This is a genomic window from Hyalangium gracile, from assembly GCF_020103725.1.
Classification (GTDB): domain Bacteria; phylum Myxococcota; class Myxococcia; order Myxococcales; family Myxococcaceae; genus Hyalangium; species Hyalangium gracile.
Window position 1 is genome coordinate 288,357 of sequence record NZ_JAHXBG010000005.1, and the last position, 57,671, is coordinate 346,027.

The 57,671-nt window shown below is 69.9% G+C and carries 47 protein-coding genes and 1 pseudogene (2 of these 48 cut by a window edge); 15 read left to right on the plus strand and 33 right to left on the minus strand.

The genetic code is table 11. From position 1 onward, the window contains the following. The 3 genes in view from KY572_RS11955 to KY572_RS11965 are tightly spaced (at most 41 nt apart) and all read right to left on the minus strand, a layout consistent with a single transcriptional unit that may run on beyond the window. Positions 1-447, minus strand: the start of a protein-coding gene (locus KY572_RS11955; protein ID WP_224242701.1) for a chemotaxis protein CheA. It extends 1,188 nt beyond the left edge of the window; 447 of the gene's 1,635 nt are visible here — the first part of the coding sequence; its start codon is at positions 445-447; the stop codon falls past the left edge of the window. Continuing rightward, a complete protein-coding gene (locus tag KY572_RS11960; RefSeq protein ID WP_224242702.1) occupies positions 444-1,406 on the minus strand; it encodes a GAF domain-containing protein in 963 nt (320 codons plus the stop codon). The genes KY572_RS11955 and KY572_RS11960 overlap by 4 nt, the downstream gene beginning before the upstream one ends. A 41-nt stretch (positions 1,407-1,447) precedes the next feature. After that, on the minus strand, positions 1,448-1,822 hold the full coding sequence (locus KY572_RS11965; RefSeq protein WP_224242703.1) for a response regulator: 375 nt from the start codon (positions 1,820-1,822) through the stop codon (positions 1,448-1,450). A 185-nt stretch (positions 1,823-2,007) separates the two neighbouring features. On the opposite strand from KY572_RS11965, the gene hutU reads away from it, so the two are divergent. The 4 genes from hutU (at position 2,008) to KY572_RS11985 (ending at position 6,644) form a co-directional block, all read left to right on the plus strand. After that, positions 2,008-3,663, plus strand: a complete 1,656-nt coding sequence (hutU, locus tag KY572_RS11970; RefSeq protein ID WP_224242704.1) for a urocanate hydratase — start codon at positions 2,008-2,010, stop codon at positions 3,661-3,663. Between the two features lie 8 nt (positions 3,664-3,671). Continuing rightward, the gene (locus KY572_RS11975; protein ID WP_224242705.1) at positions 3,672-4,415 is read left to right on the plus strand and encodes a hypothetical protein; all 744 of its coding nucleotides are present in this window, start codon (positions 3,672-3,674) and stop codon (positions 4,413-4,415) included. 42 nt (positions 4,416-4,457) lie between these two features. Then, positions 4,458-5,723: an imidazolonepropionase gene (hutI, locus tag KY572_RS11980; protein ID WP_224242706.1), complete on the plus strand. Its 1,266-nt coding sequence runs from the start codon at positions 4,458-4,460 to the stop codon at positions 5,721-5,723. A 96-nt stretch (positions 5,724-5,819) separates the two neighbouring features. After that, positions 5,820-6,644 (plus strand): class II glutamine amidotransferase, encoded by an 825-nt coding sequence (locus KY572_RS11985; protein WP_224242707.1) that lies wholly within the window; start codon positions 5,820-5,822, stop codon positions 6,642-6,644. Here KY572_RS11985 and KY572_RS11990 read toward each other — a convergent pair. The 9 genes from KY572_RS11990 to tilS all read right to left on the minus strand — a co-directional run bounded on the left by KY572_RS11990 (position 6,577) and on the right by tilS (position 16,585). Further along, on the minus strand, positions 6,577-7,038 hold the full coding sequence (locus KY572_RS11990; protein ID WP_224242708.1) for a DUF3969 family protein: 462 nt from the start codon (positions 7,036-7,038) through the stop codon (positions 6,577-6,579). The genes KY572_RS11985 and KY572_RS11990 overlap by 68 nt on opposite strands. 27 nt (positions 7,039-7,065) lie before the next feature. Further along, the gene (gene tsaE / locus KY572_RS11995) at positions 7,066-7,542 is read right to left on the minus strand and encodes a tRNA (adenosine(37)-N6)-threonylcarbamoyltransferase complex ATPase subunit type 1 TsaE (protein WP_224242709.1); all 477 of its coding nucleotides are present in this window, start codon (positions 7,540-7,542) and stop codon (positions 7,066-7,068) included. After that, positions 7,539-9,071 carry an NAD(P)H-hydrate dehydratase gene (locus KY572_RS12000; RefSeq protein ID WP_224242710.1) on the minus strand — a complete coding sequence of 511 codons (1,533 nt, stop codon included), beginning with the start codon at positions 9,069-9,071 and terminating at the stop codon, positions 7,539-7,541. The genes tsaE and KY572_RS12000 overlap by 4 nt, the downstream gene beginning before the upstream one ends. Continuing rightward, on the minus strand, positions 9,072-9,449 hold the full coding sequence (acpS, locus tag KY572_RS12005) for a holo-ACP synthase (protein WP_224242711.1): 378 nt from the start codon (positions 9,447-9,449) through the stop codon (positions 9,072-9,074). A gap of 4 nt (positions 9,450-9,453) precedes the next feature. Further along, positions 9,454-10,179, minus strand: a complete 726-nt coding sequence (locus KY572_RS12010) for a pyridoxine 5'-phosphate synthase (protein WP_224242712.1) — start codon at positions 10,177-10,179, stop codon at positions 9,454-9,456. Positions 10,180-10,275: 96 nt separating this feature from the next. Next, positions 10,276-11,667, minus strand: coding sequence for a phosphoglucosamine mutase (glmM, locus tag KY572_RS12015; protein WP_224242713.1), 1,392 nt, complete (start codon positions 11,665-11,667; stop codon positions 10,276-10,278). Positions 11,668-11,823: 156 nt separating this feature from the next. After that, positions 11,824-13,074 (minus strand): dihydropteroate synthase, encoded by a 1,251-nt coding sequence (folP, locus tag KY572_RS12020; RefSeq protein WP_224242714.1) that lies wholly within the window; start codon positions 13,072-13,074, stop codon positions 11,824-11,826. Positions 13,075-13,161: 87 nt separating this feature from the next. Further along, the gene (gene ftsH, locus KY572_RS12025) at positions 13,162-15,078 is read right to left on the minus strand and encodes an ATP-dependent zinc metalloprotease FtsH (RefSeq protein ID WP_224242715.1); all 1,917 of its coding nucleotides are present in this window, start codon (positions 15,076-15,078) and stop codon (positions 13,162-13,164) included. Between the two features lie 178 nt (positions 15,079-15,256). Then, complete coding sequence (tilS, locus tag KY572_RS12030) at positions 15,257-16,585, minus strand: tRNA lysidine(34) synthetase TilS (RefSeq protein ID WP_317987840.1); 1,329 nt, start codon at positions 16,583-16,585, stop codon at positions 15,257-15,259. 564 nt (positions 16,586-17,149) lie between these two features. On the opposite strand from tilS, the gene KY572_RS12035 reads away from it, so the two are divergent. After that, a complete protein-coding gene (locus KY572_RS12035) occupies positions 17,150-17,353 on the plus strand; it encodes a TIGR04563 family protein (protein ID WP_044186644.1) in 204 nt (67 codons plus the stop codon). An 8-nt stretch (positions 17,354-17,361) separates the two neighbouring features. Then, positions 17,362-17,610 (plus strand): TIGR04563 family protein, encoded by a 249-nt coding sequence (locus tag KY572_RS12040; RefSeq protein ID WP_224242717.1) that lies wholly within the window; start codon positions 17,362-17,364, stop codon positions 17,608-17,610. Between the two features lie 22 nt (positions 17,611-17,632). Here KY572_RS12040 and KY572_RS12045 read toward each other — a convergent pair whose 3' ends face one another. Together KY572_RS12045 and KY572_RS12050 are read right to left on the minus strand one after the other, a co-directional pair. Next, positions 17,633-18,463, minus strand: a complete 831-nt coding sequence (locus KY572_RS12045) for a 5'-nucleotidase C-terminal domain-containing protein (protein WP_224242718.1) — start codon at positions 18,461-18,463, stop codon at positions 17,633-17,635. Then, on the minus strand, positions 18,463-21,402 hold the full coding sequence (locus KY572_RS12050; protein WP_224242719.1) for a TonB-dependent receptor plug domain-containing protein: 2,940 nt from the start codon (positions 21,400-21,402) through the stop codon (positions 18,463-18,465). The genes KY572_RS12045 and KY572_RS12050 overlap by 1 nt, the downstream gene beginning before the upstream one ends. A 120-nt stretch (positions 21,403-21,522) precedes the next feature. Here KY572_RS12050 and KY572_RS12055 point away from each other — a divergent pair, with 120 nt between their 5' ends. Next, positions 21,523-23,076 carry a ChaN family lipoprotein gene (locus KY572_RS12055; RefSeq protein ID WP_224242902.1) on the plus strand — a complete coding sequence of 518 codons (1,554 nt, stop codon included), beginning with the start codon at positions 21,523-21,525 and terminating at the stop codon, positions 23,074-23,076. A 36-nt stretch (positions 23,077-23,112) separates the two neighbouring features. Here the strand turns inward: KY572_RS12055 and KY572_RS12060 are convergent, their stop codons facing one another. The 10 genes from KY572_RS12060 to kamD form a co-directional block, all read right to left on the minus strand. Next, complete coding sequence (locus tag KY572_RS12060) at positions 23,113-23,658, minus strand: MmcQ/YjbR family DNA-binding protein (RefSeq protein WP_224242720.1); 546 nt, start codon at positions 23,656-23,658, stop codon at positions 23,113-23,115. 35 nt (positions 23,659-23,693) lie between these two features. Then, on the minus strand, positions 23,694-24,743 hold the full coding sequence (locus tag KY572_RS12065) for a hypothetical protein (RefSeq protein WP_224242721.1): 1,050 nt from the start codon (positions 24,741-24,743) through the stop codon (positions 23,694-23,696). 64 nt (positions 24,744-24,807) lie between these two features. Continuing rightward, positions 24,808-25,869 (minus strand): leucine-rich repeat domain-containing protein, encoded by a 1,062-nt coding sequence (locus KY572_RS12070; RefSeq protein ID WP_224242722.1) that lies wholly within the window; start codon positions 25,867-25,869, stop codon positions 24,808-24,810. A gap of 9 nt (positions 25,870-25,878) precedes the next feature. Beyond that, a complete protein-coding gene (locus KY572_RS12075) occupies positions 25,879-26,670 on the minus strand; it encodes a class I SAM-dependent methyltransferase (protein WP_224242723.1) in 792 nt (263 codons plus the stop codon). Next, the gene (locus KY572_RS12080; RefSeq protein WP_224242724.1) at positions 26,660-27,436 is read right to left on the minus strand and encodes an SDR family NAD(P)-dependent oxidoreductase; all 777 of its coding nucleotides are present in this window, start codon (positions 27,434-27,436) and stop codon (positions 26,660-26,662) included. Before KY572_RS12080 ends, KY572_RS12075 begins: the two co-directional genes overlap by 11 nt. 46 nt (positions 27,437-27,482) lie before the next feature. After that, positions 27,483-28,310 (minus strand): 3-keto-5-aminohexanoate cleavage enzyme, encoded by an 828-nt coding sequence (gene kce, locus KY572_RS12085; RefSeq protein ID WP_224242725.1) that lies wholly within the window; start codon positions 28,308-28,310, stop codon positions 27,483-27,485. An 18-nt stretch (positions 28,311-28,328) separates the two neighbouring features. After that, positions 28,329-28,721, minus strand: coding sequence for a 3-aminobutyryl-CoA ammonia lyase (kal, locus tag KY572_RS12090; RefSeq protein WP_456077665.1), 393 nt, complete (start codon positions 28,719-28,721; stop codon positions 28,329-28,331). Further along, positions 28,718-29,503, minus strand: coding sequence for a lysine 5,6-aminomutase subunit beta (kamE, locus tag KY572_RS12095; RefSeq protein WP_224242726.1), 786 nt, complete (start codon positions 29,501-29,503; stop codon positions 28,718-28,720). The genes kal and kamE overlap by 4 nt, the downstream gene beginning before the upstream one ends. Before the next feature lie 4 nt (positions 29,504-29,507). Beyond that, positions 29,508-29,987 carry a hypothetical protein gene (locus KY572_RS12100; protein WP_224242727.1) on the minus strand — a complete coding sequence of 160 codons (480 nt, stop codon included), beginning with the start codon at positions 29,985-29,987 and terminating at the stop codon, positions 29,508-29,510. After that, complete coding sequence (gene kamD, locus KY572_RS12105) at positions 29,984-31,540, minus strand: lysine 5,6-aminomutase subunit alpha (protein WP_224242728.1); 1,557 nt, start codon at positions 31,538-31,540, stop codon at positions 29,984-29,986. Before kamD ends, KY572_RS12100 begins: the two co-directional genes overlap by 4 nt. 160 nt (positions 31,541-31,700) lie before the next feature. On the opposite strand from kamD, the gene KY572_RS12110 reads away from it, so the two are divergent. The 3 genes from KY572_RS12110 to KY572_RS12120 all read left to right on the plus strand — a co-directional run bounded on the left by KY572_RS12110 (position 31,701) and on the right by KY572_RS12120 (position 36,851). Next, positions 31,701-33,362, plus strand: a complete 1,662-nt coding sequence (locus KY572_RS12110) for a M14 family metallopeptidase (RefSeq protein WP_224242729.1) — start codon at positions 31,701-31,703, stop codon at positions 33,360-33,362. 308 nt (positions 33,363-33,670) lie between these two features. Next, positions 33,671-36,034, plus strand: coding sequence for a phospholipase D-like domain-containing protein (locus KY572_RS12115; RefSeq protein ID WP_224242730.1), 2,364 nt, complete (start codon positions 33,671-33,673; stop codon positions 36,032-36,034). Between the two features lie 52 nt (positions 36,035-36,086). Then, entirely contained in the window at positions 36,087-36,851 is a 765-nt protein-coding gene (locus KY572_RS12120) for a 2OG-Fe dioxygenase family protein (protein WP_224242731.1), read from the plus strand. A gap of 14 nt (positions 36,852-36,865) precedes the next feature. Here KY572_RS12120 and KY572_RS12125 read toward each other — a convergent pair whose 3' ends face one another. The 6 genes from KY572_RS12125 to KY572_RS12150 all read right to left on the minus strand — a co-directional run bounded on the left by KY572_RS12125 (position 36,866) and on the right by KY572_RS12150 (position 45,834). Next, positions 36,866-38,260: an amidohydrolase family protein gene (locus KY572_RS12125; protein ID WP_224242732.1), complete on the minus strand. Its 1,395-nt coding sequence runs from the start codon at positions 38,258-38,260 to the stop codon at positions 36,866-36,868. 66 nt (positions 38,261-38,326) lie between these two features. Next, a complete protein-coding gene (gene kdd / locus KY572_RS12130) occupies positions 38,327-39,358 on the minus strand; it encodes an L-erythro-3,5-diaminohexanoate dehydrogenase (protein WP_224242733.1) in 1,032 nt (343 codons plus the stop codon). 5 nt (positions 39,359-39,363) lie between these two features. Further along, positions 39,364-40,371: an alpha/beta hydrolase gene (locus tag KY572_RS12135; protein WP_224242734.1), complete on the minus strand. Its 1,008-nt coding sequence runs from the start codon at positions 40,369-40,371 to the stop codon at positions 39,364-39,366. 25 nt (positions 40,372-40,396) lie between these two features. Then, positions 40,397-41,401, minus strand: a complete 1,005-nt coding sequence (locus tag KY572_RS12140) for a uracil-DNA glycosylase (protein WP_407659940.1) — start codon at positions 41,399-41,401, stop codon at positions 40,397-40,399. A gap of 153 nt (positions 41,402-41,554) precedes the next feature. Further along, a complete protein-coding gene (coaBC, locus tag KY572_RS12145; protein ID WP_224242735.1) occupies positions 41,555-42,802 on the minus strand; it encodes a bifunctional phosphopantothenoylcysteine decarboxylase/phosphopantothenate--cysteine ligase CoaBC in 1,248 nt (415 codons plus the stop codon). A 50-nt stretch (positions 42,803-42,852) separates the two neighbouring features. Then, positions 42,853-45,834 (minus strand): carboxypeptidase regulatory-like domain-containing protein, encoded by a 2,982-nt coding sequence (locus KY572_RS12150; RefSeq protein WP_224242736.1) that lies wholly within the window; start codon positions 45,832-45,834, stop codon positions 42,853-42,855. A gap of 443 nt (positions 45,835-46,277) precedes the next feature. Between KY572_RS12150 and KY572_RS48110 the strand changes: the two are divergent. From KY572_RS48110 to KY572_RS12160, 3 genes and pseudogenes are all read left to right on the plus strand, one after another. Then, positions 46,278-46,508, plus strand: a pseudogene (locus KY572_RS48110) (TIGR02265 family protein); the annotation flags it as partial. After that, a complete protein-coding gene (locus KY572_RS47135) occupies positions 46,417-46,866 on the plus strand; it encodes a DUF2378 family protein (protein WP_317987841.1) in 450 nt (149 codons plus the stop codon). The pseudogene KY572_RS48110 and the gene KY572_RS47135, both read left to right, overlap by 92 nt. Before the next feature lie 177 nt (positions 46,867-47,043). Next, a complete protein-coding gene (locus KY572_RS12160) occupies positions 47,044-48,153 on the plus strand; it encodes an oxygenase MpaB family protein (protein WP_224242737.1) in 1,110 nt (369 codons plus the stop codon). Positions 48,154-48,206: 53 nt separating this feature from the next. Here KY572_RS12160 and KY572_RS12165 read toward each other — a convergent pair whose 3' ends face one another. The 3 genes from KY572_RS12165 to KY572_RS12175 form a co-directional block, all read right to left on the minus strand. Next, positions 48,207-49,598 carry a ribonuclease H-like domain-containing protein gene (locus tag KY572_RS12165; protein ID WP_224242738.1) on the minus strand — a complete coding sequence of 464 codons (1,392 nt, stop codon included), beginning with the start codon at positions 49,596-49,598 and terminating at the stop codon, positions 48,207-48,209. Positions 49,599-49,610: 12 nt separating this feature from the next. Further along, positions 49,611-52,025: a DEAD/DEAH box helicase gene (locus KY572_RS12170; RefSeq protein ID WP_224242739.1), complete on the minus strand. Its 2,415-nt coding sequence runs from the start codon at positions 52,023-52,025 to the stop codon at positions 49,611-49,613. Between the two features lie 62 nt (positions 52,026-52,087). Continuing rightward, complete coding sequence (locus KY572_RS12175) at positions 52,088-54,538, minus strand: lytic transglycosylase domain-containing protein (RefSeq protein WP_224242740.1); 2,451 nt, start codon at positions 54,536-54,538, stop codon at positions 52,088-52,090. A gap of 281 nt (positions 54,539-54,819) precedes the next feature. Between KY572_RS12175 and KY572_RS12180 the strand changes: the two genes are divergently transcribed. Further along, the gene (locus KY572_RS12180; RefSeq protein ID WP_224242741.1) at positions 54,820-57,048 is read left to right on the plus strand and encodes a patatin-like phospholipase family protein; all 2,229 of its coding nucleotides are present in this window, start codon (positions 54,820-54,822) and stop codon (positions 57,046-57,048) included. 108 nt (positions 57,049-57,156) lie between these two features. Next, positions 57,157-57,671: the 5' portion of a serine acetyltransferase gene (locus tag KY572_RS12185; RefSeq protein WP_224242742.1), read on the plus strand. 178 nt of this gene lie beyond the right edge of the window; 515 of the gene's 693 nt are visible here — the first part of the coding sequence; the start codon lies at positions 57,157-57,159; its stop codon lies beyond the right edge, outside the window.

The window sequence follows — 57,671 nt, forward strand, 5'->3', positions numbered from 1 at the left end:
GGTGGCCTCCACGGGCTGCTCGGCGGCGGCGGACTCGGGCGCGGGCGAAGCCTCCGAGGAGCAGCCCGCGCTCGCGGCCTCCCTCAAGCGCCGCTGGAGCTCCGACACATCCGGAACCTCGCGCCCCTCGCCGGGCGTGTGGCTGATCAACCCCCGGAGCCCGTCCACGGCCTGGAGCAGCAGGGTCATCACCTGCTGCGTCACCGGGAGGGAGCGGCTGGCGATGCGCGCGAGCAGATCCTCGAGCGTGTGGGCCACGTCGGACGCGGCCGGAAAGCCCATCAGCAGGGAGTTGCCCTTGAGGGTGTGGATGGAGCGCTGGATGCTCTCGATCACCCCGGGCGCGGCGGAGCGCTCGAGCGAGAGGAGGTCCCGCTCCAGGCCGGCGAGCAGCTCGGTCGCCTCCGCTCGGAAAGCCGCGCGGACCGTGTCCAGATCGGTCTTCACCCCTTACCCAACATCTTGATCAGCGCGGTTCCATCATCGGTCCGGAAGCGGAGCTTGCGCCCCGCGCTTCCCCCCAGGTCCTCGGCGAGGATGGGAATGCCCAGCCCCTCGAGCAGCCGCCGGGCCACCTCGGCGTTGCGCTGGCCCAGGCCCGGCTTCGCCCCCGGAGGAGGCGGCCCCGCCATGTGCGCGCCGCCGAACACCTTCGCCCGCAGGTGCTGGCGCTGGCTGCCCAGCCGCTCCAGCTCCTTCAGGAGCATGGGAATGGCGGACTCTCCATGGCGACCGCTGGGCTGCTGGCCCTCGAGCACCGAGGGCAGCAGGAAGTGGTTCACTCCGCCCATGCGCAGCTGCTCGTCCCAGAGACACACGGCCACGCACGAGCCCAGGATCGTCGTCACCTCCGTGGGGCGCGCCGCGGCCACCAGGCCCCCGGGCTCGAGGTACACGGTCCGCACGCCCACGAGCTCGCCCGCCAGGGGCGCGGACGCCACCGGCGTGCTTGGGATGATGACGTTCCTGGGCCGCACCGCGAGCGCCGGGACGCCCCGCTCGGAGAGCAGATCCAGCAGCTCGAGATCCTCGTCGTTGAGCCCGCGCTTCTGCGGGAGCATCCGGAAGAGCGCGAGCACCCCGTGCACCTGCCTCCGGGCCACCAGCGGGATGCAGGCGGTCATCCCCAGCTCGTGGGGGCTGGCGCCGATGGAGCTGGTCCGGCCCAGCAGGTACGCCACCCCATGACGGGCGACCTGGCCGACGATCCCCTGCGGCACCATGAGGGCCTGGAAGCGCTCCAGGGAGAGCCCCATCGCCGCGACGGGCAGCAGGCGCCTGCCGTCCTCCTCCACCGCGAAGAGCGCGTACTCCTCGCACCCCAGCAGCTGGGAGATGATCTCCTCGACCACCTCCAGCACTCCGTCCTCACGGGTGCCGTCCAGCCGTTGGAGGGCGGCAGCCATCCTTGGGCGAAGGACAGGGTCGGGTTTGGGGTCGTGCGACATCAGTGTCCCAGGAAGCTCTCGATCTTGGCCCGGAGCTCGTTCCCATCGAAGGGCTTGGTCACATAGTCGCTGCAGCCGCTTTCGTACCCTCGCTCGACGTTGTCGGAGCCGCCGCGGGTGGTCACCAGGATGATGGGCGTGGTGCGCGTGGCCTCCTCGGCTCGCAGGCGCCGGCACACCTCGAAGCCGTCCATGCCGGGCATCACCACGTCCATGAGGATGAGCTCCGGACGCACCAAGAGAGCCGTCTCCACCGCCTCCTGACCGCTGGTGGCGCTGAGCAGCTCATAGGGCCCGTCCTGGAGCAACAGCCGCTCCATCAACAAGACGGTGGGCGAATCGTCAACGAGCAGGATCTTCTTGGGAACGGCCATGACCTCACGTGATCAGGAGTCTACCAGTGGCGGAAAGACGTGTCCGCTTCCGTGCCCCCCGCCTGCCGGGCCCCTCCCAGAGGACAGCTTGACTTGTCCAGGCCGCACGTTCCCCATCGGGAGAGGCGAACTTCGGCTAGTCTGCCCGCCCTCCTGACAGCCATACCCGACCCATGGAGTCCTGCATGTCCCGAGTCATCCGCGCCCCCCGAGGCACCACCCGCTCCTGCAAGGGCTGGGTCCAGGAGGCCGCGCTCCGGATGCTGATGAACAACCTGGATCCCGACGTGGCCGAGCGCCCCGAGGATCTCGTCGTCTACGGCGGCACCGGCAAGGCCGCGAGAGACTGGCCCTCTTTCGATCGGATCGTCGCCAGCCTGAAGGAGCTCTCGGATGAGGAGACCCTGCTGGTGCAGTCCGGCAAGCCGGTGGGCATCCTCCGGACCCACCCGGATGCCCCCCGGGTGCTGCTGGCCAATTCCAACCTGGTAGGTCGCTGGGCCACGTGGGAGCACTTCCGCGAGCTGGAGCAGAAGGGCCTGATGATGTACGGCCAGATGACGGCCGGCTCGTGGATCTACATCGGCACGCAAGGCATCCTCCAGGGCACCTACGAGACCTTCGCGCAGGCGGGTCGGACACACTTTGGCTCCGCGGACCTGTCTGGCCGGCTGGTGCTCTCGGGCGGCCTGGGAGGCATGGGAGGGGCCCAGCCGCTGGCCGCCACCATGAACAACGCGGTGTTCCTCGGGGTAGAGATTGACCCGCACCGAGCCCAGCGCCGAGTGGAGACGCGCTACCTGGATGTCGTGGCGAAGGACCTGGACGAGGCCCTGGCGCTGGTGAAGGAGGCCCAGAAGAAGCGCGAGGGCCGCTCGATCGGCGTCATTGGCAACGCGGCCACGGTGTTCCGCGAGCTGTACCGGCGCGGCATCAAGCCGGACCTGGTGACGGACCAGACGAGCGCGCACGATCCGCTCAACGGCTACATCCCCGCGGACCTGTCGCTGGAGGCGGCCGCGGAGCTGCGCCAGCGCGATCCGGAGGGCTACGTGCGCCGCGCGCGGGAGACGATGGCCATCCACGTGCAGGCGATGCTGGACTTCCAGAGCGCGGGCAGCCACGTGTTCGACTACGGCAACAACCTGCGCGGGCAGGCCCAGCTGGGCGGCCAGGAGAACGCCTTCGAGTTCCCGGGCTTCGTGCCGGCGTACATCCGCCCCATGTTCTGCGAGGGGCTGGGGCCCTTCCGCTGGGTGGCGCTCTCCGGGGACGCGGAGGACATCCGCCGCACGGACCAGGCGGTGCTGGAGCTGTTCCCGGAGAAGGAGTCGCTGCGGCGGTGGATCACCATGGCGCAGCAGCGCGTGGCCTTCCAGGGCCTGCCGGCGCGCATCTGCTGGCTGGGCTATGGCGAGCGCGCCAAGGCGGGGCTGGCCTTCAACGAGCTGGTGCGCAAGGGCGTGGTGAAGGCGCCCATCGTCATCGGCCGCGATCACCTGGACTGCGGCTCGGTGGCGTCGCCCAACCGCGAGACGGAGGCGATGAAGGACGGCTCGGACGCGGTGGCGGACTGGCCCATCCTCAACGCGCTGGTGAACGCGGTGAACGGCGCCTCGTGGGTGTCCTTCCACCATGGCGGGGGCGTGGGCATGGGCTACTCGCTGCACTCCGGCCAGGTCATCGTCGCGGACGGCACTCCGGAGGCGGCCCGGCGCATCGAGCGCGTGCTCACGTCGGACCCCGGCATGGGCGTGCTGCGGCACGTGGACGCTGGCTATCCGGAGGCCGTCGAGGTGGCCCACCAGCGCGGGGTGAAGATCCCCGGCGTCACCGTGTGAGGCGCTTCGTGAAGACGCTCCTGCCGAGACACGGTGGCCGGGCCCTGGTGCTCATGGCTCTGGCCTGGCTGGTGGGCTGCGCGCCGTCGACCATGAGCCCCATGGTGATACGGATGGGGCCGGGCCACCCGGAGAACTCGCTCCTTCATGGCGGGCTGCGGACGGGGCCCCGCCTGTCGGCTCCACTCGCCGCGCGCACCAGCTTCAATCCGAGTGAGCAGAACTTCGCGGGCGATCGCGAGAGCTTCTCGACGCGGCAGTGGTCGATGGCCTACGACCTGGCGATCACCAGACCCCTCGGCGAGAAGCTCGCGATGCACATCGGTGTGCAGGGCGAGTTCTATTACCCGGTCCCGCTGCCGGGCTACGGCATCTACGGGGGTCTCTCGAGCTGGTATGGCACGCCGACCATCGGGGTAGCACCTGCGGTCGTGGTGCGCGGCGCGACGGACTTCGGCATCGAGTCGCGCGGAGGGCCTGGGACCATCCTCGGGACCGAGGCGTCCGCCTCCTTCTACTTCAATCCCGAGAAGCGGGTGTCGGTGGGCCTGGTCCCCTTCCTCGGAGTCCACCAGGTCTTCTCTCGAACCGACGCGCGCTCCACCTCGCTCTATTACGGGGGAGCGATGGTGATGCAGTTTCCCCTGGGCGGGAAGGACAGCATCGAGCTGTCCGGTGGCTTCGGTCGGGTGAAGGCGAGTGGCGAGGCGGGCTGGAACGCGCCCATCCTCGGCGCTCGCTGGGCGCGCTGAGCGTCTCGGGCCACCCGCCCGCCCATCATCAGGAGCGAGAACATGGAGCCGCTGGAGCTGCTCATCCGCAACACCTCCGAGGTGCTCACCGTGGAGGGCACCCACCGGGAGCCCGCGGAGCAGGCGCTCACGCCCCGGCCTCGCGCGTGCGTGGGCGTGCGCGCGGGGCGCGTGGCCTGGGTGGGAGAAGAGTCCGCGCTGCCCGCTGGCGCCGTCGGGCCGAACACCGAGGTGCTGGACGCCGAGGGGCGGATGGTGGGCCCCGGCTTCGTGGATCCGCACACGCACCTGGTCTTCGCGGGCGAGCGCTCCACCGAGTTCGATCTGCGCTGCCAGGGCGCCACCTATCTGCAGATTGCCCAGGCGGGCGGCGGCATCGTCAGCACCGTGCGCGCCACCCGGGCCGCGAGCGAGGAGGAGCTGATCCGCCTCGCCCTGCCCCGCCTCCGGCGCCTGCTGGAGTACGGCGTGACGACGGCAGAGGTGAAGAGCGGCTATGGGCTGGACGTGGACAGCGAGCTGAAGATGCTGCGCGTGGTGCGCCGGCTCTCGAGCCTCACGCCGGTGGAGCTGGTGCCCACGCTGCTGTGCGCCCACGCCGTGCCCGAGGAGTTCAAGGGCCGCCGCGAGGCGTACGTGGACCTCTGCGAGCGGGAGATCCTCCCCGCCGTGGCGCGAGAGGGCCTGGCGCGCTTCTGCGACATCTTCGTCGAGCAGAGCGCCTTCACCCCGGACGAGGCTCGCCGGCTGCTCACCGCCGCGAAGGCGCTGGGAATGCAGCCCCGGCTGCACGGAGATCAGCTCACCTCGGGCGGAGGCGCGGAGCTGGCCGCCGAGCTGGGCGCCGCCACCGTGGACCACCTGGAGCACGTGAGCGATGCCGGCATCCACGCGATGGCCGCCGCGGATGTCTCCGCCGTGCTCGTACCCACCTCCACCCTCTTCCTGCGCATGCGCCCCTACGCCCCTGGCCGGAAGTTGCGTGACGCGGGCGTCAACATTGCTTTGGGCACAAACATCAATCCTGGCTCGGCGATGACAGAGAATCTTCCCCTGGCCATGGGGCTTGCCTGCCTGGAGAACGGGCTGACAGCGGCGGAGGTGTACTGGGCAACCACCCGAGGCGCCGCTCTGGCTCTGGGTCTACCCTCTCACGGGCGTCTGGCTTTGGGCGACGTTGCCGACATCGTTATTTTTTCGTGCACAAACTATCGGCACCTGCCCTACCACCTCGGAGTGAACCACTCGCGCACGGTGTTGAAAGGCGGGCGTGTTGTCATTCGTGACGGCGTGTCACACTGTGAATAACAGGAGGGGCCCCGACTTCTTGACAGTGAGCATGGCTCCGAGAGACACAGAATGTGCCGTCGGGGCCGGCTGTCATTATTCCGTCGACCGAACGCTATGTGCCGTCTCTTTGGATTCCGCTCTGCTGTTCCCGCTGCTGTCCATCCGGCGCTGGTGACCGAGAAGAACTCGCTCGTCATCCAGTCACGCGAGCACAAGGATGGATGGGGAATCGCGGCCTATGGAGTCGAGCAGCGCCCCACGGTGGCGCACGGCGTCGGTCCGGCGCACAGTGATCCCGACTTCCACCGCGTGAGCAGTCTGGTGTCGTCACATACGGTGGTGGCGCACGTGCGACAGGCCTCGGTGGGCGGAGTGGAGCTGCGCAACTCGCACCCGTTCCTGTTCGGCCCGTGGTCCTTCGTGCACAACGGGACGCTGCGCAACTTCGATCGCCACCGCAAGGCGGTCGAGTCGCTCGTCCGCTCGGATCTGGCCGCGAACATCCGCGGCACGACGGACTCCGAGCGCTGCTTTCACCTCTTCCTCACGCGGATGGCCACGCGCAGCTCGCTGGAGGGCGCGGTGCGGCTGGAGGATGTGGCGGCCTCGCTGGCCGAGACGATGGAGCTGGTGGCCAACATCACGGATGAGCCCGGCCAGGATCGCTCGGCGATGAACTTCCTCGTCACCAACGGCGAGGTGATGGTGGCCACGCGCCGCAACCGGACGCTGTTCGTGTCGGACGGGCGCCGCTCGACGTCGTGCACCGCGGCCCCGCTCCAGCACGGCACGCGGCTGGGTCAGCTCCTCATCGCGAGCGAGGTGCTGTGCGGCAACCAGACCGCGTGGAACGAGGTCTCCGAGGACGAGGTCATCGGCGTCGACGGCCGCCTCGTGCTGCACCGCTGGCGGCTCTCGGAGTTCGCCCTCTCCCGCTGACGGCGCCTCGCCTCGGTGAGGAGCGCAGCCACGAGCTCCCGAGCTGAGCCTCGGATGGAGCCAGCTCCCCGAGCACGTTGAGGGCGTTCTCACGGATGTCGCGGAACGCGCTCTTCAGGCCATGAGGCGCCAGCTGCTCCACGTCCTCGAGCTCCGAGCCCGCGTGCAGGGCCTCCACGAGCCTGCGATCCACGCCTCCATGCGCCTTCCCGGACGGGCTTGCGAAGCGGAGGAACACGGGGACGAAGAAGTGATCGCACGCATCGCTCGGGGTCATCTTCCCCGCCTCGACGGCCTCCGCGAGCCCCAAGGCGATGGTGGCCAGGAGCTTCTCCACCTCCTCCTTCCCTTGCGCCCTCAGCTCGAGCTTCACCGCTCTGGATGACCTCTTCATGGGCCTCTCCCAGGTCGCCTGTACGCCTCAAGCCAGCCACGCGGAGAGCAGCTCCGCGGGCCTTCGCCCGAATGCCTCGGCATGCAGCTCGCGCGCGTCCTCGGCCACGGGCCTGAGGGTGAGGCGCAGATACTCGCGTGGCGCTGCCTCGGGGACCTTGTCCAGCCACTCCACCAGCACGGCGCCGTCGCCACCGAGCAGATCGAGGAAGCCGGTGGCGTACAGCTCGTCATAGTCGGCGATGCGGTAGAGGTCCGCGTGGTACAGCGGGATGCGGCCCCGGTACGGGTAGACGATGGCGAAGGTGGGGCTGGCCACCTCCGAGCGCGGCACCTGGGCGCCCTCGGCCACGCCGCGCACCAGGTGCGTCTTGCCCGCGCCCAGATCGCCGATGAGTCCGACGAAGTCTCCCGGCTGGAGCAGCTGGCCCAGCCGCACGCCGAGCCGATGCGTCTCCTCGGGAGACTCCGAGCGCACGGTCCGAGTCAGCGTGGGAGTGCTCATCGATCCCACCGCACCCAGACATCGCAGAGCCCCTTGATGATGTCTCCCGCGATGAGCCCCACCTTCCCGCGTCGCTTCGCCGCGAGATCTCCGGCCAGGCCGTGGGTGTAGACGGCGGCCCAGATGGCCTGGGGGACTCGGAGCCCCTGCCCGAGGAACGCGCCACAGATGCCGGAGAGCACATCTCCCGAGCCTCCCGTGGCCATGCCCGGGTTGCCCGTGGGGTTGACGAAGATCTCCCCGTCCGGGCCCGCGATGAGCGTCCTTGCTCCCTTGAGCACCACCGTCACCTGGTGCTCCGTGGCGAGCTGCCGAGCCAGCTCCAACCGGTGGGCCTGGACCTCCTTCGTGGAGCGCCGGGTGAGCCGGGCCATCTCTCCCGGATGAGGGGTGAGCACGAGCGGTCCCTTCGCCTTGCGCAGGACGCTCAGGTCCTCCGCCACGGCGTTGAGCGCATCCGCATCGAGCACCGCGGGGATCTCCACCCGCGAGAGCAGCTCGCCGATGAGGCGCCCCGTCTCGGGCCCCCGAGGGATGCCGGGCCCCATGACGAGCGCGTCCTTCCCCTCGGCGGCGGCCACCAGCGGCTCCAAATCCGCGAGGCCCAGCGGCCCGGCGCCCTCCAGGGGAACACCCATGATCTCGGGAGCGTGGGCGAGCACGGCGTCCACGAGCTCCCCGCGCGTCGCCACGGAGACGAGCCCCGCGCCGGACCGCAGCGCCGCTCGAGCCACGAGCGCCGCGGCTCCTGACTTCCCGCGACTCCCCGCCACGACCACGACGTGGCCGTAGGTCCCCTTGTGGGTGTCCGCACGGCGAGCCGGGAGCGCCTCCCGAGCGTCGGCCTCCTCCACGAGCCGCAGCACCGGCCCCGTGAGCCCCTGGGCCGCCGCGGCGCTCAGGCCGATGTCCACGCGCACGAGCTCACCGCAGAGGGATGCGCCCGGCTCCAGGATCTGCCCTCGCTTGAGCAGGCCGAAGGACACCGTGACATCCGCCTCCACGCAGGGCGTGAAGGCCTCCCCCGTGTCGCTCTGCAACCCCGAGGGCACATCCGCGGCAACCACCTTCGCCCCGGCCTGGCGCCACTGGCCAATCCGTCCGATGGCCTCGGCGAAGGCTCCTTCGGGCGCACGGCTGAGCCCGGTGCCAAAGATGGCATCCACGACCACGTCCCCAGCGCCGACCTCCGGGAGAGCCTCCAGCGCCTGCGGAGAGACGCCATAGGCCTCGAGCGCCTGCAGGTTGCGCCGGGCCTCGGACGTCATCTTCCCCCGATCCCCCACCATCGCCACGGCCACCCGAGCGCCGCCCTCCTCGAGGAACCGCGCCGCCACCAGCCCATCACCCCCGTTGTTCCCCGGCCCGCAGACGACGAGGAAGCGCCCGCCCTCCCCCGCCACGCTCCGCGCCACCTTCGCCAGCTCGCGACCCGCGTTCTCCATGAGCAGCGCCGAGGGCATCCCGAAGCGGGTCTCGGCGGCCTGCTCGGCCTCGCGCATCTGCGCGGCGGTCAGGACGCTCTGCATTCAGGGCCGCTCCTGCAGGATGACGGTGGCCGCGGCCACCCCTGCGTCATGGGTCATCGTCAGCAGGGCGTCCACGCGCCGCTGCTCCATCACCTCGCGAGCCACGCCGGAGAGCGCGAAGCGCGGCATCCCCGTGCCCCGCACCACCTCCATGTCCCTCCAGCGGATGCCCGGCGGCGCCCCCAGCGCCTTCACCAGCGCCTCCTTGGCGGCGAAGCGCGCGGCGTAGGCACTGGCGGCATCGGCCCGCTCGCCGCACAGGGCCCGCTCGGCGTCCGTGTACACGCGCTCCAGGAACTTCTGCGCGCGCGGGCCCTGGAGGATGCGCTGGATGCGCTCCACCGAGCAGATGTCCATCCCCAGGCCGACGATCGCCATCGCCCTACTCCGCGTTGCGCATCAGCTCCAGCATCTCACGTACCGCCCGCTCGAAGCCCACCAGCACCGCCCGGCCCACGATGGCGTGCCCGATGTTCAACTCATCGATCTCCCGGATGCGGGCGATCGGCTGCACGTTGTCGTAGTTGAGCCCGTGACCCGCGGCCACGCTCATGCCCAGCTTCGCGGCGGCCTTCGCCGCGTCCACGATGCGGCTCAGCTCCCGCCCGCGCTCGCGCTCGTTGCGCGCCTCGCAGTAGCGCCCGGTGTGGATCTCGATCCGGTCCGCGTCCACCTTGTGCGCCGCGCGGATCTGATCCAGGTCCGGATCGATGAACAGCGAGACGGTGATCTCCCCGTCCTTCAGGTTCTTGATGATCTTCGCCACGTGCTCGCGCTGGCCGGCGATGTCCAGCCCGCCCTCGGTGGTGAGCTCCTCGCGCCGCTCGGGCACCAGCGTCACCACGTCCGGCTTGTACTCGTAGGCGATCTTCACCATCTCCGCGGTGGCGGCCATCTCCAGGTTCAGCAGCGTCTGGCACGTCTCCCGGAGGATGCGCAGGTCGCGATCCTGGATGTGGCGCCTGTCCTCGCGCAGGTGGATGGTGATCTGCTGCGCTCCAGCCAGCTCGGCCAGGGCCGCCGCCGTCACCGGATCCGGGTACGTGGTGCGCCGCGCCTGCCGCAGCGTCGCCACGTGGTCCACGTTCACACCCAATCGCTGTCCCATGGGCCGCTCCTCACGCGCGGAGGACCCGGGGCCTGTCGGCCCCCATCCGCGCCGGTCCCTCTATTGGGGGCCGGCGCTCGGATGTCAACAACACACTCAGTTCAGGGCCTTGGAGAGCGCCTCGGCGATCTCCCGGGCGTACGCCTCGTTGCGCGCGCCGTCCTCGCCCTCGATGAGGATGCGGACCTTGGGCTCGGTGCCCGAGAAGCGCACCAGCACGCGGCCCGCGTTGCCCAGCCGCTGCTCCACGCTCTGGATGACCTTCATCACCTCGGGCAGCTCGCCCAGCTCGCGCTTCTCCTTCACCACCACGTTCAGCAGCGTCTGCGGCACAGGCTCGAAGATGGAGGCCAGCTCGCTCAGCGGCTTGCCCTCGCGGCACATCACCGCCAGCAGCTGCAGCGCCGCCAGCGTGCCGTCTCCCGTGGTGGACTGATCCAGGAAGATGAGGTGGCCGCTCTGCTCGCCACCCAGGTTGTAGCCGTGCTTGCGCATCTCCTCGACGACGTACCGGTCTCCCACGCGGGTGCGAGCCACCTTCACGCCCCAGCGCGACACCGCGCGCTCCAGGCCGATGTTGCTCATCACCGTGGCCACCAGCGTCTTCTTCTTCAGCTGCTCGCGCGCCACCAGGTTGCCGGTGCAGATGGCCATGATGGCGTCGCCATCCACCACCTTGCCCTTCTCATCCACGACGATGAGCCGGTCCGCGTCGCCGTCCAGCGCCAGGCCCAGGTGCGCCCCGTGCGCCACCACCGCGCGGGCCAGGCCCTCCGGGTGCAGCGCGCCGCACTTCTCGTTGATGTTCGTGCCGTCCGGAGACACACCCACCGAGATGACCTTGGCGCCCAGCTCCTCCAGCACCGCGGGCGCCGTCTTGTAGGCCGCGCCGTTGGCGCAGTCGACGACGATGGTCATCCCCTCCAGCGTCAGCTCGCGCGGGAAGGTGGCCTTGAGGAAGACGATGTAGCGGCCGCGGGCGTCATCCAGCCGGAACGCCCGGCCGATGTTGTCCGCCGTGGGCCGGATGGTGTCCATGGCGCCCGAGGACAGCAGCTCCTCGAGCTTCGCCTCCGTCTCGTCCGGCAGCTTGAAGCCGTCACGCCAGAAGAACTTGATGCCGTTGTCCTGGTACGGGTTGTGCGAGGCGGAGATCACCGCGCCCGCGTCCGCGCGCATGGACGTGGTGAGGTTGGAGATGCCCGGCGTGGGCAGCGGCCCGGTGAGCCACACGTCCACGCCCATGGAGGTGATGCCCGCGGCCAGCGCCTGCTCCAGCATGTAGCCGGACAGTCGCGTGTCCTTGCCGATGATCACGCGGTGCCGGTGCGGCCCGTTGCGAATGAGGTACGCGAGCGCTCGTCCGAGCTGCATCGCCACCTCGGCCGTCATCGGATGGACGTTCGCCACGCCGCGCACGCCATCCGTGCCAAACAGTCGCTGCGAAGCCCGCTCGTCCTTGGAGGACATGTTCATCTTGTAAGCCATGTGTGACGCCTCTCACCTTTTCCCGCGCCGGAGCACCTCCGGCATCCCCTGCCCGAGTGGCTTATACCGCCCCCCGATACGGGCTCGAAGCTAGGAAGCCAATGCGCACCAGGCAACCGCCCAACTGTCCCGTATTCCAAGGGATCACCTCTACCTTCAGAGAACCACCCGGCTCCTTCCGTACAGGGCCCCACCGTCGGTGGCCCCTCGGATGGCCTCCGTCACTGCCAGCGCATCGCGGGCTTCTGCCACGTCGTGCACGCGCACAAAATCCGCGCCTCCCAGCGCAGCCACCGTTGCCACCGAGCCGAGCGTGGCGGCAAGACGCTCGCTCGCTGGCTTGCCCCCGGTGAGCGCGCCCAGGAAGCCCTTGCGGCTGGTACCCACCAGCACCGGCAGCCCCAACACCCGTAGATCACGCAGCCTCCGCAACAGGAAGAGGTTGTGCCCCAGGGTCTTGCCAAAGCCGATCCCTGGATCCACGAGGATGGACTCTCGGGCGATACCAGCGGCCACCGCACGCGCCACCCCCTCCTCGAGGAAGGTGAGGACTTCATCCAGTATGTCCTCGTAGTGAGGCGCCTGCTGCATGGACTGAGGTATGCCCTGGATGTGCATGAGGCAACAGGCCGCCCCAGCCTCGGCGACGACGCGCGGCAGCTCCGCGTCGAAGTGGAAGCCGCTGATGTCGTTGATGAGCACCACCCCCGCCTTCAGCACCTCGCGCGCGACGGCCGCCTTGGTGGTGTCCACCGAGAGCGGCACCGGCGTGCGCGCCCGCAGCCCCTCGAGGACGGGGAGCACCCGGGCCAGCTCCTCCTCGGCGGAGACAGGCTGGGAGCCCGGCCGGGTGGACTCGCCGCCCACGTCCAGCACGTCCGCGCCCGCCTCCGCCAGCCGTAGCCCGTGCGCGATGGCCGCCTCCGCCGACGGGTACCGCCCTCCGTCGGAGAAGCTGTCCGGCGTCACGTTCACCACGCCCATCACATGGGTGCGCGCACCGAAGATGAAGGTGGTGCCACCGAGCGTGAGCGGCGCCGGCGCGGCCACCGAGCCCAGCCCCCGGCTCAGCGCCCCCGCCAGCTCGGCGAGCCGTGGATCGGCCCTCGCCGCGGCGATCAGCCGCTCGAACTGCTCGCGCCGGCCCGTGAGCAGGCCGCTGCCGGGGCGGGTGCGGAGATCTCCCGAGACATAGCCGGGGAACTCCTCTCGCCCGGGCGCGGCGGAGGCCTCGAAGAGGCCCTTGAGGAAGCGGCCCTCCACCTTCGTCAGCCCGGTGAGCAGCAGCTGGTACTGGGGCAGCTTCTCCAGCAGGTACTCGCGGGCGGGCGTGGGCAGCCCCATCCGTTGGAAGGCGAGCTCGAGCGCCTCCGGGTGCTCGGCAACCAGGGGGTGGGCACGGATCATCGCGCGGGCTCCAGGGCAGACGGCGAAAGCAGAAAGGCCCTCCCAGCTCGGAGCGGGGAGGGCCTCGGTTCTACGGGAGCTTCAGGCTCACGCCTTGTTCGGCTCCATCTTGGGGATCGCCTCGAGCGCGTCGAGGATCTTCCGCTTGTCCTTCTTCTCGGTGGACTTGGGCGGGGTGATGACGCGCGGGGGCGGCCGCTCGCGGGTCAGCGTTCCGCCCTGGAGCAGGATGTTCACGTCCTCGGCATCCAGCGTCTCGTACTCCACGAGCGCGTCGGAGATGCGCTGGAGCACTTCCTTGTTCTCCACCAGCAGCCGCTTGCCGTTCTCGTAGCAGCCGATGACGATGCCGCGCACCTCGGCGTCGATCTGCCGCGCGGTGTCCTCGGAGTAGTCCTTCGTGGCGCTGAAGTCGCGGCCGAGGAACACCTCGCCCTCGTTCTTGCCGAACGCCAGGGGCCCCAGCTTCTCGCTCATGCCCCAGCGGCAGACCATCGCGCGAGCCGTCTCCGTGGCGCGCTCGATGTCGTTGGCGGCGCCGCTGGACATCTCTCCGAACATGATCTCCTCGGCGAGCCGACCGCCCATCGCCATGGTGATCTGATCGAGGATCTGCTTCTTGTACCCGTTGACCTTGTCCTCGGTGGGCAGGCTCCAGGTGACGCCCAGGGCCTGGCCACGAGGGATGATCGTCACCTTGTGGAGGGGATCACACCCGGGCAGCAGCTTGGCCAGCAGCGCGTGGCCGGCCTCGTGCACCGCGGTGTTCCGCTTCTCCTTCTCGGTCATGATCATGGACTTGCGCTCGGGGCCCATGAAGACCTTGTCCTTGGCGGCCTCGAAGTCGCTCAGGTCCACGCGCTCCTTGTTCTGCCGCGCGGCCATCAGCGCCGACTCGTTCACCAGGTTCTCCAGGTCCGCGCCCGTCATGCCCGGCGTACCGCGAGCGATGACCTCGAGGTCCACCTCGGGAGCCAGCGGCACGCGCCGCGTGTGCACCTTGAGCACGCCCAGGCGGCCCTTCAGGTCCGGCCGCGGCACCACGATGCGCCGGTCGAAGCGGCCCGGGCGCTGCAGCGCGGGGTCCAGCACGTCCGGACGGTTGGTGGCCGCGATGAGGATGACGCCCTCGTTGGACTCGAAGCCGTCCATCTCCACCAGCAGCTGGTTGAGCGTCTGCTCGCGCTCGTCGTGTCCACCGCCGAGGCCCGCGCCACGGTGACGGCCCACGGCGTCGATCTCGTCGATGAAGATGATGCAGGGGGCGTTCTTCTTGCCCTGCTCGAAGAGGTCGCGCACGCGGCTGGCGCCCACGCCCACGAACATCTCCACGAAGTCCGAGCCGGAGATGGAGAAGAACGGGACGCCGGCCTCACCGGCCACCGCGCGGGCCAGCAGCGTCTTGCCCGTGCCCGGCGAGCCCATCATCAGCACGCCCTTGGGGATGCGGCCGCCCAGCTTGGTGAACTTCTTGGGGTCCTTGAGGAAGGCGACGATCTCCTCCAGCTCCTCCTTGCACTCGTCGGCGCCGGCCACGTCGGCGAACGTCACCTTGTTGTGGCTCTCGTTGAGGAGCTTGGCCTTCGACTTGCCGAAGGTCATCGCCTTGCCGCTGCCGCCCTGCAGCTGGCGCATGAAGAAGATGAAGAACAGGAACAGGAAGACCACCGGCATCCACTGGCCGAGGATGGTCAACCACAGGTTGTTCTGCTCCTCCTTCTCGTACTTCACGTCCACGCCCATGTCCTGCAGCTTCGAGAGCATGGAGGTGTCGGCCACGGGGCCCGTGGTCCGGAACCGCGTCTTGGAGTCCGCGTACTCGCCCGAGTACACGTTGCCCTTGATGGAGATCGCCCTGACCTCCTTCTTCTCGACCTTCGCCAGCAACTGGGTGAACGCGGGCTCGTCCACCTGCTCGTTGCCCTGTGAGAAGAAGTTATAGAAGGCCACGAACAGGACGATCAGGATCACCCAGAGGCCGATGGTCTTGTAAGTCGAACGCACGTGTCTGCTGCCCTTTCGATGCTCGGCGGATGCGGGCCATGCCGGAAAACGCCCAGATATTTCAACTGTTTGGGCCGAGGCGTGGCGAATCGCCCAACTTCGGACCGTATCAGCAACAGCAAAAAGCCCTCAACTATTTAGGGGTTCGTGGCCCTTCTCCATCCGCCCCATGACCACTCTATAACGAACCGCTGCCCCTGTTGCTCGGACTGGGGGGAATCGCCCACAGGCTCGGCCCGGCAACGGCTGCCCCCGCCTCCGGTGGAGTCCAGAGCCCCGGAACCCAGAGCACCTGCCCTTCCGCGTCCGTCACCACCGGCTGGAGATCTCGACGCTCGGCGGGCACGCGAAGGTCCACGAAGACGTCCTGGAGCTTTCGCGAACCGCGAGGCCCTCGGATCCGATCCCCTGGATTTCGCGTCCGCACGGTGAGCGGCCAGCGGGTCTGCGCCGGCAGGGCCAGGTGAAGCGCACCCGGCGTGGCCTGTGAGCCACCCAAGCGGAAGCTCCACCCCGTTCCTTCCAGCACGCCCGTGGTGCCCTCTCCTTCCAAGGAGAGCGAGCCGCGCACGGCGGCGCGCGGGCGGACACAGCGCACGAGCCCACCTGAAGACCGGAGCTGGAGCCCGCGGCTCAAGGTGGCGGAGCCTCCGCGCTCCACCGCTTCGCTCGCCCGTCGGAGGGTCGCGTCATCCACGGCGACGCCCTCCTGGACGAGCAGGCGCGCGAGCACGCGCCGTCGCAGCGGAGGCTCGAGCGCGCGGAGCCCCACCGCGTCCAGCGCCCCTCCTTCGAGCAGCAGCCGCTGCCAGGCGCTCTCCGCCATGCCGTCCAGCAGGGCCTCGTCCTCGGCCGCCAGTCGGGCGAAGGAGGCCAGGCGCTCCACCACCGGGAAGCCCGCCGCCCGAGTGAGCGTCGGGAGCACCTCCTGACGGATGCGCGTCCGGAAGAGGCGGACATCGGCATTCATCGGATCCGTCACGAAGCCCGTGCCCTGCTCCTGGAGGAAGGCCTCGATCTGCTCGCGCGTGAGCTCCAGCAGCGGGCGGACGAACGTGCCCCGCCTCGGCAGGATGCCCGCCGCGCCTCGCAGGGCGGTGCCTCGGGCCAGCCGCATCAGCAGCGTCTCCGCCTGATCATTCGCCGTGTGCGCGGTGGCCACCGCCATCAGCCCACGCTCGGAGCGGAGCTCCTCCAGCGCCTCGTACCGCGCCTGACGCGCACGCACCTCCATGCTCGTGCCGGGTCGCAGGTGGAGCTGGCGCACATGGCACGGGAGCGAGTGGAGGGCCGCCAGCCGCTCGACCGCTCGCACCTCGTCCGCCGCCTCGGGGCGCAGCCCGTGGTCCAGCGTGGCCACCTCCACCGAGAGCCCCAGCTGCGCTCGCACGAGCGCCGTGCCCACCAGCAGTGCGCTCGAGTCCGCGCCCCCCGAGACAGCCAGCAGCACCGAGCGGCCTGCCAGCCCGAAGTGCCGGTAGGCCGCCACGAGTGTCGAGGTGATCAAGTGTGTCGTGAGCCCGGTGCGCGGCATCGAACAGAAGGGGGAATGGTTTTTCCAGCGGCCGCGTTAACCCAAGAGCCGTCGGTTGAACGCGCTGGGGGTGGTTCTTATGATCCCCATGGAAGAGATGGGGGCGGAATGGGCGGGGTGGTAGACGGTGTTGGAAGTAAGCTGATTTTCAAGATTTCTCGGCGTTGGGCCTAGGGGTCCCCCCCCTCCCCCTCTGGGCCCACGGGACCGCTAGGATTCGTACCTGGCGGTCCCTCTTTCCGGAGCGCCCCGGGCCTCTGTCTCTGAGGCCCGGGGCGTTTCCCTTTTCGGGGCCTGGATCCGCCCCTTCGTCGAGCCCTGGAGCCACCGCTCGGGCCACGACTCACACCGGTTCCCCTGCTTTCACGGATTCCATGCACCCGAGATGCTTCCACACGGAGCAGAAATGGTCCGGCATGTCACACCTATCGCTTATCGAGAGGAATGACTGAAACCGTTGACCGGCTAGGGCGTCTGTCGGATAACCCCGCCGGTGTGTCTCAGGTCGTCACCTCGCATCCGCTCCGGAGACTCGGTATGGCAGGCACCGACAAGCGCAAGCAATCCCTGTACTTCCCCGAAGAGATGTTGAAGGAGATCCAGGAGGAGGCGAACCGACAGGACCGCTCTCTGTCGTGGGTCGTTCAGCAGGCATGGAAGATCGCCCGCGAGCGCATCAAGGCGTTCCCGGCCGTCAATGACGTCACCGGCGACGAGCGCCAGGATCCTCGTGAGGAGTAGGTAAACGCATGTCCTCCACTGATCATCGCAAGCAAAGTCTCTACTTCCCCGAGGACATGCTCGAGGAGATCCAGCGCGAGGCGACTCGCCAGGATCGCTCCCTCTCCTGGATCGTCCAGCAGGCCTGGAAGGTGGCCCGCTCGGACATCCGCAAGATGCCCTCGGTCAACGACGTGCTCACCCCGACGCCCAAGCCGGCGCCGGTGGCAGCCGTGGCGGCCCCGCCGCCCGCGACCGACGGCGAGCCCAAGCCTTAGGTGGGTTCGACCTGCCCGGCCCTCAGCGTGAGGGCCGGGTGGGCTGCGCGCAGTTCTCGAAGATGATGCGCTGCGCCTCACGCAGGGGCCGCGCCTCGGTCGCGTACGACGTGCGCATGTACCCAGCCACGATGTTGGAGTCCACGCCCCCGAGCTTGCGGGACTGGGCCGGGTTGCGCGCGGGATCCTTGCCGGCATTGCCGAAGATGGCGCCGTAGCCGTCTCCTCCGTTGATGAGGAAGCTGGGCATGGCCACCCGGTACTGCCGGGAGGCATCCGTGCGCGGCGGCAGCACCACGGGATTGCCGCCAATCGTGAGCGCCCTCACCCGCTGACCGCGGGGGTACTCGCAGTCCACGCGCAGGGTGGTGCTCTCGGAGACGTGGAGGAAGCCACCGCTGGGCGAGGTGATGGGCTGCCCGGCGGGGACGAGCTCTCCCGCCGAGCGCTCGAACATGTCCACGACTTCCTTCTCGGTGAGGTTGACCGTCACCACCTGGTTCTCGAAGAGGAACACCTCGTGGAGGACGCCGTCCGTGAGCGCGCCCTTGGGGAGCATGGTGCGGTTGATGCACAGGCCCTCGGCGCGAATGGAGCCGCCGTTGACGATGCCCAGCTGCGCGGGGGCCGCCGAGTCGTCCTCGGCGTGCTGGTAGGAGTCCGCGGCGAGCTGGCCCAGGGCGTTGTTGTCGTGCCGGGCGAAGGGCTTGTCGATGTAGACGTCCTCGCCCAGGAAGCCGAGCACGGCGTCCGGGTCGTCCACCAGCGGCTGGCAGGGATCGTTGTAGGCCAGGCAGCCCAGGCCTGGGGCGAGCATGGCGGCCACGAGGGCGGTGAGCAGCGGGCGGTTCATCAGTAGCGGCCCCGGACGGTGAGGTAGACGGACTGGCCCTCGCGCGGCAGCAGCCCCGGGACGCGGTCCGGGCGGGGCACGTCGTCGCGCAAGTCATGGTCGAAGAGGTTCTGCGCCACCAGCGACACCTCGAAGTGGTCGAGGATGGGCTCGGTGCGCAGCTGCGCGGTGATGAGGCTGTAGGCGGGGATCTGGTAGCGGCGGATCAGCTCCAGCACGGAGCGGGTGTCGTTGCGGCGCTCGGCGCCGGCGCGCACCACCACGTCGAAGTTCACCCAGTCGCCAATCGGCATGGACATGCCGGCGTTGAAGCGGGCCTGCGGGGTGTCGGTGAGCAGGCGCGACTGCGAGGGCAGCTCCAGGTCCTCGGCGCGGAAGAAGGTGGCGTTGACCCAGGCGTTGGCGCGCTTGGAGGCCTCGAGGCGGGCCTCGGCCTCCACGCCGAAGACGCGCACGCCCAGCTCGCGGTTGCGCAGCGGGATGATGTTGCCGGAGGTGTCCACCGGGATGATGGGCGAGCGGAAGCGCTCGTAGAAGGCGTTGCCTCGCAGGCGCACGCGCGAGTCTCCGGCGGCCTGGATGAGGTCCACGCCCAGCTCCACGGTGTCCACGGTGGCCGGGCGCAGCAGCGGGTTTCCCTCGAAGCGGCCCTGGTTGTAGTTGGTGTCCGGGATGCTCTCGACCAGCTCCTGCAGCGTGGGCGGGCGGAAGGCTCGGCCGTACAGGGCCTTGAGCACGAACGAGTCCGTGGCGGCGAAGACGAGGCCCACGCGCGGGTTGATGCTGGGCACCAGGCGGGTGCCGTCGATGGCGCCCGCGTCGTCCGCGGTGGGCAGCTGGGTGACGTCCGCGCGCACCCCGAAGGTGAGCGTCAGCGGGCTGATGACCGTCCACTGGTCCTGCACGAAGAGGCCCAGCGTCATGCGCCGGGTGGCGGCGCCATCGGCGATGTCCTTCACGTTCATCAGGCCCTCGGGCGTGGTGAGCGTGGGCCGGACGCGATCTTCGAGGGTGTAGTTGGTCTTGTACTCGTAGCTGGCGAGCATCTGCAGCTCGGCCACCAGGCCCGCGGAGAGGCGGTTGGCGCTGCCCAGGACCATGTCCGAGTCCACGCCCAGCCCCAGGGTGCGTACGTTGACGTGCGTCTGCTCCTGCAGGCCCAGCGGGAAGAGCTGATCGGCCGCGTCGCCCGTGCGGAAGTTGTCCGGGGTGAGCTGGAACAGGCGGTTGCTGACCTGCTGATCGCCGTAGCCGCGCACGCGCAGCTGGATGCCCTCGGCCACCGTGCGCTCGTACTCGACATCCAGCAGGGCCACCGTCCAGCTCAGGTCCGAGTCCGGCCCCACCGTGTCGAACAGGCCCATGAGGGCGGTGCGGTCCTCGGTGAGGAAGCGCAGGGAGCTGGTCAACCGCCCCGCGTCCCCGAAGTCATAGGAGAGGCCCAGGCCCAGGTTGAAGAGCAGGCGCTCGTCATGCGTCTTGCCGGCGGGCTCGTTGGCCTGGCGCAGCCGCTGGGTGATCGTGTCCTCGTTCAGCGCATCCGTCTCGATGGGAGCGGAGTCACCGGACTGGCCCCAGACGTCGAGATCTCCGAAGAGGCGCAGCTCCCCGGCCGTGGCCGCCGCCGAGGCGTGGGCATCCAGCGTGGGAGCGAACGTCCCCTCCTCCCGGTCGGGGAAGCCGCCTCCGGAGACGGCGACGCGCACGCCCTCGCTGCGATCGGTGACGAGGTTGACCACTCCCAGGAAGGCACCCGCGCCGTACAGGGCGGAGCCCGGGCCGCGGATGACCTCGATGCGATCGAGGTTCTCCACCGGGAGGTTCATCAGCGCCCGACCGTCGAAGAAGTTGTTGAGCCGGTGCCCGTTGAGCAGGAAGAGCACCTCCGCGTCGTTGCGCAGCCCGCGGATGCCGACGCGGTAGAAGCCCTGGACATCCCGGCTCACCGAGAGCCCGGGCACCACGTCGAGCACGTCCGCCACCGTGCGCGCACCGAGCGCCTTGATCTGATCCCGCCCGAAGGCCGCCGCGATGGCGGGCACCCGGGTGACCGTCTCCGTGTGGCGCGTGGCGAGCGCGAGCGTGTCCTCGGCGCTGTAGAGGGCCAGATCCTCCTCCAGCTCCGAGCGAGCCCCGGACTTCGTGCCGCCCTGGGCGGCGGGAGGGTTCGTCGTGATCGGCTCCAGCGGCTCCAGCGCAGGGCGCGAGGCCGAGGCAGCAGGGGCAGGCGCGGGAGCGGGTGCGGCGGAGGCCGCTGGCGCGGTGGACGGCGCGGGCTTGGGCGTGGGAGCCGGCGTGGACTTGCGCCCGTTGCCGCTGGGGCTCGGCGAGGGGCTGGCGCGAGGAGGCGGCGCGGGGGTGGGCTCCTCCGTGGGGGCCTCGGCGGCGAGCGCGGCCAGGGCATCGTCGGACAGCGCCGTCTGTGCCTTCTTCGGGGGAGGCGGAGGCGCCTCGAGCTCATCGTCCTCCTCCGGCTCCTTCTTCCGGGGGCTGCCCTTCGCGGGCGGCGCAGGCGGCTCCTCGGGCTCCGCGACAGCCAGCTTGGGGCGAGGAATCTCTCCAGGGACGATGACGCGCGCGGGCCGGCTCGACGACTGGAACACGGAGACGCGCTCGCCGCTCTTGAGGATCCCTTCGATGTAGTACTCGACACCCGGCGGGATCATGTGCTCGGCGGGGATGGTGCCTCGGTACAGATCGCCGTACTGCCGCTCCAGCGGGGTCTCCACATACGGCTCGCCCGGGCCCCGGTAGCGAACGATGACCTCCGAGACCTCGTTGGCGTCGTCGACCAGGGTCCCTTCGAGCCGGAGCGGCCGATTCGCCTCGGCCTTCGCGGGTGCGGAGTGCAACAGCACCGCCTGCTCCTCGGCGCGGGCGGGCAGCGCCGCGAGGAGCACGAGGGTGAGCAGCGTCGTTCGTGCGAGAGCGGTCTTCAAGAGCACGAGGATGGTCCTTTGCCACTCCCTTGGAAGTCAAGGAAGGGGCGTCCGGTGGGGGCCGCCGTTTTTTTGCCGGGTGGGGAGGCGCATGCGACCTTGATCACCGCCTTCCCACCCATGCGCGCGTCGCTAGCCCTCCACCTCGCTCTCTTTCGTCGGCAGAAGGCACAGATTGCCCGTGCCGTCGATGGCCAGACCTCCGCCTTCCGTGCCTACGAGGCCCGGTACCGGCGGAGGACGACCGGCTACCGCGTCGCGCTGCCCCTGTCCGCGGTGCACCAGCGCGTGCGAGCCGCCGACGTGGTGTACGTGGGCGACTACCACACCCTGCCGCTGGCCCAGGAGACGTACCTGGGCCTGGTGGAGCGGGCCCTGGAGTCGGGGCGCCGCGTCGTCCTCGCGCTCGAGTGCGTGGAGGGACGGCACCAGGCCTCCCTGGACGCCTACCTGACGGGCCGCCTGCCCGAGCGCGCCCTGTTGGAGCGGCTCGGCCGGGCTCCGGGACCGGGGCTCGATGGCTGGTCGGGCTTCCGTCCCCTGCTCGCCTTCGCCCGACGCCACCGCCTGGAGGTGGTGGGCATCGATCGTCGGGCGCAGGGTAAGCGCTCGCTCGAGCTCCGGGACGCCTATGCGGCGGAGCGCATCGCCCGGGCGGCGCGAGCGGAGGATCGGCCGCAGGTGATGGTCCTGGTGGGCCAGTACCACGTGGCACCTTGCCACCTGCCCGAGCAGGTGGAGCGGGCGCTCGGAGAGTCGCACGCACGGCGCAGCCTGGTGGTGTACCAGAACTGCGAGGGCGTCTACTGGCGGCTGGCCCGCGAGGGTCGCGCCGGAGCGGTGGAGGCGGTGGAGCTGGCGGATGGCTCGGTCTGCCTGCTCAACGCCTCGCCGGTGGTGTGCCAGCAGAGCTTCCTGGATTACCTGGAGGCCGAGGCCGGGGACTCGCTGCTGCGAGATCGCAGCGCGGCGGACAGGTTCCGGGAGATGGCGAGCCTGATCGCGCGGCTCGCGGGCGTGCAGGTGGGCCGAGCGCTGGACGAGGTGGAGGTGGCGACGGCGGCGGACGGGGATGTCCTGGCGCGCATCCAGCAGCGCGGACGCTTCACGCAGGTGGAGCTGGCGCAGCTGCGGCGGCACATCCTGTCGAGGGAGAGCAGCTACATCCCCCGAGCGCGGATGGCCTACCTGGCGTCACTGTCGTTGAACCACGCGGCGGAGGAGGCGGCGCACTTCGTGCGGCACTGCGCGGTGGGAGACGCGATGGAGGTGCCGCGGCGGGCATCGGACGCGTTCTACGCGCGGTGCATGGAGGAGGCGCTGGGCTTCTTCGGCTCGAAGCTGGTGAACCCGCGGCGGGGCTGCGCGGGGCTGGCGGAGTGGGCGCGGCGGGTGGCGCGGATGCGCGGCGTGGAGCGGCAGATCGCGGCCTTCGTGCTGGCGCACAAGGCGGCGGAGGTGGAGGGCCCGGACGAGGCGGTGAAGCTGCTGCCGCTGCGAAGGGATCGGCTCTTCCACGGCGTGAGCCATGCGCTGGGGTACCTGCTGGGAGACGCGCTGTACCAGGCCTTCGACACGGGCCGGGTGGAGAAGGCGGACATCCGCGCCCTCTTCCGAGATCCGCTGCCGGACCCGCGGAGCACCTACTTCCACTGGGTGCAGCGGCTGGGCTGAGCCTCGGCGGTACAGTGTGAGCCGCCACGCAGTGGCTCAGCGAGCCGACTTCGCGCGGGCGCTCCCTTTCTTGCGCGCCGCGCTCTTCTTCGTCGTCACGGCACGCCTGGTGGGCGCGCTCTTCTTCGGCGCAGCAGCCTTCTTCGGCGCCGCGGCCTTCTTCGCGGCCGGAGCCTTCGTGCGCGCCGGGGCCACCTTGGCAGCGGACGCCGCGCCGCTGGCGATCTGGTCCACGAGCTTCTTCGGGGCCACGGCGCGGTAGCTCTCGTCGACCCACTGGCGCAGCATCTCCATGGGGGGCTGCTCGCCCTTGGGGAAGCTGGCCGACACCCAGCCGCTCTTGCCCAGGCCGTACCCGGTGGGCGTGGCGAACGGCAGCATCAGGGCGGCGGCGTTGGAGTGAGGCAGCTTGACGGAGAGCCCGAGGCCTCCCTGCTCGTGTCCCATGAAGAGGAAGGCCTTGCCCTTCACCTTGAGGGCGCGGTGGCCCCACGGGAAGTCCTCGTGGGCACCGGGGAAGCCGAGCGCGAAGTCACGCAGGGCCAGCTCGTGCGGATTGTCCAGGCTCATGGACTCAGACATGGGGCTCCTCGGATCGAGCGACTTGGGGCGTGAGCCTATCTAGCGGGATTCTCCGCGTCGGGCGAGCCCCCACGGACGATCTGGAACCGCAGGGACTGGGAGCGCAGGGACTCCGAGTCTCGATGACCCAGGACGTTGGGCACGTACCAGAAGGCACCTTCCGCGGTGAGGGCCCAGAGCTGGTACTCGCCCACGGGGATGGCGGCGAGCGGCGTCAGCACCTGTCCCCCATCCGTGCCCACCGAGACCGCCTGGGCCTGCGGGACGACGAAGAGCTGGACGCTCGCCGCGGCGGCCTCGCGTGTCACATCGCCCTGGAGGACGGCGACGAAGGGCAGCGGGTTGAGGACGAGGGGCACGATGATGGAAGAGCCCCCGCCGTCCTCCGCGCCTGTCTGCCCCGGCCGAGGCACGAAGCGCAGGAAGAACTGGGGGAACAGCTCGGGGAGCCCGTCTCCGTTCAGATCGTCCGCGTTCCCATCCCCGTCGCTGTCCAGCAGGTGGACGAAGAAGCGTATCTCCTCGCCGCGCAGCAGGCCCAGGCCATCGGCCTCCACGGTGAGCGAGGTGAGTGCCAGCGGCGAGTCCGGCACCGACACCACGCCGCCATCGGTCCCCTCCCCTGTCACCCGGAAGGCTGGGGGCCCGTGGCGCATCCGACGCGTCAGCGCGAGCTCCTGCTCCACGCGGCCCGACACCGGAACGTCCAGAGCCACCGCCGCCTCGGGGCGCCAGTCTCCGGCACCGGGCTGGGCGAGCACGTCCACAGAGAGGTCCACGTCCCCATTCGCGTCCAGGAAGCCCCACAGCCGATAGGGACCGGGGAGAACCTCCGCGAACAGATAGCGGGAATCTCCCGAAGCCCACCGCAGCTCGGGAACAGCCGTGACATGGCGGGGAGCGGCCGGTCCGTTGGGAGGCTCCTCACCAGGGGCGAAGAGGAAGACGTAGGCATCGCCTCGAAGGGCGGTGGGCCCCTGTACCTGCCCCTCGACACGGCCGGAGGGCTTCCCGGGACCGGCCTGCTCCGGGCATCCGCTGAGCACCAGCAGACAGGCCAAGAGGAGGAGACGCGAGGAGTTCACGAGCACCCCCGTACTCTACTCCCGCCGGGAGCGCTCTCCGGTCCGACGAGCTCGATCCCCTCGCCTACGTGTACACCACGCAGCCGCGCTGCTCGAGCCGCTGGAACCACCCCGGAACGGACGCCAGCTTGTTCCACCGCAGGTCGAGCTTCTCCAGGTTCGGGAGCTCGCCGATGCTCGCGGGGAGCGTGCGCAGCTGATTGCCCCGCAGATCGAGGAACGTCAGGCTCCTCAGCTGGCCTATCGACGCGGGCAGCGTGCTCAGCCGGTTGTTCCTCAAGTCGAGCTCCACCAGCCGTCCGAGGCCGCCCAGGGAGTCAGGGAGCGACGTCAGCTGGTTGTTCTCCAGGCTGAGCTTCCGGAGGCGCGTCAGCTGCCCCATGGACTCCGGCAGCGTGACCAGCGCGTTCTTCTTCAGATGGAGCTCCAGGAGGTTCTCCAGCCTGCCCAGCGAGGCCGGGAGCGCCTTCAGTCGGTTGTTGTACAGGCGCAGCTCGATGAGCGCACGCATCTCTCCCAGGCTCTCGGGGAGCGCCTCCAGCCGGTTGTCCGTGGCGTTGAGGTACTTCAATGCCTTCAGGTTCCCGAGCGACGCAGGGAGCTCCGTCAGCTGGTTGTCGCTCAGGTAGAGGTAGCCCGAGAGCCCCGTGAGCCTGCCAATCTCCTCGGGGACCGCGGCCAGCGCGTTGTGCCCCAGATCCAGCATCCGCAGCTTCGTCAGCGCTCCGATGCTCGCGGACAGGGAGCCGATGCGGTTCTCCCCGAGGTCCAGCGTCTCGAGCCCCGTCAGCTGCCACAGCGACTCAGGCACCGACGTCAGGAGGTTCTTCCCCAGCCTCAGGTCCTCGAGCCAGCGCATCCGGCCCAGGAACTCTGGGATGGCCTCCAGGCGATTGCGGCGCGCATCCAGCCGCTTCAGGCCCTTCAACCGCTCCAGGGTGCTCGGGAGGGAGGTCAGCTGCGTGCCATCCGCGAAGAGCTGCTCGAGAGTCCCCAGCTCGCCCAGCCACTCTGGGAGCACCCCGAGCGGGTTGTCGTCGAGCAGGAGCTGTCTGAGCTGCGTCTGTTGCCTCAGGCTCTCCGGGAGAGCACCGAGCCCCTGTCCCGTCAGATCGAGAACGCTCATGGGGAAGGCCTACCTCGCAGAGGGTTTCACGGCGCGCGTCGCGCAGAGGCTCGGCATGTACTCGGCGAGCTTGTCTCCCTCGATGTGCTTGTCCTCGTAGAAGCCCGCCAGCAGGAAGCCCGCGTCGAGCTGCCCGCCGATCTGGTCCTCCAGCGAGTGCGCCACGCACAGGGGCTCGCCCTTGTCCGTGTAACGTCGCCGCTCCTCGTCCGTGAGGCTCGTGAAGTCCGAGTAGGGCATCCGGTACTTGAGGCGCAGCACCCCCTCCCCCTCCAGCTCCGGATCGAACAGGAACATGATCGGGTTGCAGAACCCGGACAGCAGCACTCCTCCGGGACGCAGCACGCGGTAGGCCTCGCGCCAGACGCGCCGCACGTCCTCCACGAAGCAGTTGGAGCACGGGTGGAAGATCAGATCGAAGCTCGCGTCCGGGAAGACGGACAGATCCCTCATGTCCCCCTCGACGAGCCGGATGTCCAGGCCCTCCCGCTCCGCCACCATCCGGTCCTGCCCGAGCTGGGCCGGCGAGTTGTCGAAGATCGTCACCCGAGCCCCCGCCGCCGCCAGCACTGGCCCCTGCTGCCCGCCCGCGCTCGCCAGGCCCAGCACCTCCTGGCCCTTCAGCGCTCCGAACCACTCGCGAGGCACTGGCTTGCGCGGCGTCAGCACCACGCTCCACTCCCCTCGACGCGCGGCGGCGATGACCTCCGGGCCCACCGGCCGCGTCCACATGTTCCCCCTGGCCACCTCGCCGTTCCAGGCCTCGCGGTTGTACGCGCGTACGTCGACCTCAGTCGTCATGAAGCACCCTGCCTTCCATGCCACCAGCCACGGTGACGACCTCGCCCGTCACATGGCCTGAGATCCGATCGGACGCGAGCGTCACGATGACTCGCGCCACATCCTCGGGCTGCCCCACCTTGCGCAGCGCCATCGTCCGCGTCACGCGCGCGAGGAACGCCGGGTCCTGGAGCTTCGCCCGGTTGCGGTCCACCTCCGTCCACCCCGGGCACACCACGTTCACCCGAGCCATCGGAGCAATGCGCCCCAGCTCATTCTTCAGGCTCCTCAGGAAGCCGCTCGCCAGCGCCCCCTTGGCGGCCGCGTAGTCCGAGTGTCCCGCCTCACCGAAGAGCCCCGCCGTGGAGCTGACCAGCACCAGGCTGCCCGTCCCGGTCGTCTCCACATGCCGCAGGAAGGCCCGGCACGAGAGGAACACGCTGTCCAGGTTCTCCGCGAGCGTCCGGCGCCACCGCTCCAGGGACATCCGCCACACCGGCTCGTCCGGCGGCGGCCAGTGCCCCGCGTTGGCCACCAGCACGTCCAACCGCCCGAGCGCCTTCACCGCCTCGGGGATGAGCGCGTCCACCTCGGCCTCGGCCGTGAGGTCCGCGCGCAGCGCCACACCGCCCACCTCGGCGGCCAGCGCCCGTGCCGGCTCCTCCTTCGTCCGGTAGTGCACCGCCACCCGCGCGCCCTCCTCCGCGAACGCGCGCACCGTGGCGCTGCCAATCCCTCCCGCGCCCCCCGTCACCAGAATGCCCTGGCCCTTCAGTCCTGTATCCATGAGCGCGCGAGGATAACGTCTTCCCTCGCGGCGACGGGCACCATCCTTACGTCAGGCGCAGGATCTTCCTCGCCTCCTGCGGCGTGGCCAGCGTGCGGCCCTTGGCCTTGGCCAGCTTCGCGGCCTCGGCCACGAGCTCCCAGTTGCCCTTGGCCAGCACGCCCTTGGACACGTAGATGTTGTCCTCGAGCCCGACCCGGGCATTGCCGCCACGCTCCGCCGCATGCGCCACGAACGGGAGCTGGTGCCGCCCCACGCCCGCCACCGTCCACGTGCTCCCCTCCGGCAGCGACTTGATCATGAACTCCAGCGCGTCCACCCGCGCCGTCAGCGCCCCCGGCACTCCCAGCACGAAGTCATAGTGCGCCGGCAGATCGACCAGCCCCTCCTTCGCGAGGATGCTGGCCTCGTCGATCATCCCCACGTCGAAGCACTCGATCTCCGGCTTGAGGCCCAGGGCCCGGATGCGCCTGGCGATGTCTCGCACCAGCGGGCGCGGATTCCAGAACACGTCCTGGCCGAAGTTCACCGTGCCCGTCGTCAGCGTGGCCATGTCCGGGCGATCCTCGCCCGTGAGCGTCAGGGGCCCGCAGCGCTCGTCCACCGTCATGCCCACCGCGCCGCCGGTGGACGTCTGGATGAGGACGTCCGTGCGCTTGCGGATGGCCCGGATGGCCGCCCGGAACAGCTCCGCGTCCTGGGACGGCTTGCCGTCCGCCGTGCGCACGTGCAGGTGCACCATCGCCGCGCCGGCCTCGCGGCACTTCACCGCGTCCTCGGCGATCTCCTCGGCGGTGATGGGCAGGTACGGCGTCTGCTCGCGGGTCGTCTCCGCGCCGACCATCGCGGCCGTGATGACCATGGGCGTGCTCATGACAGTCCCCTTTCTGGGTTACCGCTGGATGCGCTGCTTGTCCTTGGGGACGACGCAGGTGCCCGAAGCTCGGCACACCACCACCGGCTCGGACAAGAGGTCCGCCGCCGAATCGTTCACGTCCGTGCGCGGGCGGATCACCTTCCGGGCCTCGAAGCGCATCTTGCGCGACGTGTTGCCGACACTGACGATCTCCCCCTCCGCCTCGATGAAGTCCCCCGCGTACACCGGCGCCAGGAACTCCACCGAGTCATACGCGCGGAACAGCCCCTCGTCTCCGTCGTGCCGCACGCACAGCTCGGTGGCCACGTCGCCGAACAGCCCGAGCATCCGCGCCCCGTCCACCAGGTTGCCGCCGTAGTGCGCGTCATGGCTGCTCATGCGCAGCCGGATGATGGCCTTGGTGCTCACTTCGGTTCCCCCTGGTAGTGCGCGTTGGGATCTTCCCTGCCCATCTTCTTCAGCAGCGCGTGGACGATGAAGTTGGCCACGTCCGAGGGCTTGGTCCCCGGCCCGAAGCCCGCGTCGAAGCCCAGCTCCAGCGCCAGCTTGTGGTCCACGCGCGGCCCGCCCAACAGCAGGATCGTCTTGCCGTGGATGCCCTTGGCCTTGGCCGCCTCGATGAACTGGCGCGAGTTGTCCTTGTGCACGTCTCGCTGCGTGACGACCTGGCTGACCAGGATGGCGTCCGCGTTCTTCGCCATGGCCTTGGCGATCAGATCGTCGTTGGGCACCTGGCTGCCCAGGTTGTACGCCTCGAACCACGGGTAGCGCTCCAGGCCGTAGTCGCCCGCGTAGCCCTTCATGTTGAGGATGGCGTCGATGCCCACCGTGTGCGTGTCCGTGCCCGTGCACGCGCCGAACACGACGATGCGCCGCGCCACCTTCTCCTGGATGAAGGTGTTGAGATCGTCGAACCCCATCTTCTTGATGACCACCTCGGGGACGTCGATCTCGGCGTAGTCGATGTACATGCCCGAGCGGGCGTAGACGATGAAGAAGGTGTAGTTGTCCGCGGCGCGCTCGGCGGCGGCCACCTTCACGTCGGAGAAGCCCATCTTCTTCACGAACTGGGCGGCGGCCTCCTTGGCCTTCTCCGACAGAGGCACCGGGAGCGTGAACGAGAGCTGCACCACCCCGTCGTCCCGGCGATCGCCGTAGGGGCGGATGATCTGCTTGGTCGGCTTCACCATGAGGCTACTTCCCCTTCGCGTACGAGACGCTCTGGGTGATCTTCTTCAGCACCGGCTCGAGCTCGTCCTTCTTCTTGTCGTCGCTGGAGAAGATGATGGACCACGTCGTCTTGCCGCTACACCCGATGTAGGTGACGGAGCGGACCTTGTTCGCGCCATCCTCGGTGGCGTTGTCCACGTTGACGCGCCGGGCGGCGGGGTTCTTGGCCAGCCTCAGCTTCTCCCAGCCCTCGGCGCCCATGGCGGCCATCATCTTGTCCAGGCACACCTGGGCCTTCATCCCAGCCGTCTGCACGGCGCCCACGTCCAGCGTGAAGAAGGCCTCGCCAGTGGGCGACCGGAACTTCTCCGTGCCCTCGTGGGTGGAGCGCTCCCAGTCCGCGGGGACCTGCAGCGACAGCGTCTTCACCTGGTACTTCTTCATCTCCGCCGAGCCACCGCTGCTCGCGGCCAGGGCCACGGCCAACACCAGGGAACCAATCATGAGTGCGTACCCTCCAGGATCTCCAGGAACGGATTGAAGTAGTCGGGGCCCTTCTCCAGCACGCCATCCAGCCCCTTGCCGCCCGTCTCCGAGCGCTTCACGTCGCCGAAGCGCCCCTTGCCGATGGCGGCCACCATGCCCTCCTTGTGGCACTCCTCGAGCAGCTCCATGGCCTTGGCGAACACCTCGCGCGCGCGGTTGGCGATCTTCCCGTCCTCGCGCACGGTGAACTCCTCGTCGATGCCCCGAGCGGCGCGGTGGATGTACGCGGCCGACTTCAGCGCCACGTAGCGGTCCGCCAGCAGCGGCGTGTGCATGGCCTCGGTCATCATGCCCAGCAGCTGGATGCCCTGCCGCGTCCACATGGCCACCAGGTTCGCCATCACGTCGTACGCGTGGCTGAAGAAGATGTCCGTCTCCTTGTGCTTGGTGGGCGGCATGTACTTCAGCGGCGCGTCCGGGAAGCAGCGCCGCACCAGCATGGCCTGGGACAGCTCCAGCAGCAGCGTGTCCTGGCGGTACGGATCGATCTCGTACGAGTGGCCGATGCCCAGCTGCCAGTCCTTCAGGCCCGCGCGCTTGGCGAAGCACTCGTTGATGAACTGGCTGGCGATGACGGTGTGGGCCGCGTCATAGGCGTCCGCGGTGGTGATGTAGTTGTCCTCGCCGGTGTTGATGATGATGCCGGCCAGGGCGCAGATGCGGCGGCTGAAGTACTGATCGATGAACGTGCGCCGCATGTTGATGTCGCGGAAGAGGATGCCGTACATCGCGTCGTTGAGGAGCATGTCCAGCTTCTCGTACGCCGCGCAGAAGGCGATCTCGGACATGGCCAGTCCGGACGAGTAGTTGGTGAGCTGGATGTAGCGCTTGAGCTTCTTGCTCTCCTCGTCCAGGGCCTCGCGCATGATGCGGAAGTTCTCCTGGGTGGCGTAGGTGCCGCCGTAGCCCTCGGTGGTAGCGCCGTGGGGCACGTAGTCCAGCAGCGACTGGGCGGTGGAGCGGATGACGGCGATGACGTCCGCTCCGGCCTGGGCCGCCGCGCGCGCCTGGTCCACGTCGTCATAGATGTTGCCGGTGGCGACGATGACGTACTTGTGCGGCGGCGGAGACATGGGGAACTGCTGGCGCAGCTCGTTGCGCTGGGCGATGCGCGCCTTGAGATCCTCGAGCGCGGCGCGAGCCTCGGAGCGCACCTCGGCGCGCAGGTTCTGCTCCTGCTCGGGCGGCAGCGGGCCCAGCTTCTCGGTGGGCAGCGCGGTGAGGCGCTCCACGGCCTCCAGCGGGCTCTTGGCGCCCAGCTGCAGCGCGCGCCCGTACCAGTAGGCGGCCCCGCGGTTGAGCACCCCTGCGGCCTTCAGCTTGTCCACCATCAGGTTGGCCAGCGGCACCCCGCGCGCTCCCGCGCCCGAGATGCCGAAGAAGCGCAGCACCGTGCGCTCGATGGACACCGTGGTGTTGCGGCGGATGAGATCGAAGATCGGGTTGACGATCTCCTCGGCCAGCTTGCGCGCGTGCGCAATCTGCTCGTCTTGGATGAACGGTCCCGGCATGCACGTACCCTACATCTAAAGGGTCAGAAATGCTGAACTTTTCTGCCTCGGAGGCGTCGGAAGGATGACGCTTCGCGGCACGCCTCGCCGCCCTTCGCCGGTTCGCTCCCAGGCGAGTACTTCTTGACGGTGCCCGGGCGGGTGGCTCGGATGGCCGCCCATGACCGACCTGCTGCTGACCCGGGCCGAAGCCTCGAAGTACACGCAGACCTCCCGTCACTCGGACGTGCTCGCCTTCGTGGACGAGCTCTGCCGCCGCACGAAGCTCGTCCGGCGGGTGGACTTCGGCCAGAGCGGCGAAGGGCAGCCCCTGGTGGCGCTCATCGTCAGCGACCGCGGCTGCTTCACGCCCGAGCTGGCGCGCAAGCAGAAGAAGGTCATCGTGATGGTGGAGGCGAACATCCACGCCGGCGAGGTGGAGGGCAAGGAGGCCGTGCTGGCGCTCGCCAGGGATCTGACGCTCACCTCGCTGGGCAAGAAGCTCCTGGACAAGCTGTGCCTGGTGCTCATTCCGAACTTCAACCCGGACGGCAACGACCGCATCAGCCCGAACAACCGCAAGCTCGATCTGAAGAACCTCGAGGGCCAGGTGAACCCCGAGGGCGGCGTGGGCATGCGCTACACGGGCGAGGGGTGGAACCTCAACCGCGACAGCATGAAGCAGGAGGCCCCCGAGACGCGCTGCCTGGCGAAGCTGTACCAGGCGTGGTGGCCGCACGTGTTCATCGACTGCCACACCACCGACGGCAGCATCCACGCCCTCGATCTCACCTACGACACGTCGCACTCGAACGAGCCGCTCTTCTCGGAGCTGCGCGGCTTCAACCGCGAGATGCTGGAGCGCGTGGCGGGCGCGGTGAAGAAGCGCCATGGCTTCGACAGCTTCTGGTACGGCAACTACAAGACGGAGGGCGACCCCACCTCGGGCTGGCACACCTACCCCGCCCTGCCGCGCTTCGGCAGCCACTACCGCGGGCTGCTCGGCCGGCTGGACGTGCTGCTGGAGACCTACAGCTACATCGACTTTCCGCGCCGCTGCGCGGTGACGCGGGCGTGGCTGATCGAGCTGTTCCGCGACGCGGCCAGCAAGGCCAAGACCTACCGCGCCATCACGGAGGCCGAGGAGGAGCGCATCATCGCTCGCGGCGAGTCCCCCGACGTGCAGGCCCTGGTGGGCATCAACTACGGGGTGGCCACGCGCGATGAGAAGGGCGCGCTCGTGTTCGAGTACCCCGCCCACGCGAAGCCGGGCGACGAGGCGCGGATCCCCGCCTTCGACGAGGCGAGCATCTCCGAGCGGCGCTACCCGGGCAAGCGGCGGAAGACCTACCGCATGCCGCACCACCGGACGTTCGTGCCGACACAGGCGGTGAGCACGCCCACGGCGTACCTCGTGCCCGCGGAGCTGGCCTCGCGGCTCGAGGGGCACGGCATCCGCTTCGAGCGCCTCGAGGCTCCCCAGCGCTTCACGGTGGACAGCTACCGCGTGGCGCGGCGCGAGGAGACGTTCAGCCCGGACGTGGCCACCAACGTCCCGCCGCTCGGGGAGGCCGAGGTTCCGCTCAGCCAGAAGCCCAAGCCCGTGCGCTTCGAGACGGTGCTCACGGTGGCGCCCGAGCGCTCCACGCGCGAGTTCCCCGCCGGGACGCTCCATGTCCCCACGGCGCAGCGCACCGGCACGCTGGCCGTGTACCTGTTGGAGCCGCACTCGGATGACGGGCTCACCCGCTGGCAGTTCGTCGACGGGCTCATCACGGTGGGCGAGCTCCACCCGGTGCACCGCGTGGTGAGCCCGGCCCACGCGCCCAGGAAGGCCGAGTAGCTCCGGCTCCTGCGTTCAGAACGAACGCGCGCGCTTCTGGTGTGAACGCGCGCGCAACCGTCCAGGCCTGAGGCGAGCCGTGCCGTACGAGGCACTGCCGCCTCTCTGGCTCGGGCCGCTCCCTCCTGTCGTTCCTCCTGTGCCCAGGCACGGCCATTGCTGAGGCGCGAGGCCGCAGTTCGCCTCCCTCACCCGTGCCAACAACCAGGAAGGACCACCGGATGAAACCATCCCCATGGACGACATCGCGGCCTCAACAGCCCATAGAGAAGTCTGACGCGAAGACAGGCCCCTCGGTGGCCAGGAGCGTGCGAGCACTGCTGCTCGGTGTGCTCGGTGCCTCGCTGCTCGCCGCGTGTGAGCCCTCACCGCTCGACGCCAGCGCCGAGCCCCTGCCAGAGACCACCCGCTCCGCGCAGGAGACGATGGCCCCGCCCATCTCCTCGGGTTTGACCCGCGGCAGGTACCGGATCCAGGTGAAGACTCCCTCGGGGGGCATTGGCACCGTGGCGGCGTGGGCCGCGCACCAGGGCGTGGTCAACGGCGGCAATCCCCTGAAGCTCCACCTGGGCCCCTATGAGAGCTGTGCTCCCAATGACTGTGACTTCATCCTCACCCCCGTCCCAGGAAAGGTGGACACCTTTCGGCTCGAGATCGCCACGCCTCCGGGCGAGCGCGGAGTGGTGGCCGCCTGGGATGCGCACAAGGGCCTGAAGAACGGCGAAACGTCCCTGGTGCTCTTCAAGGGTCCGTCATGGCAGTGCGCGCCCAACGACTGTGAGTTCATCGTGACGCCCGCCCTGGGCAAGCCGACCAACACCTTCAAGATCGAGGTGATGACGCCCTCGGGTCAGCGGGGAGTCGTGGCGGCCTGGGACGCGCACTCCAACCTGCAGGAGGGCCTGAATCCGCTGAAGATCCACACCGGCGGCTACAACACCTGCGCCCCGAATGACTGCGACTTCATCGTGACGCCGATCGAGGCGCCGGATCTCGCCTCGCTGTACACCATCCTGAAGGCGTACCCGGGTGACGGCATCACGTACTCCGCGCCGGCTCCGGCCCAGCTGAGCGACTCCTTCCTGCTCCAGACGCCCAACGCCTGGGGGAAGAAGGACAAGGAGATTCCCTTCTACCCCGCCGTCTGGTCCTCCAGTCAGAACTCCGTACAGGGCTTCGAGCTGCCGGTCTGCCAGTCCGACAACGACTGCGCCTCGGCCGAGGGGTACGTCCCCGTGGGGGCGTGCCAGCGTCCAAGCTTCCTCGAGGATCTGCCCGGCACGACCCCGACAACCAAGGTGTGCATGGGACAATCGGACGTGATGGTGGACCGGTTCTACCAGCTGATGATCCAGGCGAAGCAGCGGCTGGACATCACCACGCTCTATACCCCTCCTGATCGCCGCTTCCTCGCCGCCGTCCAGCGTGCGCTGCACTTTCTCGCCAAGAGCGGGCGTGAGGTCGAGGTGCGCGTGCTGGTGGGGATCTTTCCGCCCGCCACCCTCATCCCCGCTAACCAGGTCGTCGACTACCTCGGTACCCTCACCACCGACATGGGGAGCGTCTCGGACCACAAGGTCCGCGTCTCACTCGGATACATGAAGTCCTGTAGCGCCGAGAGCATTGGCTACTGCCCGATCACTGAAGGGTTGCTCTGGGGCAACTCCTGGAATCATTCCAAGATCGTGGCGGTCGATGGACGACGGGTGATGGTGGGAGGCCACAACTTCTTCACGAACGACTACCTCCTATGGGCTCCAGTGCATGACCTCTCGATGGAGCTGGAGAGCAGCGCCGCGCGCACGGCGCACTTCTACGCCGACGAGCTGTGGAAGTTCACGTGCGACTACGAGCATATTCCCCCCTCCGCCGGATTGAACGTGTTCGCATACTGGACCGGGTACCCCATCGGGCGGAACGTCGAGAGAGGCTGTCTGCTGCCTCCGCGCCCGGTCCCGCCCCCCCAGGACGTGCCTTCCCCCAACGCGACGGTCATGCCACTGGGTCGGATGGGGTACGGCATCTACCCGCTCTGGTCATCGATCCTCCAGGCCTCGAGCGACATCGCACGCGAAGTCGCTCTGTCCAGCGCCAAGAAGACCCTGCGCATCTCGCAGCAGGATCTCGGAGTACGGCCGCCGCTGCCTCTGCCCTACCTCTATCCGGTGCAGTTCACGGAGCCGGTCTTCGCCGCCATGATCGACCTCATCACCCTGAAAGGAGGGGACGTCTATGTCGTCCTGTCGGACCCGAATCACGCCTCCTACACCACGCATACGTCCATCGCGGAGGTCATGGATCACTTCATGAGTGTGGCCAAGGAGAGGACGGGTCTGTCCGAGGCCGAGCTCAAACCCATGCTCTGCAAGCAGCTGCACCTCACCACCGTGCGCTTCAACCGGGAGGTGGACCATTACAACTGGTCGTTCCAGCCCATCATCGAGCCACAGTCCGCGGTGGGCAACCATGCCAAGTTCTGGATGGTGGACGACACGTACTTCTACATCGGCTCGCACAACCTCTACCCGGTGAACCTGCAGGAGTACGGCTACCTCGTCCAAGGGGCCGGTCCGGTGAAGACGGTGCTGGAGACGTACTGGACGCCGCTGTGGACGAATTCCTCGGCCGGAGCGGTCTCCGGTCCCGAGGCCACGCATTGCTACTACCAGTAGCGCTTCCGGATGTGGGACAAGGGGCTGGACCTTCACCTCGTCCAGCCCAGCCATGAGCCTCCCACCTCCCGTCACTCCGCCCTCCCAGCTCGCCGCCGCCCTGAGAGACCGAGGCTATGCCGTCCTCGGTCGCGAGGGCTTCCGCGAGCTGGTGGGCACCCGGCCCGAGGAGCTCGACGCCCTGAGCCCGACCTGGGATGACCTGCCGCCAGACACCTATCTGCGCGACGGAGGCCACTATCGCTCTCGGCGGCACTCGTGCTTCGTCGTGGATGGCGAGCACGTCCGCCCGGTGCCGCACCGGGCGCACTGGCAGCCGGTCGAGTACAACGCGCTGCACGGCGGACTGGAGCGCTGGTTCGAGCCCATCCGGCCGGACGTGGTCGCTCAGCCCGCCTGGACGCGGATGCTGTGCGCGCTCGCCGCGTCCTGCTCCTCACTGAAGGGCCGGCAGCCCTGGTACGTCGAGGCGCACCAGTTCCGCATCGACACGAAGGAAGGCATCGGCCGCCCCACCCCCGAGGGGGCGCACCGGGACGGCGTGGACTTCGTGGCCGTGGTGCTCGTCGGGCGCGAGGGCATCAAGGGCGGCGAGACGCGCGTGTTCGAGGCCAACGGGCCCCACGGCATCCGCTTCACGCTGAGCGAGCCCTGGTCCGTGCTGCTGCTCGACGACGAGCGCGTCATCCACGAGAGCACCCCCATCCAGCCGCTGGCCGAGCTGGGCCACCGGGACACGCTGGTGCTCACCTTCCGCGCGAAGGGGTTCCAGGGCCCTCCTGGCGAGGGCTCGAAGGCCGCGTCCCCGCACGGGTGAGCCGCGCCCCCGCCTCAGGGCGCTGGCTGGCGGTCGATGGCGACTCCGTTCAGGAAGACCCTGTCGACGTCGGCGGTCGCCTCGATGCGGGTGAGCGGATCGCCCCGCACCAGCAGCAGGTCGGCGCGCTGGCCCTTCGCGATCCGTCCGAACGAGCGCGCGGGGTCCATGAAGTCGGCGGGGGCGCTGGTGGCGGCCCGCAGCGCTTCGGCCGGTGGGACGCCCAGCGAGACCAGCAGCGCCAGCTCGCGGTGGATGCTCGCTCCCGGGATGACGCCGGGCGAGCCCCCATCGGTCCCGATGAACAGCGGCACTCCCGCCTCGAACAGCCGCCGCGCGTTCTGCCGGACGGTCTCCATCAGCCCTCGAGTAAGCTTTTCGAACTCTTCCCGGCTGCCAGCGCCCGGGTAGTCAAAGCCCTTCGGCGGGTTGGCAAAGCTCGCAAGGGTCTCCGGGTGCACCATCTGGCGCTCCAGCGCGGAGCCACCGTCCGCGGCGATGTCCTGCGCGCCGGTGAGGAAGTTGAGGGTCGTCACGAAGGGGATGCGAAGCTCCTTGAGCCTCGCGATCTGCTCGTCGGTGAGCAGCCCTCCTGAAGGTGGATGCGCGAACAGGTCGAGCCCGGCTTCGGCCGCGATCATCACGTCCTCCGGCGCGCCGATGTGCGCGACGCTCCGCATCTTCCGCTCCTTCACCCGCTGGATGGCGGCGGTCAGGATCTCCCCGGACAGCTTGGGCGTTCCGGGCGGGAGCGCGTCCGAGGTCAGCTTGAACAGCGGCGGCGAGAACTCCTTCGCGATGTCGTCCACGATCTGCTGGGCCTCCGCCACGGTGGCGGCGGTGCGGATGTTCCCTGTCGCGAACCGGTTCACCGGCCAGGGAAGGACCGCGCGAATCAGGTTGATGGGGAACCCCTCAGGCGCGGTGAGTCGCGGCCCGGTGAGCAGCATGTGGGGCGCCAGGTGCTTGCCGCGCGCGGCATCCTGCTGGACGTCTACTTGCTCCTCTCCTCCTTGAAGGATCAGAGCGCCCGTCACGCCCGCGTACACGTACGCCTCGGAGATGGCCTTCAGGTCGGGGAGGCCCAGATCCCACAGCGCCTCGCCGTTGGACTCGAGGTGCGCATGCGAATCCACCAGGCCCGGGAGAAGGGTCTTCCCCGTGCCATCGATGCGAACCACGTCCTGCGCGGTGAGCGTCCCCGCCGGCTCCACCGCCTCGATGCGGCCGTTGCGAACGAGCACGTCACGGGCGCCCAGCGCCTGCTCACCGTCGAAGACGTTGACGTTGGCGAACAGGTACCCCGATGGCTGGGCCGAGGGGCTCACGGACGCGACGAGCTTGGCGTGCCCGCACGCCGTGGAGAGCACCAGGAGTGCCAGGGGGACGAGCCTACGGAGAGGACGCATCACGTTGGGGACCTCGCGCGGTGCCCCGGGATGCGGCCCATGGCATATGGACCGGCCGGAGCCGGCTCAAACGTAGCGCGTCTCGAACAGCTTGCGCAGCGCGGGCTCCGAGCGGAGCAGATCCAGCGTCAGGTCCGCGTGGCCGGGCGCATAGCCGTTGCCCACCAGCATGGTGACGTCCTTGCCCACGCCCTCGGCGCCGAGCGCCGCCGCCGTGAAGCTGGTGGCCATGGAGAAGAAGATCACCGTGCCCCCGTCCTTCACGGACAGGATGGAGGCCATCTCCGTGTTGCCCACGGAGGCGCAGTTGATGACCAGATCGCACAGCGCGCCGCCCGTCGCCTGGGACACCGCCTCCATCACGTCCACCGCCTGCGTGGCGTCCACCTTCAGCGCCGTGTCGCACAGGCCGATGCCGGACAGCGCCGCCAGCGCCTTCTCGGAGATGTCGAGCGCCAGCACCTTCCCCTGCCCCTTCAAGTCGCGCCGAGCCTGCGCCAGGCACAGCGCCCCGCTCTTGCCCGCCCCCAGCACCGCCACCGTCATCCCCGGCCGCACGTAGCGCGCCACCAGCGCCGGAGCCCCACACACGTCCAGCGCCGCCAGCGCCAGCGTGTCCGGCATGTCCGACGGCAGCTTCGCGTAGATGCCCGAGGCGAACAGGATGGCATGGCCGCGGATGTCCACCCGGTCGATCTCCGGGTGCACGGCCTTGATCTCCTCGATCACCAGCGGCGTGAGCGACAGGCTCACCAGCGTGGCGATGCGGTCGCCCGGCTTGAGCGCCTCGCGGGCCGGGTGCTTCGGGCCGATCTCCTTCACCCGCCCCAGCAGCATGCCCCCAGAGCCCGTGACGGGGTTCTGCATCTTGCCGCGCTCGCGGACGATCTCCTGGATGCGCGCCGCGATGCGCGCCGGCTCACCGCCCACCTCCTCCTTGATCTGCTTGAAGGAGGCCGCGTCGATGTTGAGGCTCTCCACGTCGATGAGCAGCTCCGACTCGCGGCACGGCAGCGCCGGGTCCAGCCTGCGCGCCCGCTGCGGCAGCACGCCCTTCTCGCCGAGGACGCGAGACAGTCCGTAGGGATCGGGGATCATTCTCGTCACTCCCGCGCCATCCGCGGCACCAGGAACCCCAGCGAGCGCTCGAAGCGGTACGTCACGCCGGAGTGCGAGTCGTCGAACTCCTCGTGGCACAGCTCCACGCCGCTGGCCTTGAACTCCTCGGCCAGCATGCGCGTGCCCCAGCGCAGGTTGAACTCGTCCCGGGTGCCGCAGTCGAGGAACACCGACTTCACCTTGCGGAACGCGTCCAGGAACTTGGGCACGAAGCGCACCGGATCGTGCACCAGCCACCGGTTCCACACGTCCAGCTTCAGCCGCGCCGTCTGCTGATCGAACGGCAGCTCGATGTTCAGCGGCTCGCCCTTCTTCGGCGAGTAGGCCGCAGCCATCGCCAGCACGTTGATCACCGTGAAGTCATCCCCGCGCGGCTTCGTCTCGCGCGAGCGCCTCTTGAAGTCCTGGTACCACGCCTCCACCCCGCCCGCCTTGAGCAGCGCGCCGGCCGCCTTGGGCAGATCCGGCAGGTAGCAGTACTCGAAGTAGCAGTCCCCGGCGTGGCTGCCCAGGTGGCTGAAGAGCTCCGGGTGGTAGCGCCCCATCACCAGGGCGCCGTAGCCGCCCGAGCTGTGCCCCACCACCGCTCGCGAGGCCGCCTTCGCCACCGTCCGGTACGTGCGGTCCACGAAGCCCACCACGTCCTTGGCCACGTAGTCACGGTAGCGCCCGATGGCGTCACTGTTGATCCACTGGCTGCCGCCCAGCGACGTCCACCCGTCCGGGAAGACGCCGATGACGGGCGGGATGGCCCCGGACTCGATCATCGCGTCCAGCCGGTCCAGCGCGCTCAGGCCGAACGCGGAGACGTTCGTCCACGTGGCCCCGCTGTTGGAGAAGGCGTGCAGGAAGTACACGACGGGGTAGCGCTGCGTGCCCTCGCCATACCCGGGCGGCAGGTACACCCGGAGCTGCCGGCGGGCCACGTCGGCCAGCGGGTTGGACTCCAGCGCGGGGCTCTGCAGATCGCGCGTCTCGAGCACTCCCTTCATCGTGCTTCCCCTCCGAGACTCCCGCTCAGGAGCGGGAGCCGGGTTGCTTACCGAAGATCTTCATCACCTGCTGCAAATCTTCCCACGCCTTCTTCTTCTCATGCGGGCTGCGGAGCAGGTACGCCGGGTGGAAGGTGGGCATCAGCTTCACCCCCTGGTACTCGCGCCAGTTCCCCCTCAGGCGTGTAATGGGTGTGGAGTCCCGAAGCAATGTCTGTGCTGCAAACTTCCCCAGCGCCACGATGACCTTGGGCTGGAGCGCCAGCAGCTGCGAGCGCAGGAACGGCTCGCACGCGGAGATCTCGTCCGGCTCCGGGTTGCGGTTGCCCGGCGGCCGGCACTTCACCACGTTGCAGATGTAGACCTGGTCCCGGCTGAACCCCATGGCCTGGATCATCTTCGTCAGCAGCTCGCCGGCGGGGCCAACGAAGGGCACCCCCTGCAAGTCCTCTTGCTCCCCCGGGCCCTCCCCCACGAAGACCAGCTCCGCGCGCGGGTTGCCCACCCCGAAGACGATGTTCTTGCGGCCCGTGCACAGCTTGCAGCGGCGGCAGTCCCCCAGCTCGCGCCGGATCTGATCCAGCGTGGGGCGCTCGCCCTCCACCACGCCCGGCAGCGGCCCCGGGTACGGCGGCGCTTGCTGCGGCACGTCAATGAGCATTCCGCTGCTGGCGGACGCGGCGGGACGCGAGGACGGCTCGGCGGAGGGGGCTCGCGGAGCGGGCGGTGTGTTCGGAACGGCCGCGGGGATGGCGGACCGGGCCGTCCCCGTCATGGCGGGCGGCGCCGGAGTCGGTGCAGGTGCGACAGACGGCGCGGGAGCGGGGGCGGCAGGGCTCTCCGGCGCGGCGGGCGACTTCGCGGGCCGAGGAGGCATCATCGCTTTGAGTGAAGCGGCGCGCTCGGCGGCCTGCTTCGCCGCGTCGACGAGCAGGGCCCGGCCGCCTGTCTCCTCCTGCCACAGCAGGTGGCGGCGCAGGTCCTCTACGACTTCACCCAGTTCCTCGGCCGATTCGCGCGGGTCGCTCACGTTAGCTCGATGGGTAATGGAGGCGGTGCCTCCGGATCAATGAGCCAGCCTGCGCCCGCCCCCCGCACGCTTACCGCACGGGCGGGCACGGCGCCACGGTCAACGGCACCATCCTACAGGTAGGCTGCCCCGATTCCAACGTGCCACGTCACCTCACGCTCCCGTGGCCTGCTGCCCCGCCAGTGCGGGAGCCAGGCCCAGGAGCAGCTCCAGGATGCCCTGGGCCACCTCGCGCTTGGTGCCCTGGAGCTCCTTCGGGTCGCCGGCGCGCGTCAACACCGTCACCCGGTTGGTGTCCGTGCCGAAGCCGGCGCCCGGCACCGTCACGTCGTTGGCGACGATGGCATCCAGCCCCTTGCGCTCCAGCTTCTCCCGGGCGTGCTCCAGCACCCGCTCCGTCTCCGCGGCGAAGCCCACCAGCAGCGGCCGCTTCCGCGCCCCGGACACCTTCCGAGAGGCCTCCGCGAGCACGTCCGGCGTGCGCACCGGCCGCAGCACCTCCGGGCTCTCGCCCTTCTTCACCTTCTGCGGCGCCCGCGTCTCCGGCCGCCAGTCGCTCACCGCCGCCGAGGCGATGAACCAGTCCACCGACTCCACCCGGGCGAGCACCTCGCGCGCCATGTCCTCGGCGCTGACCACGTCGACGATCTCCAGGCCCGCCGCGCGGTCCACCGCGCCCACCGGCCCCAGCACCACCGTCACCTTCGCCCCGAGCGCCCGCGCCGCCTCCGCGAGCGCCAGCCCCATCTTCCCCGTCGAGGGGTTGGAGATGAACCGCACCGGATCCAGGAACTCGCGCGTGGGCCCGGCCGTGAGCAGCACCCGCCGCCCCGCCAGCGGCCCGCTGCCCAGCCGCGAGGCCGCCGCGGCCACGATGAACTTCACCTCCGCCAGCCGCCCCGCGCCCACGTCTCCGCAGGCGAGCATCCCCGCCCCCGGGCCCACGAACGCGAAGCGCGGATCCGCGGACAGCGCCGCCACGTTCTCCTGCGTCAGCCGGTTCTCCCACATCGCCACGTTCATCGCCGGGGCCAGCAGCACCGGCCCCTTGAACGCCAGCAGCGACGTCGTCACCGCGTCGCCGGCCATGCCCACGCGGATGCGCGCCAGCAGGTCCGCCGTCGCGGGCGCCACCACGTAGAGCTCGGCCCAGCGCGCCAGGTCCAGGTGCCCGAAGTTGCCTTCCTGGTTCGGGTCGAAGTAGTCCGTGAGCACGGGGTGCCCGCTGAGCGCCTGGAAGGTCAACGGCGTGACGAACTCTCGCGCCGCCTCCGTCATGGCCACGCGGACCTCGGCGCCCGCACGCCCCAGCTCGCGCACGAGCTCGCACGCCTTGTACGCCGCGATGCCTCCGCCCACTCCCACGACTACCCGGCGGCCCTGCAGTGCCGATGCGTCCATGGGACTTCCTTATGCGCGGCCGGGCGCGCTCGCAACCTCGCGGCGCTCGGTCAGCGCACGAGCGACACTTCCCTCGAGCCCGGCACCTCCACCGTCTGCACCACCGGGCCTCCCGGCGTCTCCGCGTGGAAGTTGCCCCACACCACCGTGTACCGCCCGGGCGGGAGGCCCTGCAGCGTCACGCGCTCGGTGCGCGGCTGGTAGATCATCTGCCCGTAGCCGGCGCGCAGCAGCTCCGTGGGCGGACTGCCCAGGCCCTGCACGTCACCGGCCACCACCCAGAGCGCCTTGCCGCGCTCCGGCCTGAGCAGCACCGTGATGGCGCCCGTGCCCGGGGCCGGCCCGATGTTCAGCCGCTGCTCCACGCCATCGACGCGCACCAGCAAGGCCGGCTCGCCGGCGAACTCGCGGTCCGCGCCCAGCATGAAGCGATAGTTGCCCGGCGCCAGGTCCACGCTGTACTGCCCGTCCGGGCCCGTCACCACGACGACGGGATCTCCCCGATCGGCGTTCACGCCCTCGAGCTGGAAGCCCGCCGCGGGCTGGCCGCCGGGCAGATAGACCGTGCCGGACACGCGCGTCGCGGGCCGGAGCGTCAGCTCCACCGGCCCGTCGAGCCCCCGGAGGAGCGGCATCGTCGCGCTCAGCCGGCCCTTGCGCGCCGACACCGAGAACTGCGTCACGTACGGAGGGCTGGCGAGCGTGAAGCGGCCATCCGGCCCGGACAGCACCGACTCGTCGCACACCTCGCAGGTCACCACGGCGTCCGCCACCGGAGCGCCGCCCTCGTCGCGCACGAGCCCCGAGAGCGTCGGCGCCCGCTGCAGCACCAGATCCCCCAGGTCCGGGGTGACGGGCCGATCCACCATCATCGGCTCATAGCCGGGGGCGTCCACCGAGACGATGACGCGATCTCCCGCCACCGGCAGCGCCACCTCGAAGCGGCCATCCGGCGAGGACACGTCGTGCTCATCCAGGCGGAAGCGCTTCACCGGGGCGCCGTCATCCCCCATCACCCGTCCCCGGAAGACCGGGCGCCGCTTGAGCACCACCTTCACGGGGGGGCCGCCCGCGCGGCCCTCGGCCCGCTCCACCTGGTCGTAGCCGGGGTGCCGCGCCTCCACGCGGTAGGTCGTCTCCGGACGGAGCGCGCGGATCTCGAAGTGCCCTCGCCCGTCGCTCGCCACCGGCTCGCCGCCGCGAGGCATCACCACCAGCGTGGCCCCGGCCACGGGCGCCCCCTGATCGTCCGCCACGTCTCCGGTGAGGGTGGCTCCGGGCCTGAGCTCGGCGGTGACCTTCGTCACCTGCCCGTCGTCCACCTGCACCTGCTGGCGCTCCGAGGGCAGGTAGTCCGCGTGCGAGGCCACCATCCAGTAGGAGCCCACCGGCAGGCCGCGCATGGGCACCACCCCGTCGGGCCCGGAGGGGCGATCACTGCGGAAGATGCCCTGCTGATCCACCCAGAGGACGACGTCCGCGCCTTCCACCCGCCTTCCCTGGGACATCACCGTCACTTCCATCGCCGCGGCCGGCTGCAGCTCCAGGCGCACATCGGTCGCGGGCGCCGTCACCTTCAGCCGGCCGCCACCCCACTCCGAGTGGTGCGCGTGCAGCTCGTACAGGCCCGGGGAGGGCACCTGCGCCGTGAAGCGCCCCTCCACGTCCGCGATCACGTTGTCCCCGGTGGGCTGCACCAGCACGGAGACGTTGGGCGCGGGGCGCCCGTACTCGTCGATCACCTGGCCGGAGATGAGCGTCGCCCGCGTCATCTCCAGCTCGATCTGCGTCTCGCCGGCCTTCACGCGCGCGGGCATGTCCACGTCCCGGAAGCCCTCGGCCTGCCCGGACAGCATGTAGTCGCCCACGCCCAGCGGGCCCAGCTCCGCGAGCGCCCCCGTGGCCACCCTCTCCTTGCGGATCACCTCGCCCTTGGCGGTGCGCAGCGTCAGCTCGGGCTGGGGCACGGGCTGCCCCGCGTCGTCCACCACCGTGACGAGCAGCCGGCCCGCTTCCTCCAATTCCACTGTCACCTGAGTGACGCGCTCCTTCAGGGTGAGGATGCGCGGCGCCGAGCCCAGGTTGCCCGCCTCGGCGGTGATGACCAGCTCGTCCGGGTACAGCTCCGTGAAGCGCGCCGGCTCGCCCTGGGTGCGCAGCTCGCGCGCGAGGTGATCGCCCTTCACCCGCACCGTGGCCGCCACCGGAGCCCCCTCGTGCACCACCCGCACCTCCAGCGTGCGCGTCGGTGTCAGCCGCAGGTTCACCGGCTGCGGCCCCGCCTCCACCTGGGCCTCCACGGAGGGCAGGAAGCCCTCCGCGCTGGCGACGATGTAGAAAGGTCCCTCGCCCAGCCCGTCCAGCGTGAAGAAGCCCTCGCCGCCAGCCACCGCCTGATCGGGCAGCGCCGTGCGGCGAGACACCGCGTGGATGCGCGCCCCCGGCACGGGCTGCCCGGCGTCATCCAACACCTGCCCGGTGATGCTGCGGAGGGTGGGCAGGAACAGCTCCACCGGCTCGCCAGGGGCGGCGCGCTGCCGCATCGCCACGCCGTAGCCCGGCGCCTTCGCCCACACGGAGAAGGACACCCCCGCGAGGTGCTGGAAGCGGAACCGCCCCTGCGCGTCCGTGCGCTCGGTGGCCCTCGGCGTGAGGAAGCCGTGCTGGTGCTCGAAGAAGGCCAGCGCCTGCAGGCCGGTCTCGCGCGCCGGGCAGGAGAGCAGCGGCTGGCCGCACTCGTCGCAGCGCACGGAGGAGATCGTCTTCTGCGCGCTCGCCGCGAGGAAGACCTCCGCGCCGGAGATGGGACGGCCGGTCGGGTCCAGCACCCGGCCCGTGAGCCCCAGCCCCTCGGCGTCTCCGGAGGACACCTCGACCGCCTGGAACTCAGGCAGCGCTCGAGCCGGAGCAGCGCCGGGCGCCCCGGACGTGGAGCGGCGCTCCGGCTTCGAGGACGCCGGACCGAGCCAGAACGCGGCCACGCCGACCACCACCAGGAGAGCCGCCGCCCCTATGACGAGCCATTTGCGCATCGGATGCCAGGCCGGAACTTAATCCGCGGCGAGCCCGCCAACTGCCCTTCTTTGCGGGAAATTCCCAGCTCGTCATTCCCAGGACGCATGTCCTTTGGGGCAGCGCGCCCAAGGCTCGGAGCGACTGTCCTCTGAGACAATTCGCCTCACGGCTCACGCGCGCGCACATCCCAAGGGAATTCAGTGGGATAGCCGCGAGCGCCGCGCTTTCCCGTTGCGTGATGCCACAGCGCGCGGAGCGCCACACGCCTCTGCCCCGAGGCACGGCGGAGCGTTCCAGGGCTGGCATCCCGGTTGCTCATGCCCGGAGTGTCGCCGGCTCGACACTGCGAGAGCTCCTCGCTCCGGCCCCCCTGACCATGAACCTGAGGGCTCCCAAAGCCCCACGAGGAACCGAGTTTATGAGGACATTGAGGACATCCGAGTTCGATGCACAGATGGAGATGCCGGTGGGCGCGCTGCTGGATCTCAAGAAGCGGCTGGCGTTCGCGGAGCCCTCGGACACCGTGCGAGGGATGTACTTCAAGGGGGTGCTGGACACGGTGCGCAGCGTGGTAGGAGACGAGGAGGCGATGCGCTGCCGTGGGCTGCTGGGCCAGGTGCCGCTCTTCGACTACTTCCACTACTCCATCCTCGACTTCCTCCGCCTGGCCTTCACGGCGGCGCAGTTCCTCAGCCACGGGGGGGGGGAACTTCGATGCGGCGCTGCGCGAGCTGGGGCGCAAGGGGATGAGGGACTTCCTGGGGTCCACGGCCGGAAAGACGTTCCTGTCCTTCTCGATCAAGGATCCGCGCCGGTCGCTGACGAACCTGCCGGTGCTCTTCCGCACGGTGGCCAGCTACGGAAGCCGGGCCGTGGAGTGGCGGGGGCCTCGGCACTGCCACATCGTCATGAAGCGAGACTTCCTGCCGCCGGCGTACCACGAGGGCGCGTTCCAGGCGCTGATGGAGTTCCTTCACCTGCGGTGCGTGGAGGTGACGGGTCAAGTGACGGGGGCGCTCGACAGTGAGTACGAGCTGCGCTGGCAGTAGGACCGCCCGCGCCTCTGTCATCTGTCCACTCCTCGCCTCTTGACGGCCGCGGCCACGCCCTCCCTTGGAGAGAGCTCCGAGCGTCCATGCCATAATTTCCAGGCGCTCCTCCGCCATCGGGGGCGGCACATCCCTCGGGGGGACACCATGCCAGAGCAGACCTGGACACAGGAGTTCATGGACTCCATGCGGGAGCGGTGCGATCCCCCCGCGGACGAGGCCGTTCGCCTCCTCTTCCAGAAGGATCAGGTTCCCGCGGCCAACGCGCTGATGAAGCAGCTGGTGGTGAACGAGAACATCTCGCTGGAGATGCTCTCACCGCCGCTGCGGGACTACTTCCAGCGCAGCGGCCAGCTGCCCTCCTGGGCGGACATGAAGCTCGTCCAGCAGGGAGAGGAGCTCTTCGGGCGCTACGGCCCTCACATCATCGTCGCGCTCTTCTGCGCGTCACTGCCCTCCTGCTACGCCGCGGCGAAGGGGGTGCGGGTGCTCCACCTCACGGCGAGGCTGGAGACGGACCCTGCCCGTCGCATCATGGAGACGGCCCAGATGATCGTCGACGTCATGACGCCCGGCGGCCTGGCGCAGGGAGGCCAGGGCCTGCGGTCGGCGCAGAAGGTGCGCCTCATGCACGCCGCCGTGCGTCACCTCATCCACCGCAGCGGCCACTGGAACCCCGCGTGGGGGCAGCCCATCAACCAGGAGGACATGGCGGGCACGCTGCTCACCTTCTCCACCGTCGTGCTCCAGGCCCTGGAGAGGATGGGCTGTGAGCTCTCGGAGACCGAGCGGCGGGCCTACTACCACGCATGGCGCGTGGTAGGGCACGTGATGGGCATCGACGAGCGCCTGCTGCCAGAGCAGCTGGAGCACGGGCTGCGCCTGATGGAGCGCATCCAGCGGAGGCAGTACGCCGCCACGCCCGAGGGACGCACGATGACGAAGGCCCTCCTGGGGATGATGGAGCACATCCTTCCGGGCAACCTCTTCGACGGCATGCCGGCCACGCTCACGCGCCAGCTGGTGGGCAACACCACCGCGGATCTGCTCGCGGTGCCCACCGCGGACTGGACGCGCTTGCTGCTGGGTCCCCTGAAGGTGCTCGGCTGGGTGAGCGACGAGGCGGTGGACTTCCAGGGCCCCAGGGCGGCGAAGCTGGTCGGGATGCTCGGGCGCAGGTTGACGGAGGGCCTCTTCTGGATGAACCGCGGTCCGGAGCGAGTGCCCTTCCGCCTGCCCACCACGCTGCGCCAGTCCTGGGACGTGCGCGGCTGGGAGCGGGCCTGACCCGGGCCGAGTCATTGCCAACTGGTATGACAAGCAGACCAGTTCGGACCCGCTCAGAGACCGGCGCGGGGTGGCGGCCCCCCGGGGGCCGGCGCGTCCCCCCGTGCGCCTCGAGCCACCTTGCGCTCCAGGCGCAGGATGCGGTGACGCTGCTCCTCGGGCGTCTCGGCGGTGGTGGTGAGCCGCGCGTGGTGCAGGGCCTGGGTCGGATCCTTGAGCGAGTGCTCGTACAGCTTGGTCAGCGCCAGGTGGAGAGGCGCGGCCTGGGCTCCTCGGGCCGAGGTGAGTGCCTGCTGCAGCAGGGCCACCGCCGACTGGGGATCTCCCGCCCGGCGTGAGAGCTGGGAGGCCAGCGTGAGCGCCGCGACGCTCACCGTGCCTCCGCCCTTCGCCGCGGCCCGGGCGAAGGACTGCGCCCGCTCATGGTCCCCGGCTCGCATCGCCACGCCCGCGAAGCCGAGCAGATCGCGCGGGTCCTCCTGCTCCGCGTGGTTCGTCCGGAAGCGGCGCACCAGCTCGCCCAGCAGGGCCGCCAGGAGCAGGAGATCGTTCGCGTTGTGCTCGATGACCGGCGTGAGCGCCGCGCTGCTCCCGCCGCGCAGGAAGCGGAAGTACAGGTCCGGGATGAGCGAGCCGTCCACGTCCCCCACCCGGCGGTGTCCGAGTATCTGCTCCTCCAGGTGCACCAGCCGCGTCCCGGAGCCGCGGTGCTTGAACACCCGCCGGGAGCAGTGCAGCAGATCGAGGTGGGGCAGCTCCGCGGGCACGGACACCCGGTTGAGCACGAAGCGGGTCCGCAGCAGCGGCCAGTCGAAGCTCTTCCCGTTGAAGGTCACCAGGGCGGAGGACTGCGCCATGCGCTCGGCCAGCACGCGCAGCAGCGGCGCCTCCTCGCCCAGCCGGCGCAGGAAGAGCTGGTGCACCCGGAGCGAGCGCCCCTCGAACCACGCCAGCCCCACGAGGAAGGGCACCGTGCCCGTTCCTCCCGCCAGCCCGGTCGTCTCCGTGTCCAGGTAGAGCACCCGCCGGAAGTCCACGCCCGCCAGCCTCGGATCCAGCGCGAGGCTGGCCACCAGCGGTGCCTCCACGTCACACGCCCCCGCGAGCGGAGCCGAGCCATGGTGGTGCTCCGGCGGCAGCACGCGCTCCGCGACGTGGACCAGCCCATGAGGCGTCTGCCGGGGCTCCGCGGGCAGTGGCCCCGGAGGCGGCGCGACGGTCGCCCGCCGGCGCCCCGACGACATCTCCTGGCGCTCGGCCCAGTCGCCCAGCATCTTGCGCAGCGCCGCGATGCGGGGATCCTGCGTCTTCGGCGCCTCGGGCGTGGGAGCCGCCTGAGCGGCGGCAGCAGGCTTCTCCGCCTCGGCGGGCGCGGACGAGGCCACCGCCGGCTTGCCGCCGGGGCCGATGCTGGAGAGCCGTGCAAGCTTGCGCTTCAGGTCCACCGGGCACCTCGCCTACTGCGTCCTCACCCCGAGCGCCGACAGGAGCTCCAGGCCCAGGGCCTTGCGCGGATGAGGCTCGGCCCGCACGCCTCCAGGCAGCGTGCCCGCGGCCGGACCGATGCAGGCGGGACAGCCGTCCTCGCACGAGCACGCCTCCAGGAGCCGCTGCGCGCGCCACAGCAGCTCCTGCCGCTGGTCGAACAGCCGCGCCGCCAGCCCTACCCCGCCCGGCACGTTGTCATAGAGGAAGATCGTCGGATCGAACCCCACCGCCCCATCCTTGCGAGGAGGACCGTCGGCGTCGTCCTTGCTCCCGAGCGTCTTGCCCACATCCCTGGGATCGATCATCAGCCCCACGCAGGCCACGGTCCGCAGCGCGTTGGCGAGCCCGCGCAGCGCGTCGATGACGGCCGGGCGCGGCGCGTTCATGGAGCGCACCACCGTCTCCGGCACGGTGAGCCAGAGCGACGTGGTGTGCATCTGCATCTCGGGCAGGTTCACGTCGCCGTAGCCGACGTTCTCGTGGGTGTGGAACTTGATCTTCTTGTAGCCCACCACCTTCTCGATGACGCTCACCTCGCCGAAGCCCGAGCGCAGGTCCGGGCCCATGGGCGCCTCCTGATCGCTCTGGATGACGTTCACCCGGACGTACGTCATCGCGTCGGTGAAGTAGTCCGGCGCCACCTTGCGCACGTAGGCCTTGTGGTTCTCGTAGTCGAACCGCTCCACCTGATACTGCTCGGCCTCGTGCTGGTAGATGGCCTGCTCGTGCAGCATGGTGTGCGCCGAGCGGAAGTCCATCTCCGCCAGCGTCCGGTCCGTGCCCAGCTCGATGATGACCACGTTGTCCCAGCCCACGCTGCGCAGGGAGACGTGGTTGGCCGGGTACGCGTCCGCCGACCAGTGGAACACCTGGCGGCCCTCGGGCCCGGGGGCCGAGTGCACCACCTGGTGCTGCGTGAGGAACCCGAGCGCGTCCGTGGTGGCCTCGGCGGGCACGTCCCCGAAGGTGTCTCCCTCCTCGAAGGGCAGCTCGAACGCGGCGCACTTGAGGTGCTGGACGAGGATCTCCACGTTGTCCGGATCGATGCGCGCGTGCTCCACCGGCGCGCCGATGAGGTGGCGCGGATCGGCCGCGAGGTACTGATCCAGCGGAGCACTGGAGGTGACCAGGAGCGCCAGGCTCCCCGCGCCGCGCCGCCCCGCCCGGCCGAAGCGCTGCCAGAGCGCGGCCACCGAGCCCGGATAGCCCGCGCACACCACCGCGTCCAGCGAGCCGATGTCGATGCCCAGCTCCAGCGCGTTGGTGGCCACCACGCAGCGCACCTCTCCGGCGCGCAGGGCGGCCTCGGTGGCCCGGCGGGTGCCCGGCAGATAGCCGCCGCGGTAGCCCTGGATGAGCGCGGGGTCCAGCTTCTCCTCGACGAAGCGATCCCGGAGGTACTTGAGCATCACCTCCACCGAGTTTCGCGACTGGCCGAACAGCAGCGTGGACACGTTGGAGCGCACCAGGTCGGCCACCAGCCGCACCGCGCTCTTGAGGTAGCTGGCGCGGATGCCCAGCTCCGCGTTCACCACGGGCGGGTTGTAGACCATGACCCGGCGCTCGCCGGAGGGGGCGCCGCTCTCGGAGACGAGCTCCACGGGCCGGCCCAGCATCCGCTCGGCGTGCGCCTTCGGGTTGCCGATGGTGGCCGAGGCGAAGATGAAGACGGGCGACGAGCCGTGGAAGCGCGCCACGCGCTGGAGCCGGCGCAGCACGTTGGCCAGGTGCGAGCCGAAGACGCCGCGGTAGGTGTGCAGCTCGTCGATGACGACGTAGCGCAGGTTGGAGAAGAGCCGCGCCCAGTTGGCGTGGTGCGGGAGGATGCCCGTGTGCAGCATGTCCGGGTTGGTGAGCAGCACGCCGCTGCGCTCACGGGCGGCCCGGCGCGCGTCGCCCGGGGTGTCTCCATCGAAGGTGATGGCGCCGTGCTCCAGCCCCGCCTCGCGCAGCAGCACGCGCAGGGACTCTTCCTGATCCCGGGAGAGCGCCTTGGTGGGGAAGAGGTAGAGGGCGCGCGCCTGGGGCTCGCGAGCGAAGCGCTCCAGCAGCGGCAGGTTGTAGCAGAGGCTCTTGCCCGAGGCCGTGGGCGTGGCGATGACCAGGTTCTGCCCGGCGCGCGCCAGCCGGAAGGCCTCGGCCTGATGGGAGAAGAGCTGCTCGATGCCGCGCTTCTGGAGCGCCTGCCGCACGCCGGGCGCCGCGTCCTCGGGGATGGGGGCGTAGACGCCCTCCCGAGCCGGCGTCACCTCATCCAGCGCGAAGCAGGGCCACAGCTGCCGGTCGGCGCGCCAGCCTTGCAGCACGGCGTCGAGCCCGCGAGGCCCGGACCACGGGATGCGTCGGGCTCCCGTGAAAGCCCCCTCTTCCTTCTCAGGCTTCATGGGGTCGCGCACTGTACAGACGTGCACCCCCTGTAGCAACTGGAGTTCCTGCCCTCTCGGACCTACCTCCGAGGAGAGGTGGACACAGCGCCCGCCTCCGCCTCGCGCGCCGCCAGCCCCGTGCCCTTGCCGGCGCTCGTGGAGGTGATCTGCACCAGCGGTGACTGCGTCGTGTAGAGCAGCTTGTAGGCGGTGTAGCTACCCAGCACCTTCTTCACGTAGTCGCGCGTCTCGTCGAAGGCGATGTGCTCCACCCACTCGTCCACCTCCGCCTGCGGCAGCGCCTTGTGCCAGCGCTCCACGGCCCGAGGGCCCGCGTTGTAGGCGGCCACCGCATACGCGGTGTTCCCCCCGAAGTGCTTGAGGAGCGAGCCCAGGTAGGCCGCGCCCAGGCGCACGTTCTCGGCGGGCTCCAGCAGCTTCTGCTCCCCCATCGCCGGCAGCTTGAGCGCGGCCGCCACATCGCGCGCCGTCGCCGGCATGAGCTGGGTGAGCCCGAGCGCCCCTGACGACGAGCGGGCCCGCGGGTTGAAGCGGCTCTCCTGCCAGATGAGGCCCTGCAGCAGATCCGGATCCAGGCGGTTGGCCTTGGCGTGGCGCTCGATGATCGAGCGGAACGCGAGCGGCCAGGTGGCCTCCCAGATGGGCCGGGAGGAGGGGCTCAGCGGACCGCTCACCTCGTTCCGCAGCGCGGAGCGGGCCACCTTGCGCGCCGCCCAGCCCCGCCCCGTGTGCTGCATCACCTGGTAGAGCAACCGCCCCGGCTTCTCCGGCAGCCCGCGCTGATCCACCGCGAGCAGCTCATCCACCGCGCCGCGCATGCCCAGCCGCATCAGCTCCACGCCCGCCGCGAAGTGCGGATCCTTCGCGAGCCGCCCCATCGGCAGCGGCCACACCACGCTGGGATCCGTTGCGGTCGCCAAGGCGGACTCCACCGCGGAGACAGGCACCGTCTGGGACACCGGCACCGCGCGAACCAGCCGCCCGGGAGCCAGCAGCGCCAGCCGCGAGCGAGCCAGCATCCCGTACCAGATGGCGGGGCGCTCGTTGGCGATGTGCTCGTAGCTGGCGAGCGCCGCATCCACCTGGCTCTGGGTCTCCATCACCCGCGCGTGCCAGTACCGCGCGCGCCAGAGCGCCTCATCCGTCCGAGCCGCCTGCGGCAGCTTCTCCACGGCCTGCAGCGCCGCCAGCGCGGCCGCGCGCTCGCCCCGGCGCTGGTGGAGCCAGAACGCCCGGAAGAGCGCCTCGGAGGCGAAGTTGCCCGCCGGGTAGCGCTGGGCCAGCTCCTCGTACCGCGCCAGGGCGGTGTCCAGCTGCCCCCGCCGCTGGAGGATCCACGCCTCGAAGAAGAGGGCATCGTCGGCGTAGCCGTGCTCCGGATAGTCCCGCGCGAGCGTGTCATAGGTGGTGATGGCGTCCTCCGGATCCATCACCGACTGGGAGTAGCCCAGCAGGAACAGCGCCTGGGGCCTCACGTCCGGCAGATCGCACTGCTGCACCACCGGAGTGAGCATCTGGATGGCCCGGCGGTGCAGCCGCTCCTTGCGCAGGGCCTCGCCATAGATGAGGCGCGCGTTGCAGGCCAGCGGGTCGGGCAGCGTCAGGTGCGGCAGCACCCCATCCAGCTGCGCCATCGCCGCGGCGTTGCGGTGCAGATCCAGCAGCGCGTCGGCGCGGCGCACCTTCCACTTGAGGGGCACCGGCAGCCCCCGCAGCCGCTGCCGGGCCCGCTCCGCCTCGCGAGACAGCGGGCTGGTGGCCCACACCTCGAGCAGCGCCTTGTGCTCCACGTTGTACTTGCCCTGCTTGCGCGCCAGATCGCACGTCTTCATCAAGGCCTGCATCCGGATGGAGTCCGGCCCGCGCGCCTTGCGGCTCTCGATGAGCTCGGACAGCGCGGCCAGCGCCCCGTCGATGTTGCGCCGGCGCTCCAGCACCCGCGCCAGGTTGAAGCGCGCCTCCGGGTACAGCGTGGAGAGCTCGCTGATCGCCTGGTACTGGGTGGCCGCCTGCTCCAGCTTGCGCAGCTGCTCGTTGGCCTGGGCGGCGCGCAGCAGGCAGTGGTCGCGCAGCGGCACGTAGTCCTCCGCGAGCGCCGCGAACTCCTCGGCCGCCGTGGCGAAGTCCCGCAGGTGGAAGGCGCTCTGGGCCTTCAGGAAGCGGACCGGGAGCGTGGCCTCCTCCTTGTCGAGGAGCGCCCGCGCGCGGCGATAGCGACCGCGATCGAACTCCGCCCGGGCCTGCGCGAGCGTGCCCTGCGCGAAGTAGGGAGCGAGCTGCTCCAGCCCGAACGTCACCTCCTCGAGCTCTCCATCGAAAGGCTGCGCGGCGGGCACGTCGAGCAGCTCCTCGAGCTGCTCCTCCGAGAGCACGCCGTCAGCGGCCCCCTCCTCGCCTGGAGCCTGAGCCCACGCCGCCCGCCCGCCCAGCACGCCCACACACGCCACCAGCACCACCAGGGTCTCCGACGAAAGCGAGGAGCCCTTCCACACGCGACCCGATCCAGCCATGCCAGCACCCGCCCGTTGTCCTGGGCTCACATGGATGGTCAACCTGTAGCGCTGCCGGAATGGCTGCCTGCACGCAGACGGTGCGTGCCGTCGTCCAGATGATACGCACCGCCGAGAGCCGCACTGTCGGTGCACGAAACACGACGACTCGCCGCTCTGCGCACTTCACTGCATGCGTAGGCAGCCATGGGAGCGAGTGGCGTGTGGACCTACCTGCGACCTCCTCGAACGGAGTACCATTCCCGAGCAGGCTCGCCCGGGCCGAGGCCCGGAGGGGACACATGAGGACACCGGCGGTGCATCGCTTCATGAGCAGGCTGCGGGCCTGGTACCGGCTCTGGTCTCGCGGCCGGACCGTGCAGCCGCTGCGCCCCATCCTGGAGTGGCTGGGCCGCTACCCGCTCCTGCTCCTCTTCACGGCGCTGCCGCTGCTGTGCGTCTGGGGCCAGTTCGAAGCGATGGGGCTGCCCCGCCTCTTCCTCGCCGAGGACGCGAAGACCTCCTTCTATGCGGGGTTCTTCACCGCGCTGCTCCTGGCGGAGGTGTGCTTCATCGGCTACCTGCTCGACTCGGACGAGCGCTGGGCCATCGCGCGCCGGGGCTCGAAGCCGTGGGGCACGTCCCCCAGCGTCACCTGGTACTTCTTCGGCACGCTCACGTATCCGCTGGGAGTGGCCCTGCTCGTCATCCCTCCCCTGCGGACTGAGCGCTACGCCTTCGCGGCCGGAGTATTCGTGGCCATTGGCATCCCGCTGGTGTGCCTGCTCCTGGTGGCGGAGACGCTGCGCCGGCGGTACCTCGCCGGCCGTCAGCGCTGGCGGTGGCTCCAGAGCTCCGTCGGGCTGCTCACCCGGCACTATCCGACGCGGATCCCCGTGCTGCACCTGCTGCAGCTGGGCTTCGCCGCGCTCTACGTGCTCAGCTACTTCGGCCTGGCCTGGCTGGCCTCGCGGGAGCAAGCCACCTGGGCCACTCCGGCCGTCGTCATCTGCGCGCTGCTGGGCATCCTCACCGCCATCTATGGCGCGGTGCACTTCTTCTTCCCCATCCACACCCCCGGAGCGCTGCTCGCCGCGGCCGCCGCCCTGCTCCTGGTGGCCCGCGTGGGCAGTGACGAGGCCGTCTACTGGCAGCTGCTGCAAGAAGCGCCGCCTCCCGCGTACGCGGACAGCAGCCTGGCCACCGCGGCGGAGGCCAGGCTGCTGTCGGACGATGACACGCTGAGCGCGTGGCTGAAGCAGATGCGCGAGGCGCCTCCCGGCCCGCTCGGTCCACCGACGGAGGCGGGGGTGACGAAGTGCGCTCCAGGCCCCAGGCCCCGGCTCGCCCTGCTCGCCACCAGCGGCGGAGGCATCCGCGCGGCGCTGTGGACGGCGCGCACGCTCGAGGAGCTGGAGAACATCGACGGGTTCTCCCGCTACGTGCGCCTGGTCTCGGGCGCCTCGGGAGGCATGGTCGGCGCGGGGCTATGGGTGGCGTCGATGGAGTCCAGGGATCGGCCCAGCCTGTCGGCGAACCTCTCCCGAGCCATGGAGCAGGACAGCCTCTCGCCCGTGGCGCTGTCCATGCTCCTGCCCTTCGACAAGGGGCGCGGCCACGCGCTGGAGCAGGCGTGGATCAAGCACTCGCGCGACGTGCTGAAGCGAGACTTCGCCGATCTCAAGCCCGGTGAAGAGGCGGGATGGCGCCCCTCGCTCATCTACTCGCCGATGATCATCGAGGACGGGCGGCGTCTGCTCGTGAGCAACCTGGATCTCTCCACGCTGGTGAGGGTCAAGGCGAGCACGCTGAGCGCCAGCGGCAATGATCCGGCGGGCTCGCCCCTGTCGCTCTCGGGCATCCAGCTCTTCCAGCTCTTCCCCCAGCGGCAGAAGGGCCTGAGCGTGGCCACCGCGGCGCGGATGAGCGCCTCGTTCCCATACGTCAGCCCCGCGGCCCAGCTCCCCACCATTCCTCGCGTGCGCGTGGTCGACGCGGGCTACTACGACAACTACGGCGTGGACCTGCTCGCCATGTGGATCAAGGAGCACAGCCAGTGGCTGCGCGAGTGCACCTCCGGTGTGCTGTTGATCCAGATCCGGGACCAGCTGGAGAACGGCCGGCGCACGCAGGTGCTCCTGAACAAGACGCCCTCGTGGCTGCACCAGGCCCTCGCGGGCCTCACCTCGCCCCCCGAGGCCGTGCTGAGCGCCCGGAACGCGAGCATGTCCTTCCGGAACGACGAGCTGATCGGCCTGCTCCAGAGCGAGTTCAACGCGGAGGAGTCCTGCTTCTTCACCACCGTGGCCTTCGAGCTCGACAAGAATGCGCCCCTGAGCTGGTCGCTCTCCTCGAAAGACAAGCGCCTGATCGAGGAGAGCGCCAGCAGTCATGAGTTCCGGACGCAGCTCTCCGCCGTGGAGAAGTGGCTCAAGGCGACGCCGGAGGAGCTGGCGCTCGCGAAGCAGCAGAGCCGGTGCCCGGGAGCGCCAGCGGCTCCCCTCAACTCGGTGAGCCGCACGCCGGAGTAGCCAGCGCTGGCCGATCTGTGAGCCCGCGAACCAAGGCCGCCTCCCTCAGGGCGGTTTTGATCCGAGGGCGTCCCCCCTACCTTGCCCGCGTCGTGGGGGGATTCGGTCATGAATGCACTGTCACTGTGGAGCCTGAGCCGGCGGCTGGCCGGCTATCGTATGCCGCTGGCCTCCCGGCTCGTTCGCAAGCTGGGGCTCGTGCTCTACAGCGCCTATCTCCCGGCGGAGGCGGAGATTGGCGAGCACACGACGCTCGGCTACGGCGGCATCGGCGTCTTCATCCACCCCAAGGCGCGCATCGGCCACCACTGCATCCTGTCGCAGTTCATCTCCATCGGCGGCATGCGCGGACTCGAGGGCGCGCCCACCATCGGGGACTACGTGCGCATCGGCACGGGTGCTCGCATCCTGGGCCCGGTCCGCATCGGTGACTTCGCCGTGGTGGGCGCCAACTCGGTGGTGATGCGCGACGTGCCGGCGGGCACCGTCGTCTTCGGCATCCCGGCGCGTGTCGTGCGAACCCCCGCGGATCCCGTGGCGGAGTACGAGCGGGAGACGGGGAGGCAGGTCTCCCCGGTGGATCGCGAGCGCGCGCCCCGGCCCCGCTCCCAGCACCGGCCTCC

Coding starts and splice junctions, on each gene's coding strand:
- KY572_RS11960 (WP_224242702.1), bottom strand. CDS start 1,406: ATGGCTGCCGCCCTCCAACGGCTGGACGGCACCCGTGAGGACGGAGTG.
- KY572_RS11965 (WP_224242703.1), bottom strand. CDS start 1,822: ATGGCCGTTCCCAAGAAGATCCTGCTCGTTGACGATTCGCCCACCGTC.
- hutU (WP_224242704.1), top strand. CDS start 2,008: ATGTCCCGAGTCATCCGCGCCCCCCGAGGCACCACCCGCTCCTGCAAG.
- hutI (WP_224242706.1), top strand. CDS start 4,458: ATGGAGCCGCTGGAGCTGCTCATCCGCAACACCTCCGAGGTGCTCACC.
- KY572_RS11985 (WP_224242707.1), top strand. CDS start 5,820: ATGTGCCGTCTCTTTGGATTCCGCTCTGCTGTTCCCGCTGCTGTCCAT.
- KY572_RS11990 (WP_224242708.1), bottom strand. CDS start 7,038: ATGAAGAGGTCATCCAGAGCGGTGAAGCTCGAGCTGAGGGCGCAAGGG.
- tsaE (WP_224242709.1), bottom strand. CDS start 7,542: ATGAGCACTCCCACGCTGACTCGGACCGTGCGCTCGGAGTCTCCCGAG.
- KY572_RS12000 (WP_224242710.1), bottom strand. CDS start 9,071: ATGCAGAGCGTCCTGACCGCCGCGCAGATGCGCGAGGCCGAGCAGGCC.
- acpS (WP_224242711.1), bottom strand. CDS start 9,449: ATGGCGATCGTCGGCCTGGGGATGGACATCTGCTCGGTGGAGCGCATC.
- KY572_RS12010 (WP_224242712.1), bottom strand. CDS start 10,179: ATGGGACAGCGATTGGGTGTGAACGTGGACCACGTGGCGACGCTGCGG.
- glmM (WP_224242713.1), bottom strand. CDS start 11,667: ATGGCTTACAAGATGAACATGTCCTCCAAGGACGAGCGGGCTTCGCAG.
- folP (WP_224242714.1), bottom strand. CDS start 13,074: ATGATCCGTGCCCACCCCCTGGTTGCCGAGCACCCGGAGGCGCTCGAG.
- KY572_RS12035 (WP_044186644.1), top strand. CDS start 17,150: ATGGCAGGCACCGACAAGCGCAAGCAATCCCTGTACTTCCCCGAAGAG.
- KY572_RS12040 (WP_224242717.1), top strand. CDS start 17,362: ATGTCCTCCACTGATCATCGCAAGCAAAGTCTCTACTTCCCCGAGGAC.
- KY572_RS12045 (WP_224242718.1), bottom strand. CDS start 18,463: ATGAACCGCCCGCTGCTCACCGCCCTCGTGGCCGCCATGCTCGCCCCA.
- KY572_RS12055 (WP_224242902.1), top strand. CDS start 21,523: ATGCGCGCGTCGCTAGCCCTCCACCTCGCTCTCTTTCGTCGGCAGAAG.
- KY572_RS12060 (WP_224242720.1), bottom strand. CDS start 23,658: ATGTCTGAGTCCATGAGCCTGGACAATCCGCACGAGCTGGCCCTGCGT.
- KY572_RS12070 (WP_224242722.1), bottom strand. CDS start 25,869: ATGAGCGTTCTCGATCTGACGGGACAGGGGCTCGGTGCTCTCCCGGAG.
- KY572_RS12075 (WP_224242723.1), bottom strand. CDS start 26,670: ATGACGACTGAGGTCGACGTACGCGCGTACAACCGCGAGGCCTGGAAC.
- KY572_RS12080 (WP_224242724.1), bottom strand. CDS start 27,436: ATGGATACAGGACTGAAGGGCCAGGGCATTCTGGTGACGGGGGGCGCG.
- kce (WP_224242725.1), bottom strand. CDS start 28,310: ATGAGCACGCCCATGGTCATCACGGCCGCGATGGTCGGCGCGGAGACG.
- kamE (WP_224242726.1), bottom strand. CDS start 29,503: ATGGTGAAGCCGACCAAGCAGATCATCCGCCCCTACGGCGATCGCCGG.
- KY572_RS12100 (WP_224242727.1), bottom strand. CDS start 29,987: ATGATTGGTTCCCTGGTGTTGGCCGTGGCCCTGGCCGCGAGCAGCGGT.
- kamD (WP_224242728.1), bottom strand. CDS start 31,540: ATGCCGGGACCGTTCATCCAAGACGAGCAGATTGCGCACGCGCGCAAG.
- KY572_RS12110 (WP_224242729.1), top strand. CDS start 31,701: ATGACCGACCTGCTGCTGACCCGGGCCGAAGCCTCGAAGTACACGCAG.
- KY572_RS12120 (WP_224242731.1), top strand. CDS start 36,087: ATGAGCCTCCCACCTCCCGTCACTCCGCCCTCCCAGCTCGCCGCCGCC.
- KY572_RS12125 (WP_224242732.1), bottom strand. CDS start 38,260: ATGCGTCCTCTCCGTAGGCTCGTCCCCCTGGCACTCCTGGTGCTCTCC.
- kdd (WP_224242733.1), bottom strand. CDS start 39,358: ATGATCCCCGATCCCTACGGACTGTCTCGCGTCCTCGGCGAGAAGGGC.
- KY572_RS12135 (WP_224242734.1), bottom strand. CDS start 40,371: ATGAAGGGAGTGCTCGAGACGCGCGATCTGCAGAGCCCCGCGCTGGAG.
- coaBC (WP_224242735.1), bottom strand. CDS start 42,802: ATGGACGCATCGGCACTGCAGGGCCGCCGGGTAGTCGTGGGAGTGGGC.
- KY572_RS12150 (WP_224242736.1), bottom strand. CDS start 45,834: ATGCGCAAATGGCTCGTCATAGGGGCGGCGGCTCTCCTGGTGGTGGTC.
- KY572_RS12160 (WP_224242737.1), top strand. CDS start 47,044: ATGGACTCCATGCGGGAGCGGTGCGATCCCCCCGCGGACGAGGCCGTT.
- KY572_RS12170 (WP_224242739.1), bottom strand. CDS start 52,025: ATGAAGCCTGAGAAGGAAGAGGGGGCTTTCACGGGAGCCCGACGCATC.
- KY572_RS12175 (WP_224242740.1), bottom strand. CDS start 54,538: ATGGCTGGATCGGGTCGCGTGTGGAAGGGCTCCTCGCTTTCGTCGGAG.
- KY572_RS12180 (WP_224242741.1), top strand. CDS start 54,820: ATGAGGACACCGGCGGTGCATCGCTTCATGAGCAGGCTGCGGGCCTGG.